This is a genomic window from Curvibacter sp. EU05-FHT14A10, from assembly GCF_058791075.1.
In genome coordinates, this window is record NZ_JBYTDE010000007.1 from 1 (window position 1) to 57,128 (window position 57,128).

Below are 57,128 nucleotides of genomic sequence, written 5' to 3' on the forward strand. Positions count from 1 at the left end.
GAGTTTAGCGAGACCCCGCCCAAGTTGAGCAGCGCAGCGGACCCTGCGCAGCAGGGCGTGCACGTCGGGTCGCCTTTCTTTGCTTACTTTCTTTGGCGAGACAAAGAAAGTGAGGCGCCCGCCGGGGCGCAATCCCGGCCTCCGCCCTGCAACGAACAGCAGACCCATCAGAGCGCAGCGGCGCCGCTGACCCCTTCGACGACCCCTCACCCGGCAGAGCCAGAGAAACACCCATGCTGACCGTCAAGAACATCAACCAGTACTACGGCGGCTCCCACATCCTGCGTGACGTGAGCCTGCAAACCACCCTCGGCAAAGTCACCGTGCTGCTGGGCCGCAACGGCGTCGGCAAGACCACCCTGCTGAAAAGCCTGATGGGCCTGGTGCCCATCAAGACCGGCAGCATCGAGTTCGACGGCCGGGCCATCGAAAAGGCCACGCCCTATGAGCGAGCCCGGGCCGGCATCGGCTTTGTGCCCCAGGGGCGCGAGATCTTTGCCCGCCTCACGGTCGAAGAGAACCTGCGCATGGGGCTGGCCTACAAGCCGGGCAGCACCCCGGTGCCAGCCGAGCTGTATGAGCTGTTTCCGGTGCTCAAGCAGATGCTGCACCGGCGTGGCGGTGACCTGTCGGGCGGGCAGCAGCAGCAGCTCGCCATCGCCCGGGCCCTGGCCGCCGGGCCGCGCCTGCTGATCCTGGATGAGCCCACCGAAGGCATCCAGCCCAGCATCATCAAGGACATCGGCCGCGTCATCCGCATGCTGGCCGACCGGGGCGACATGGCCATCCTGCTGTGCGAGCAGTATTACGATTTTGCCGAGGAGCTGGCCGACGACTACCTGGTCATGGAGCGCGGCGAGGTGATCGCCCGGGGCCCGGGCAGCGAGATGGCTGACAAGGGCATCCGGCAGCTGGTGGCGATCTGATCAGGTCGGGCTCTGTGGCAGGGCCTTCAGCAACCGAGTTGCTCGGCCAGGTGCAGCAGGCTGGTGCCGTGCAGTTCATTGCCGGGCTGGGGTGAGCTGTCCTTGGGGTGAGCCGCGCCATGCTCCAGCGGGCGCTCGATGTAGGCCGTGCGCAGGCCGCACTGGCGCGCCGCGGCCAGATCGTCGTGGTGGGTGGCCACCAGCATCACCTGATGGGGCGCCACATCGAACACCTGGGCGACGCCCAGGTAGGTGGCCGGGTCGGGTTTGTAGGCCCGGAACACCTCGGCACTCAGAATGCAGTCCCAGGGCAGGCCGGCGCGTTTGGCCATGTTGGTCAGCAGGCCCAGATTGCCGTTGGACAAGGTGCACAGGGTGTAGCGCTGCTTCAGTCGGTGCAGGCCGGCCACGCTGTCGGGCCAGGGGTTCAGGCGGTGCCAGGCGCGGTTCAGGTGCTGGCGCGCGGCTTCGTCCCAGTGGCCCAGGCCGAAGCGGGGCAGCAACTCGTCCAGGATCATCCGGTGCAGCTCGTCGATGCGCGTCCAGCCCAGCTCGCCGCTCATGACCCTTGCCATGGCGGGTTTGTAGCCGGCACGCCAGGCGTTGGCGAAGGCGTCGCCATCGATGCCGGGGGCCAGGGCTTCGACCTCGGCGCGAAGGCTGCCGTGCCAGTCGACCACGGTGCCGAAGATGTCAAAGGCCAGCACCTGAAGCCCGGCGGTGACGGGGTTGGCTGGGCGCTCAGTGGCAGGGTTGGGGGTCATGCGGGGCCTCCGGGTTGGTTGCACACTTTAAGCCCGTCGCGGCTCGGCCACCCCTACATGGCCCAGATGCGCGGCGGGGTGCTGCCCAGTTGCCACAGCTGGGTGCGCCAGCGGGCCCAGACCGCGCGCAGCAACTGCATCACCGGTTCGACCTGCGGGCCCAGCACGCGCACCACCACCACCTGCTCGTTGGGGCAGGTGGCGCCGCTCCAGTCGGCCAGGGTGTGGCCGGCACTGGCTTCGCGGGCCAGGGCCAGGGCCTGTTCGCTGCGCTCGCGGCCCAGGGCACGGCCGGCCACCAGGAACAGCGAGCCTACGCAGCGCTGGCCGGCCAGGCCCAGCGGGCTTTGCAGCAGCCGCGTGTCGGTGGCCGCAATGCGGCCCCGCTCCAGCCACACGCCGGGCAGTTCGATGTGCTGGGCAAAGCTGCCCTGCGCGAAGGGTTGATCGGCATGGGGCAGGCCCAGGGCGGTGATGTCCCAGCCCATCAGCTCGGCCCCGGGGGCCAGGTGCATGCGCAGTTCGTTGCGGGCTTCGCAGGCGTTGTAGGCCAGGGCTTCCAGCGGCAACCACTCCAGGCGCGCGCCCTCGGCCAGGTGCAGGCTGCTGCGCTGCAGGGCAGGCTCACCCAGGGATCGGTAGAAACGGGTGGCACCCGGTGTCGTCACCAGACCGTGCGCGCCGGGCTCTACCTGAACGCGGATGTCCAGCGTGTCGCCCCCCACCAGGCCGCCGGGCGGGTGCACCAGCACGTTGTGGCAGATCGGGCCTTCGGGGTAGAGGCTTTTGAGGATGCGCAGCGGCCCATCATGCTGGTGGTGGGCCACGGTGCGGCGGGCAGGGGCTTCGGCGTCGGCCCCGGATCCGGCGGGGCTGGCTTGCAGGCGGTATTGGAGATCGAGTCGGGCGTGCCAGGACATGCGTTGGAGTGTAGGGGAGCCGAAGAGGCCTCAGAGGGTCAGGGCCGACATGGCGCACGATTGCGCAGGATTGCGGCGGTTTCCTCAGGGCCACTGGTGAAGGGTGCCAGGGGGCTTCAATCCGACAGCGGAAACGCCGGTCTGGCCACCCCGGGTGGCAGGCCTATGGCGCTGAGCCTGAACACGTTGTGCTGCGGGTCGGCCAGCACCGCCTGCCATTGCCCGTAGTACGTGGCGTAGGGGGGCTTGATCAGACGCCCGCCCAGGTTGGTCACGCACTCGGCGCCGTGGCTGACCGCCTCGGCGGTGTCGAGCATGAAGGTGCAGTAGGCGCTCACTGGCGGCACGCTGCCCGGGGCCGGGGCCCGCTCGGGCAGGCCCAGCAGTTCGTAGGCCGGGTGGGCGTTGAAGCCCAACTGGAAGTCGGCCGTCTCCAGCGCCCGGTAGATGGGCGAGCGGCTGGCCACAGCCTCAGGCAGGCTCAGCAGGGCCTGGTAGAAATCCAGCAGGGCCTGCGGGTCGGGGGTGAACAGGTTGAACCAGAGTTTCATGGGGTGGCCGGGGTGGTGTCCGGGGTGGTGTCCGCGGTGGGCAAGGCCGCGGGCGCGTAGGTCTTGAGGTACATCTGGCGCAGGTGCTCGCCCGCCGTGCAGGGGTTGTAGCGCGGCGTTTCGCCCGGGGCCACGGTGCCCGGCACGGGCTCGATCGGGGCCAGGTAGTCGGGCTCGTAGAAGAAGGGGATCGAGTAGCGCGCCTGGCCGCCCGAGTGGCGGTTGCGCACGCGGTGCGGGTTGGAGTGGTAGAGGCCGTTGGTCCAGCGCGGAATCATGTCGCCCAGGTTGACCACCAGGGTGCCGGGCAGGGGCGTGGCGTCGATCCACTGGCCCGACGGGGTGCACACCTCCAGGCCGCCATGGCTGTCCTGGGCCAGCAGGGTCAGCGCGCCCCAGTCGGTGTGGGCGCCGGCCCCGAAGGTGCGCTCGTCAGCACTGTCGGGGTGGGGCGGATAGCGCACCATGCGCAGGGTCACCATGGGGCTGCCGTTGCTGGGGTCGAAGTAGGTTTCGGCCAGACCCAGTGACAGCGCCATCAGTTGCATCAGCCGCCTGGCCAGGGCCAGCATGGCCTGCTGGTAGGCCTCGCAGCGGGCCGGGGCCTCGGGCAGCTGCGGCGGCCACTGGTTGTGGCCATAGGTCTGGTAGCCCGCGCGCACATAGGGGTGGTCGTCGGGGTAGGCCAGACCGCAGTAGAAGCTTTCCTTGAGGTCGGGGTGGGCCTGGGCGTCCAGGGTCTGGGCGCCCAGGGCCTCGTAGCCCCGAGAGGACGGCGAGTGGCGGATCGACAGGGCGTCGCGCACGCCGGCCGGCAGGGTCAGCAGTTGTTCGGCCAAGGCGAATTGCTGCGCGATCAAGGCTTCGGGCACGCCGTGGTGGCGCACGTAGAAGAAGCCTGAGTCGCGGGCGGCGGCGCCGAACTGGCGTGCCACTTCAGCGCTGCGCGCCGCGCCCGGCAGCAGGGCGTCGGTCAGGTCCAGGATGGGCAGTTGCGGCATGGGGTGGACTCGTTTGGCAGGTGAGCAGGCGGGTTCAGGCCTTCAGCTTGCGATCGGCCGCGGTGGGCAGGAAGCGGTCGGTCCAGAACTCGGCCAGCGTGGGCGAGCCCTTGAGGCCGAAGGCGGTCACGGTCTCGTCGAGGGTGGCCTGCAGCCGGGCCGGGGTGGCGGCCCCCCAGCCATTGGCGCGGGTGTCGGCGGTCTTCATGGTGCCGTCCACGATCAACTTGAGGCGTTCGTATTCCAGTTCTTCGTTGGCCAGGGGCTCGCGGGTCTTGATGGCGGCGGCTCCGGCGCGCGGGTCGGCCATCACTTCGATCCAGCCTCGGGTCGTGGCCTTCACGAAGGCTTTCATGGCGTCGGGGCGCTCCTGCAGGCTTTTGGGGTTGGCCACCAGGCCGTTGCCATAAGACTTCATGCCCAGGTCGGAAAACCGGAACACCGTGAGTTGCTCAGGGCCCATGCCGCGCGCCTTGAGGTTGAGCAGGCCGGTGAAGAAGAAGTAGGCCGCGCCGTCGAAGTCGCCCTTCACAAAGCGGGTGTCGCCGATGTCGGGCGAAACGTTTTCCCACTTCACGCCCGACGGGTCGAAGCCCTGGGCCTTGGCAAAGGCCGGGAACAGCTTGCGCGAGGCGTTGAAAGGCTGGCCCAGCAAGGTTTTGCCGGCGAGGTCGGCCGGCTTCTTGATGGGGCCGTCCTTGCGCACGATGATCGAGTTGGGGTTCAGGTCGTACTGGATGGCCACGGCCAGCAACTGCGCCGTGGGGTTGGCCAGGTTGAATTCGATCATCGTCGACAGGTCGGCCGACGCCACGTCGTAGGCGCCGCTGCCCACCAGGCTGATGGCTGCGGCCGAACCGTTGCCGGTGTCGATGCTCACGTCCAGCCCGGCGTCCTTGTAGTAGCCGCGTTGCTGGGCCAGCAGAAAGCCGGCACCCGAGGCTTCGATCTTCCAGCCCAGGTTGAACTTGAATTTCTGCAGCGAGCCCTGGGCGCGCACCCAGGGGGTGGCGAGAGCGGTGGTGGCGAGTGTGGCGGCGGCGCTGGCGCGCAGCAGGGAACGGCGTTGCATGGAAAGAGCACTCCTCGGTTGGCGTGTGGGGCACGTTGGGCTGGAGGCGCGGGCCGGCGCTGTCTCGGGATGCCACCCGTGCGGCCAGCCCCTGAAGACAACGCTGCTCCGGGAAGAACCCGGCGGCCAGCGCCTGACTTCAAGAGCAATTTCCGAGCGGCTGGGCCGCTGAACGCTTCTACTCTTGCCGGACACCGGCTGCAGTTTTCATGCCACCCCCAGAGGGCTGCCACAGTGCGGTGCTGGCTGGGGGCGGTGCGGCCGAGCTGGACCTGGCAGCACCGGGCTGAGGCGTTTTGCGCCACGATGGTGCGTTTGATGCGGGCCAGGCCTGGCCTGAAACCTGCTTGAACCTTGGCAAGAGTAGAAGCGTTCAGCTGCCCGAGCCGGTCCATGTGCCAGGCCTGGGGCAGACCGGGAATTGCTCTTGAGGCCCGGCGGGGCCAGCCTGACAGCAGGCCGGTGCCCGCATGTGCCTCAGGGGCCAGCCCGGCCGGTTGGATCGAACTGGATTGACGCCAGGCGATTGATCAGGGGCAGTCTCTGGGGTACGGGCTGTGTTGCCACCCCCTGATCCCGCTTGAAGGAGCCCTGAATGAGCACTGCCACCCTCTTGTCCCCCGCCGCCCCCTTGCCACCCACCGCCTCGGCCCAGTCTGAACTGGCCAAGGAATCGCGCATGGGCGCCATGGGGTCTGAAACCGGCCAGCGTGAGATCCGCCGCATCTCGCTGGCCGACTATGAAACCCGCAAGGCCCAGATTGCCGACGAGCTGTGGTCGGCTGCCGTGGATGTGGGCTTCTTCCAGATCATCGACCACGGCATCGACCTGGCGGCGGTGCGCGAGGCCTTTGCCACCTCGGAGCGCTTCTTTGCCCTGCCCGATGCGGTCAAGGCCCAGTGGCCGCACCAGAAGGCCAACAACGTGGGCTGGGAAACCAAGGCCCAGGTGAGGCCCAGCACAGGGACCCCGGACCAGAAGGAGTCCTACCAGATCACGCGCCCCCACATGGCAGGCCTGTGGCCCACCGAGTCGGAGTTGCCGGGCTTCCAGTCCACCATGCTGGCCTTCGAGGCCGACTGCTGGGCCTTGGGCATGAAGGTGCTGTCGTGCTTTGCGGACAAGCTGGGCTTTGCCAGCGATTTCTTCACCGGCGCACACGACCCTGCCAGCCCCGAGTACCAGAGCACGCTGCGACTGCTGCACTACTACGCCATCCCGCCTGAAGCCCAGGCCCATCTGGACCTGTGGCGTGCCGGCGCGCACACCGATTTCGATTGCCTGACGCTGCTGTTCCAGCGCCCGGGCCAGGGCGGGCTGCAGGTGTGCCCGGGCAAAGAGATGGATTCCCAGGCCTGGACTTCGGTGGAGCCCGATGAGGCGGCCATCACCTGCAACATCGGCGACATGCTGATGCGCTGGAGCGATGATCTGCTGCCCTCCAACTTCCATCGTGTGAAGAACCCACAACCCGGCGAATCCATGGGCCCCCGCTACAGCGTGGCCTTTTTCTGCCAGGCCAACCGTGACGCGGTGATCGAAGGCCCCCACAAGAAGTACCCGGCCATCACCGCGGGCGACTACCTGCGCCAGCGTGTGGCGGCGAACTTCAAGCCGTATTGAACCGGGCCGGGCTGGGGCCGGGCGCGATCAGCGCGTGGCCCAGAAGCCCTGGTGCGGAGCCAGCAGCTCCTCGCGCAGGGTGGCGAACGGTCCCAGCACCTGCACGGCACGTTGACCGCACGAGAACACCTCGCGGCAGGGCAGGTCCAAGGTCGGGTTCTCCGGGTGATCGCCGGTCAGGCTCAGCAGGTCGGTCTCTGAGGCCCCATAGACCACACGCCCGATGCCGGCCCAATAGATCGTCCCGGCGCACATGGCGCAGGGTTCGAAGGTGGTGACCAGGCTGCACTGCGCCAGCTTGTCTGCCGACCAGCGCGACGCGGCTTCCCGGGCCAGTGTGGATTCCGCATGGTTGACCGTGTCGATGTTGCCTTGTTCAGCCAGCACCGTCACACCATCCGGGGCCAGCAGCACGGCCCCGAAAGGGTGGCGGCCCAGGGTCATGGCCTGCAGGGCCACCCGGTTGGCATGGTGCAGGGCTTGCAGGCATTGCTCATGGCTCAGGGGTGACATGGGTGACATGGGCATCCCCCTGGCTTACTCGCCGTGCGAGCCCCGGTGGGCCCAGCCGGTGGTGCGCTTCTCAATCAGGCTGAACAGCTCGTACATGGCCATGGCCATGGCGCCGACCACCAGCAGGCCGGCAAAGGCCAGGCCCATCTGCATGGCCGAGCCAGCGCTGATCAGCAGGTAGCCGATGCCTTCATTGGCCGCGGTCATCTCGGACACGGTGGTGCCCACAAAGGCCAGGGTGATGGCCACCTTGAGCGAGCCATAGAAGTAGGGCATGGAGCGCGGCAGCCCGACCTTCATCAGCACATCCCAGCGGCGCGCACCCAGCACGCGCAGCACGTCCTCCAGCTCGGGCTCCAGCGTGGCCAGGCCGGTGGCGATGTTGACCATGATGGGGAAGAAGCTGATCAGGAAGGCGGTCAGGATGGCCGGCCCCACGCCGATGCCGAACCACACCACCAGGATGGGCACGAAGGCCGCCTTGGGCAGGGCATTGAAGGCGGTCATCAGCGGGTAGACCGCGGCATAGGCCAGGCGTGAGCTGCCGATCACAAAGCCCAGCAGCACGCCCACCACGATGGCCAGGCCGAAGCCCGCCATCGTCACCCAGAAAGTGCGCCAGGCGTGGCCCGCGATGATCCACTTGAACTCCATGAACTGGCTGCCGATGCGCGCCGGGCTGGGAAAGATGAACTCGGACACATTGAAGGCCGAGCACAGCACCTGCCAGGTCACCAGCACCGCCACCAGCAGCAGCCAGGGCGACCAGCGTTCGATCATTTTCTTGTTGTTGGCCATGAATTGCCTGCCTTACTGGTGGATGGCCGCGCCGGTCTTGCGCAGGGCGCCGATGTGCCCGCGCAGCTCGTGCACGATGTCGGTGAATTCTTTGGTGTAGGTCAGCTCCAGCTCGCGCGGACGCGGCAGCTCGATCTCGCGCTTGACCACGAAACGGCCCGGGCTCTTGCTCATCACGTACACGGTGTCGGCCAGAAAGACCGATTCGCGCAGGTCGTGGGTGACCAGGATCACGTTGAATTTCTGCTCGGTCCAGAGATCGCGCAGGATGCACCACAACTCTTCGCGGGTGAAGGCGTCCAGGGCCCCGAAGGGCTCGTCGAGCAACAGCATCTTGGGCTCATGGATCAGGGCGCGGCAGATGCTGGCGCGCTGTTGCATGCCGCCCGAGAGCTGCCAGGGAAACTTGTCCTCGTAGCCGGCCAGGCCCACCTTCTGCAGCAGGGCGCGGGCGCGGGCCTCGTACTCCTTGCGCTTTCGCTTGAAGCTGGAGCGGTAGGGCTCGACGATCTCCAGCGGCAGCAGCACGTTGTCGACCGTGGTGCGCCAGGGCAGCAGTGAAGGTGCCTGGAAGGCCATGCCCGAAATCTTCAGCGGCCCGGTCACGGCTTGACCGTCGATCAGGATGCGGCCCATCGAGGGCATCTTGAGCCCGGTGGTGAGCTTCATGAAGGTTGATTTGCCACAGCCCGAGGGCCCGACGATGGCGATGAACTCGCCCTGACGGACCTGCAGGTCGATGCCTTCAACGGCGAAATGGTTCTGGGCCAGCAACTCGTCGTTGTAGGCCAGCCAGACATCCCGGAAATCGACGAAGTAGGGGGCTTCGCTGGCGCCGCTCAGGGCGGCTTGGGCCGCAGCGGAATCGGGGGGGGCGAGGGGGGCGGACATGCGAAACTCTCCGGACGCGGGTTGGCAGCAGTGCACAAGCTCGAAAGGCGCGGCATGGCCGCCCGTCACCGCGGGTCGGCCGGGCGCCTTCCTTTTATTTGCGCGGCAGGATGTTGAGCTCGGCGGCCGACGGCAAGTAGGCGCCGGTCCAGGCGGTGTCGGGGTTGGCCCGGGTCTTGGTGGCATAGGCATCGGAGACCTGCGAGGCCATCAGCGACAGGCGAGCCGCGTTGACCTGGCCAAAGCCCTCGGCGCGGGCATCGGGGCTGTTGATCACGGTGTCGATGGCCAGCTTCAGGCGGCGGGCTTCCAGCTCGGTGTTGATGATGCCGTCGCGTTGCTTCACGTACTCGATCGCGGCCTCAGGCTTGGCAATGACCTCCTTGGCGCCCTTGGTGAAAGCCAGCAGGAAGGCCTTCACGGCGGCGGGGTTCTCCTTGAGCAACTTGGGCGAGGCGATGATGGCGTTGCCGTACAGCTTCACCCCAAGTTCCGAGTAAGGCATCACCACGACGTCGCTGGCCTTGGCGCCGCGCGCCTCCAGGTTGAGCAGCGAAGTGAAGGTGAACCCGGTGATGGCGTCGATGTCGCCACGCACCAGCATGGTCTCGCGCAGTGGGGGGTCCATCGCGGTCCATTGCACCGCGCCCACCTGGTTGGCCTTGGCAAAGATCGGGAAGGCCCGGCGGCCGGCGTCGAACACCGGTGCACCGAGCTTCTTGCCGTTCAGGTCGGCCGGTTTGGTGATGCCGCTCTTCTTGAGCGCCATGACCGAGGCCGGCGTGTTGTTGTAGACCATCATGATGGCCACCGGCTTGTTGGGGGCGTCGGGGTTGTTGGCCTGGAATTCCATCAGGGCGGCCAGATCGGCAAAGCCCATGTCATAGCTGCCCGAGGCCACGCGCTGCACGGCGCCGCCCGAGCCGTTGCCGGCGTCCACGGTCACATCGAGCTTGGCGTCCTTGAAGTAGCCCTTGGCGGCCGGCAGTAGGAACAGAGCGGCCGGGCCTTCAAAGCGCCAGTCGAGCTGGAACTTGATCGGGGTGTTCTGGGCTTGGGCGCTGCCCAGGGCCAAGGCCAGGCTCAGGGCCAGACCCGCTTGGAAGAAGGCACGTTTTTTCATCAACACAGGCTCCATTGGTTGGAAGGCATCAAAGCAAAAACGATGCCCAACCCTTGGGCTCTTCTGGCGGCGCATGAAAAAACCCCCGGGGACGGCGGGCGCCGTGCCGGGGGCTGTGGCCAGGTTCAGCGCGCTCAGGCCGGGCGTGTCACGCCAGCGTTGGCGGCGGCCAGGGCCGTCATGTTGACCACACGCCGCATGGTGGACGAGGGGGTCATGATGTGGGCCGAGGCGGCCGCACCCAGCAAGATGGGGCCAATGGTCACACCGTGTCCGCCCGTGGTCTTGAGCACGTTGAACAGGATGTTGGCCGCGTCCAGGTTGGGGCAGATCAGCACGTTGGCCTCGCCGCTCAGGCTGCTGTCCATCAGCGAGTGGTTGCGCACATCTTCGGACAGGGCCGCGTCGCCATGCATCTCGCCATCGCACTCCACATCAGGGGCCAGGCGCGCGAAGATCTCGCGCGCTTCGCGCATCTTCAAGGCCGAGGCCCGCTTGGACGAGCCGAAGTTCGAATGCGACAGGAAGGCCACCTTGGGCGGCAGTCCGAAGCGCTTCACTTCTTCCACCGCCGCCAGGGCGATCTCGGCCAGTTGCTGGGCGTCGGGGTTCTCGTTGATGTAGGTGTCAGCGATGAACAGGGTGTGCTTGTCGAGCATCAGCGCGTTGAGCGCGGCAAAGCCCGAGGCGCCTTCGCGCAGGCCCAGGATGTCGCGCACGTGCTCCAGGTGGCTGTCGTAGCGGCCCACCAGGCCGCACAACATGGCGTCGGCGTCGCCAAGCTTGACCATCAGCGCTGCGATCAGGGTGTTGGAGCGGCGCACCGCGGCCTTGGCGGCCTCGGGCGTGACGCCCTGGCGGCCCATCAGGCGGTGGTAGGTCTCCCAGTACTGGCGGAAGCGCGGGTCGTCTTCGGGGTCGCAGATCTCCACATCCTTGCCAGGGTGCAGGCGCAGGCCGGCCTTGGCGATGCGCGCGGCAATCACGGCCGGGCGGCCGATCAGGATGGGGCGGGCCAGCCCGTCATCAACTGCCAGCTGGGCGGCGCGCAGCACGCGTTCGTCTTCGCCTTCGGCATAGGCCACACGCTTGTTGGCGGCCTTGGCTGCGGCAAACACCGGGCGCATGAACATGCCGGTGGCATACACGAAGCGCGACAGGCTTTCGCGGTAGGCCTCGATGTCTTCGATGGGGCGGGTGGCCACACCGGACTCCTGGGCGGCCTTGGCCACGGCCGGTGCGATGCGCAGGATCAGGCGGGCATCGAAGGGGGTGGGAATCAGGTAGTCGGGGCCGAAGCTCAGCTCCTGGCCCGCGTAGGCGGCCGCCACCTCGTCGCTCATCTCGGCCTTGGCCAGGTCGGCGATCTCGCGCACGCAGGCGCGCTTCATCTCGGCCGTGATCTTGGTGGCCCCGCAGTCCAGGGCGCCCCGGAAGATGTACGGGAAGCACAGCACGTTGTTGACCTGGTTGGGGTAGTCCGAGCGGCCGGTGGCAATGATGCAATCGGGGCGCACGGCCTTGGCCAGTTCGGGGCGGATCTCGGGTTCGGGGTTGGCCAGGGCCAGGATGATGGGCTGACGCGCCATGGTCTTGACCATCTCGGCGCTCAGCACGCCAGGGGCCGAGCAGCCGAGGAACACATCAGCGCCGTTGACCACGTCGGCCAGGGTGCGGGCCGAGGTGGTCTGGCAGTAGCGGCGCTTGGACTCATCGAGGCGGCCACTCTTGGCATCGTCGCGCTCGCTCTGGATCAGGCCCTTGGAGTCGCACACATAGACGTTCTCGCGCTTGACGCCCAGGCCGACCATCACGTCCAGGCAGGCGATGGCGGCGGCGCCGGCGCCCGACACGGCCACCTTGACACTGCCGATGTCCTTGCCCACCAGCTCCAGGCCGTTGAGGAGGGCGGCCGACGAAATGATGGCGGTGCCGTGCTGGTCGTCGTGGAAGACGGGGATGTTGAGGCGGTCGGAGAGCTGCTTCTCGATGTAGAAGCACTCGGGGGCCTTGATGTCTTCGAGGTTGATGCCGCCCAGGGTGGGCTCCAGGGCCGCGATGATCTCGACGAGCTTGTCGGGGTCGCGCTCGGCCAGTTCGATGTCGAACACGTCGACACCGGCGAACTTCTTGAACAGGCAGCCCTTGCCTTCCATCACGGGTTTGCCGGCCAGCGGGCCGATGTCGCCCAGGCCGAGCACGGCCGTGCCGTTGGTGATCACGCCCACCAGGTTGCCACGCGAGGTGTATTCAAAGGCCAGCGAGGGATCGGCCTGGATGTCCAGGCAGGGGTAGGCGACGCCGGGCGAGTAGGCCAGCGACAGGTCGCGCTGGTTGGACAGGGGCTTGGTCGCCGTGACCGAGATCTTGCCCCGCACCGGCTTGCGGTGGTATTCAAGGGCGGCTTCGCGCAAGGCTTGCTCGGCGGCAGACAGGGAAGAAGACATGAATTGGGTTCCTACGGATGCGTACGCGGGCCAAGAGCTTACCCCATCCTGACGGCATGCTGACGGTCAGGCGGGGCGGGAGGCTCAATGGCTGTCGGCTTGGCGAGCAGCGGCTCGGATCGCTTCTTCATCGTGGCGTGCCCCGTTGAAGAAAAGGTTCAACACCACGGCGCTGAGGGTGGCCAGCAGAATGCCGGATTCGATCAGCGGGTGGATGGCATGCGGCATCCACTGGCGGAAATTGGGGGCCAGCAGCGGGATCATGCCCACGCCGATGGAGATGGCGACGATCAGTGCATTGTGGCGGTTGTCCTTGAAGTCGACCCCGCCCAGGATGCGGATGCCGGTGGTGGCCACCATGCCGAACATCACCAGACCGGCCCCCCCCAGCACCACGGTGGGCAGGGACTCGACCAGGGCCGCCATCTTGGGCAGCAGGCCCAGCACGATCAGGATGACGCCGCCGGCCACGCACACAAAGCGGCTGCGCACGCCGGTCACCGCCACCAGACCCACGTTTTGCGAAAAGCTGGTGTAGGGGAAGGTGTTGAACAGGCCCCCGATCAGGGTGCCCAGGCCGTCGGTGCGCAGGCCTGCCGTCAGGGCCTGGTTGTCGATCTTGCGCTCGGTCATCTCGCCCAGGGCCAGGAACATGCCGGTCGACTCGATCATCACCACCAGCATGACCACGCTCATGGTCAGGATCAGCAGCGGGTCGAACACTGGGGTGGCGATCTCGAAAGGCAGGACGATGTCGAACCAGTGGGCCTTGCCAACCTTTTCGAAGGTCATCAGACCCAGGGCGACCGAGACCACGCCGCCGATCACGATGCCCAGCAACACCGAGATGTTGGCGGCAAAGCCGCGCGAAAAGCGGTTGATGGCCAGGATGGAGCTCAGCACCAGGGCGGCCACCCCCACGCCCAACAGGTCGGCGTACTTGGGGTTGGGCACCGTGGGCAGGATGGTCAGGCCCTTGGGGATGGCGGGCAGGGCCGAGCCTGGGGCCGCGGCCAGTTTGCCGGCCTCGGCCAACCAGCGCAGGTGTTCGGGGTCCGGGACGCTGGGGGCTGTGGGCCCGACGGGGTTGCCGAAGATCCAGTTGATGCCCACCCGCATCAGGCTGACACCGATCACCAGAATCAGCGTACCGGTGACCACGGGCGGGAAGAAGCGCAGCAGGCGGCTGACCACCGGCGCGATCAGGATGGAGATGACGCCCGCGCCGATGATGGCACCGAAGATCAGCTGGGCGCCGGCCACACCGGGGTTGCTGTTGGCGATGGCCACCATCGGGCCGACCGAGGCGAAGGTCACGCCCATCATCACCGGCAGCCGGATGCCGAACCATCGCGTGGCCCCCAGGGCCTGGATCAGGGTGACCAGGCCGCAGCAGAACAGGTCGGCCGAGATCAGCATGGCCACCTGCTCGGGGTCGAGCTTGAGGGCCCGGCCGATGATCAGGGGCACGGCAATGGCACCTGCATACATGACCAGCACGTGCTGCAGGCCCAGGGCGGCCAATCGGTTGATGGGAAGGCGTTCGTCGACGGGATGGACCGCTGGATTCATGCTGATTTCCTTGAGGACTGGAGAAGGCGGAACGTGGGAGAACTGAGGCCGCCGCGCGAGGGATCTGCACACTTGGTGCACATGGGTGTATGTGAAAAGTGTATACAGACCAACCCGTGCGGAGCTCAGTGAAAACCCGAGCGCCTGCAGCCTGCAAGAAGCAGGCCAGTACCTATGGGCCGCCCTCGATCAGATGATGGGCGGCCTGTCTAAGGGGATCAGCCCGACGTGCGTTGCACCGGGCTCAGCGAATCGCGCAATCTGTCGTGGGTGCGCGGTGTGTCTGGGCGCAAGGCTTCTTCCACATGGCCGATGTGGGCCAACAGGCGGTCACGGGCCAGGGGCAGATCACCGGCTTCAAGCGCTTCGACAATGGCTTCATGCTCCTGGCACGACTGGCTGGCTTCGTGGCGTGATTGGTACAGCGAGGCGGCCAGCGTGGTGCGGGCGGTCAGGTCGCGCAGCACATCGGTGAGGCTGCGGTGCCCCATGCTTTCAGCCAGGCAGACGTGGAAGTCCGCCAGCAGAAAGGCACGGGCGGCTGCGTCGGCGCCCTCGATGGCACTTTGCTCGTCGGCGATGTGTTGGCGCAGGCGCCGGGTCACGGCCTGCAGGGGCCGGCCCTCGTCGCCCGCGCTGGCCAGGATGCCGGCCTCCACGATGCGCCGGGCCGAGAACGCATCGCGGGCGTCCTCTACCGAGGGCTCCACCACATACCAGCCGCGTCGCGATCGCACCTCGACAAAGCCGCGCGCCTGCAACTGCATCAGCGCCTCGCGCACCAGGGTGCGGCTGACGCCGAAAAGATCGGCCAGATCCTGTTCACCCAGGCGTTCGCCGGGGGCCAGTTTCTGGGCCAGGATGGACTCCACCACCTGTTGTGCGATTTCGGTCTGGGAACTGCTCATGGGGGTCTTGGGGCTCCGGGGTCAGTGCAGGCGGGCTTGGCCCGCCGGGTTGGGCCGTGCAAGGGCCGTGCCTTGGGGGGCTGCGTCGCCCAGCTTGAAGGCGCCAACGGCCTGGGCCAGGTGGTGGGCCTGGTCGTTGAGCACCGATGCCGCTGCGGCCGATTCTTCGACCAAGGCTGCATTTTGCTGGGTGGAGCGGTCCATTTCGGCCACGGCCTGGCTGATCTGGCCAATGCCATTGCTTTGCTCGTGCATGGCGCCGTTGATTTCCCCGATCAATTGGCTGACCCGGCGGATGCTGCCCATGATGGCGTCCATGGTCTGGCCCACGGCCTGCACACGCTGGGTGCCGACGCTGACGCGCTCTTCCGAGGTGCTGATCAAGCCCTTGATCTCCTTGGCTGCGGTGGCACTGCGTTGGGCCAGGCTGCGCACCTCGGCCGCCACCACCGCAAAACCACGGCCGTTTTCGCCCGCGCGTGCTGCTTCGACGGCCGCGTTGAGGGCCAGGATGTTGGTCTGGAAGGCAATGCCGTCGATCACGCCGATGATGTCGCTGATGCGTGCGGAGGACTGGTTGATCTCGTCCATGGTGCTCACGGCGCCTGCCACCACTTCTCCTCCTTTGGCAGCGGCCTGGCTGGCTTCGCCGGCCAGTTGGGTGGCGCGCACCGTGGCTTCCGCCGATTGCTGAACACTGGCCGTCAGTTGCACCAGGGCGGCCGAGGTCTGTTCCAGGCTGCTGGCGGCGCCTTCGGTGCGGCTGGACAGGTCATGGTTGCCGTTGCGGATCTCGTCGCTGGCCAGGCGAACCGATTCGGCCCCCTGGCGGATGTCGCGCAGCACGATGGCCATCTTGTCGACGAAGGTGTTGAAAGAACCGGCCACCTGGGCCACCTCGTCCTGCCCCGAGATCGGCAGGCGTTGCGTCAGGTCGCCCCCGCCGGAGCTGATGTCGGCCATGGCGTCGCGCACCTGGGCCAGCCGGCGGAAGGCGCGAGCCGTGAAGACCGAGCTCAGCGCGGCAGCCAGCAGCGCCAGCACCACGGTGGCCAGCAGCACGCCGCGCGACACCTCGCCCAGGGCCTGGGTGGCGTCGGCCTTGTCCAGTGCCACGATCAGGTACCAGTCGGTGCCCTGGATGGCGCGGGCCTGCAGCAGCTTGGGGACACCGCCGAGCTCAAGCTCCTGCGGGGTGGTGGCACTGAGCAACTGGTTCAGCGAGTCGCCAGCCAGCGCTGGAGACAGCGTGGAGGCCGGCTTGAGGGTCAGCTTGGCGTCGGCGTGGGCCAGCAACTGTCCGCTGCGGGTGACCAGGATCGCCAGGCTGTTGGGGGTCGGGTGCACGCCGTTCACGACCTGGCGAACGCCGTCCAGAGGCACGGCCCCGCTGACCACGCCGGCCAGGCTGCCATCGCGCAGCATGGGGGCGGCAAAGGACACGAAGGCCACCCCGGTCGAGGCGTCGGCATAGGGCGGCGTGACCACCAGCTTGCCGGCCTCGGCGGCGGCCTTGTACCAGGGGCGAACGGTGGGGTCGTAGTTGGCGGGGGTGGTGGAGCTGCTGGAGACGTAGCTCTTGTCGGTCCAGCCCACGGTGGTCACCGGAAAGCCACCCGCCTTGTTCATGTGCAGCACGATGCCCTGGGGGTCGCCATGCTGCACGGCATGGGCCGCGGCCTGCACCGCGGTGGCCTTGGCGGCCACCCACAGGTCGAGGGCCATGCCATTGCCCTCGCGGGCCGCGCTCAGCTGCTGGGCTGCGGTCTCGGTGATGCTGGCGCGCAGCAGGACGTAGGTGATGGCGCCGGTGAGGCTCAGCGCCACGACGACCGAGAGGGTCGTGATCAGCAGCAGTTTGGTACGCAGTGAACTCAGCATGGGAAGGTCTTGGGTGTTGGGAGGGGGCCGACTTTACTGGAGCTGTGTGACGGTCCGCAGCCCTCCGGATCCGGCCGGGGCACCCGCCCCTCGCCGGTCGAAGGCAGGCGCAGCGGCCGCGTCAGTCGATCAACGCTTTCGGGGTACGGCCATCGAGCACCGCATGGGCCCGCTCGCGATCAATGTCGCCTTCCCAGGCGGCAATGGCCACGGTGGCCACACAGTTGCCGATCAGATTGCCCAGGGCCCGGGCGATGCCCATGAACCAGTCCACCGACAGCACCAGCACCAGGCCGATGGCGGGGATGGCCGGAATGGCCTGCAGGGTGGCGGCCAGCACCACGATGGCCGAGCCTGGCACACCGTGTGCGCCCTTGGAGGTGACCAGCGAGATGGCCAGGATGGCCAGCAGATCGGCGGTGGAGACCGGGGTGTTGGTGGCCTGGGCAATGAAGACGGCGGCCAGCGTGATGTAGATCGAGAAGGCGTCCAGGTTGAAGGAGTAGCCGGTGGGGATCACCAGGCCCACGGTCGAGTCACGGATGCCCATGGCCTTGAGCTTGGCCATGATCTGGGGCAGCACGCTGTCCGATGAGGTGGTGGCGAAAACCACCATCAGCTCTTCGCGCAGGTAGCGCAGCAGCTTGAACAGGCTGAAGCCCGACACCCGCATGATCAGGCCCAGCACCACCGTCACAAAGAAAATGGTGGCGCCGAAGAACAAAGCCACCAGCATGCCCAGTTGCTTGAGCGAGCCGATGCCGTACTTGCCCACGGTGAAGGCAATCGCGCCCAGCACGCCCAGCGGGGCCAGGCGGATCAGCAGGCCCATGGTCTTGAACAGGGCGTGCGACAGGTCGTCGATCAGCGAGGTGATGCGTTCCCCCTTGGGGCCCAGCAGGGCCAGGGCACAGCCGAACAGGATGGAGATCAGCAGCACCTGCATCACGTCGCCGCTCACAAAGCCGCTGAGGGCGGTGGTCGGGATCAGGCGCAGGGCGAACTCGGTGAAGCCGCCGCCGGTGAGCTTGCCAGCGTTCTCTTTGTAGGCCGCGAGCGCCGAGCCATCAAGGGTGCTGGGGTCGATGTTCATGCCCGCGCCGGGCTGGAACACCCAGGCCAGCACCAGGCCCAGCACCAGAGCGATGGCCGTGACCACCTCGAAATAGATCAGGGCCTTGATGCCCACCCGGCCCACCCGCTTGAGGTCGCCCGTGCCGGCGATGCCGTGCACCACCACGCCGAAGACGATGAAGGGGATGAGCATTTTGATCAGCTTGATGAAGCCGTCGCCCAGGGGTTTGAGTTTGACGGCCTGTTCAGGCCAGACCAGGCCGACGATGACGCCGACCACCAGGGCCAGGACCACCTGGCCGAACAGGGATTTGTAGATGCGTGACATGGCTGCTCCAAGGTTGGAAAGAGATGTGGTTTGCAAGTCTTGTATGCAAGCAATGTAGGCAAAAGTCGTGCCCATGAATACAGGGTTTTCACGTGGAAGCGGGCGGCCTTGAGGCACCGGAATGGTGAGCCTTGGGGCGGTGTGCACTGTTTTGAGGCCATTGGCCCGACGGGCTGGGCCGTGATGGTGCAGGCTGGTCGGCCCAGGTGGCGGACAGCCGGAAAGAGCGCAATGCGTGGCGAGGGACTCAGGTGAGGGCGGTGCCACACCGGCCCATCAGCATCGCTGAATTAAATCAGGTAGAGCGATTCGAGTTGGCGCACTTCGGCGGGCCCCACGCCTAGCACGTCCTGCAGGTAGGGTGTCAGGCCGCCGTGGTGCTGCTGCACGGTGTCCAGGGCTGCGTCGAGAAAGCTGGGCTGCACGCGCCAGATGACGCGCATCACCTCTTCGGGGCCCTGCCCGATCAAACCCGTGGGGCGCTGGTACAACTCATTGGTCAGCAGGTAGTCGTGCAGAACGACGGGCTGCTCCACGCCCAGCGCATGCAGGATCAGGGCGGCGGCAAAGCCGGTGCGGTCCTTGCCGGCGGTGCAGTGGAAGACCAGGGGCTGGTCGTTTTCCAGCAGCAGTCGGAACAGTTCTGCAAAGCGGGGTGAGTTGTGCAGCACGAAGTCGCGGTAGGTCTGCTCCATCAGTTCGGCGGCATGTTCCGGTGTGAGGCGCTCCCCCCGGTCCTGCAAAGCCTTGGCGCGTTGTACCACCGTGGGCTCGATCGACAGCGCGTGCTGCTGCACGCCGGGCAGGTCGTAGGCCTGCGCGGCGCGTTCGCCCTGGCCCCTGAAGTCGACCGTGCGCGTGACCCCCAGCGCCTGCAATCGGGCCTGATCCTCGGGCGTGAGGTGGGCCAGGTGATCCGAGCGGTAGATGCGGCCCGGGCGCATGGCCCGGCCACCCCGGGCGGGGTAGCGTCCCAGGTCACGGAAGTTGCTGGCGCCGCTCAGGCGCTGGGACAGGGGGGCGTAGGTCATGAAGCGGTGTGGGCAGGTCAGTGAATGTCAATCGTCCTGCATGTTATCGCCCCGCACGATCCCTTGGTCAGGTCCTTGTCTCACAGGTGTCCAGACCCGGGCGGGCTGGCTCATCGGCCTGCCAGGCCGGGTGTTGCCGTAAGGCTTGCCAGGCCAGAAGGTCGGGGGGCATGGGCTGATCGGTGGGCGGGTCGGTGTCCAGCAGCCCGCTGGAGAAGTGCAGCCACTCGCCGCTGATGGGGTGGGGGATGTCGAGGGTGGCCGCATGCAGCCACAGGCGTTGCAGGCCCAAACGCTCGGCCCACCAGCGGTTGACGGGCCCCTTGCCGTGGGTGGCGTCGCCGATGATGGGGTGGGCCAGGTGCTTGAGGTGACGGCGGATCTGGTGGCGTCGCCCGGTGCTGGGCCAGGCCTGGACCATCGACAGGCGGCTGGCTGGGTAGCGCGGGTCGGCCGGTGCCTGGCCGGGCTCGGGCGGCAAGGCCAGCGTGGCCAGGCGCTCGAAACGGGTGTGGGCCTCTTGCACGGGGGCATCGGGCGGGGCGTCGTCGGGGCGCAGGGCGTGGTCGACCTCGATCGCCCGGGGGGCCCAGCCCCGCACCACGGCCAGGTAGTGCTTGCGGGTGCGGTGCGCCTCGAAAGACTGCGACAGGGCGCGCGCGGCCTCGCTGTGCAGCGCCATCACCAGCACGCCGCAGGTGCCCTTGTCGAGCCGGTGCACCGGAAACACGTGCTGGCCCAGTTGGTCGCGCAGGGCCTGCATCACAAAGCGGGTTTCGCCTGCGTCCAGCCCGGTGCGGTGCACCAGCCAGCCCGCCGGCTTGTAGACGGCCACCAGGTGCTCATCGCGCCACAGCACGGTGAGCGGGGGTGGGGTGTCCACGGGCACGATCAGCCCGGTCGTGGCGGTGGCGGTGGTGCCGCTCAAGCCAGCAGGTCGCTCAGGGCCCGGGCCATCACCTTGGTGGCGGCGCGCAGGTCGTTCAGGTCAAGGCGCTCGTCGGCGCGCTTGGCATGTGATTCGAGCACGGTGCGCGGGCCGGCGCCGTAGATCACGCCGGGGATGCCGCGCTCCACGTACAGGCGCACGTCGGTGTACAGCGGGGTGCCCACGGCGGGCACGTCTTCGCCCAGCACCGCCTTGGCGTGTTGCTGAATGGCGTCCACCAGGGGTTTGTTGCCGGCCAGCGGGGTCATCGAGCGGGCCAGCAGCAGGCGCTTGATCTCGACGCTGATGCCGGGGCGCTGCGCGGCGGCCTGTTCGATCACCTCGCGGATGCGGGCTTCCACCTCGACCGGGTTCTCTTCGGGGATCATGCGGCGGTCCAGCTTGAACATCACCTTGCCCGGCACCACGTTGGTGTTGGTGCCGCCTTCGATGCGGCCCACATTGAGGTAAGGGTGGTTGATGCCGGCCACCTGCGAGCTCACCTGCAGGTACTCGGTGTTCTGGGCGTACAGCGCGTTCAGGATGTGCACGGCGCCTTGCAGGGCATCGACGCCGGTGTGGGGCACGGCCGCATGGGCCATCTTGCCGTGCACGGTCACTTCCATCTGCAGGCAGCCGTTGTGCGCGGTGACCACCTCGTGCGAGAAGCCGGCGGCCACCATCAAGTCGGGCTGGGTCAGCTGGTTCTTCAGCAGCCAGCCCGGGCCCAGTTCGCCGCCAAATTCTTCGTCGTAGGTGAAGTGCAGCTCCACCGCCCCCTGGGTGGGGCGGGCCACGGCCTCCAGGGCGCGCAAGGCAAAGGTGAAGCTGGCGAAGTCGCTCTTGCTGACCGCGGTAGCGCGGCCGTACATCTTGCCGTCCACGATCTCGGCCCCGTAGGGGTCGTGGGTCCAGCCCTCGCCCGGGGGCACCACGTCGCCGTGGGCGTTCAGCGCAATGGTGCGGCCGCTGCCCGCCGGGCCGAAGGGGCGGCGCACGATCAGGTTGGTGATGCTTTGCATGCCGTAGGCCTGCACCTCGGCGGCGGGCACAGGGTGCTTCTCGGCCTCATAGCCGAAGGCCTGCAGCAGTTCGGCGGTGCGTTCTGCGTGCGGGGCGTTGTTGCCGGGCGGTGTGTCGGTGGGCACCTGCACCAGCGCTTGCAGAAAGCGCACTTCATCGTCGAAGTGGGCATCGATCCAGGCGTCGAGGGCGGCGTAGCGGGGGGTGTTTTGAACGTCGGTCATGGTGTCGGGCTCAGGCGGGGATGGCTTGCGGTGCGAAGTGGTTCAGGACATGGGCAAAGGCGTCGACGGCCAGTTGCATGTCTTCGTTGGTGCTCGATTCGAGCGGGTTGTGGCTGATGCCCGAGTTGAGTCCGCGCACGAACAGCATGGCCTGGGGCATCACCTCGTGCAGCTTCATGGCGTCGTGGCCGGCGCCGCTGGGCATGCGGAACACCGGCAGGCCCAGGGCGCTGACGGCCGCCTCCCAGTGCTGCTGCAGGGCCGGGGCGCTGGGGGCAGCGGCGGCCCGCATGGTCTCTTCCAGGGTGTGGCGCAGGCCGCGGCGTTCGCAGATGGCGGCCAACTCGGCCAGCACATCGTGCGCCAGGGCGTCGCGCTGGGTATCGTTGGGCGCGCGCAGGTCGAGTGAGAACTTGCAGCGCCCCGGCACCACGTTGATCGACCCGTTGGGCACTTGCAACTGGCCGATGGTGCCTACCGAGTCGCCATCCTGGGCCGCCCGCTTTTCAACGTACAGCGCGAGTTCGGCCACCGCGGTGGCGGCGTCGCGGCGGCGGTCCATGGGGGTGGTGCCCGCGTGGCTGGCCATGCCGATCACCTCACCGAGGTAGCGCACGCTGCCGTTGATGGAGGTGACCACGCCCAGGGGCAGGTCTTTCTCATTCAGGACCGGGCCCTGTTCAATGTGCACCTCGATGAAGCCCAGGTAATCGGCCGGTTGGCGCTTGAGTTTGGCGATGTCATCGATGCACAGGCCGGCGTGCCGCATGGCCTCGCGCATCGTGATGCCGTCGGCGTCCTGCTGGTCCAGCCACTCAGGCTTGAAGTCGCCGATCAGCGCGCCTGAACCCAGGAAGGTGGCCTTGTAGCGCTGGCCTTCCTCTTCAGCGAAGCCGATCACCTCCAGGCCAAAGGGCAGGCGCCGGCCCTGCGCCTTGAGCTGCTGCACGCAGGCCATGGGCACGAAGATGCCCAGCCGCCCGTCGTACTTGCCGCCATTGCGCACGGTGTCGTAATGCGAGCCGGTCATCAGATAGGGGGCGCCGGCCGTGGCGGGGTGGTAACGGCCCACCACGTTGCCCACGGCATCGATCCCGACTTCGTCAAAGCCGGCTTCGCGCATCCAGTGGGCAATGCGCTGGGCGCAGGCGCGGTGGGCGTCGGTGAGGTAGGTGACGGTGAGCTGGCCCAACTCGGCAAAGCCGGGGTCTGAGTGCTGGGCCAGCTTTTCCTGCCAGTCCCACACCAGATTGCCTTGTACCGGCTCGACACCGAACTTGTCGTTGAGGCGGATTTCGGCGATGCGGTGGATGTTGCGCAGGCATTCGGCCAGCTCGAAGTCGGGGTGGTTGTGCAGTCGCCGCTCGAAGGTCTCGATGATCTCGTGCCGGCCCAGGCCCAGGCCGCGGGGGCCCCGCACGGCCAGGATGAAGGGGAAGCCGAAGCGCGCGTTGTAGTCGGCATTGAGCTGCTGGATGCGGGCAAACTCTTCAGGGGTGCAGTCGGTCAGGCCGGCCTTGCCTTGTTCGTGGGTCGATTCGGCGGTCAGGCTCTTGCTGACCATGGCCTTGCCTGCCAGCTCGGGGTGGGCCCGGATCAGGCCCAACTGGGCCTCGCGCCCGGCCTGGCTGACGACCTGGGTCAGCGCGTGCTTGAGTTGAGCCAGCGATTGGAAGGGGCGCTGCGGCAGCACGCGTTCGACGATCCAGGGCGAGTGCTCGTACAGGCCGTCCAGCCATTGCAGGGCCTGTTCGGGGCTGGCGGTGTTGAATTCGGCAAGGGTGAGGGCCATGGTCAGCCTGCTTTCTGTTCGCTAAAGGGATGCACCTGCTGCCAGTGGCGGGCAATGTCGATGCGGCGGCACACCCAGACCTTGTCGTGGCGCTGGATGTGGTCGAGAAATTTTTGCAGCGCCACCATGCGCCCAGGGCGGCCCAGCAGGCGGCAGTGCATGCCGATGCTCAGCATCTTGGGGCGGTTCTCGCCGGCGGGGTCGCCTTCGGCGTACAGGCAGTCAAAGCTGTCGCGCAGGTAGGTGAAGAAGTCGTCGCCCTGCGAAAAGCCCTGTGGCAGCGAAAAACGCATGTCATTGGTGTCCAGGGTGTAGGGCACGACCAGGTGCGGCACCACGGCGCCGTCGCTGCGTTCGACCTTCATCCAGAACGGCAGGTCGTCGCCGTAGTAGTCGCTGTCGTAGTCAAGCCGGCCGTCGTCCACCACCAGGCGGCGCGTGCGCGGGCTGTCGCGGCCGGTGTACCAGCCGGTGGGGCGCTGGCCGGTGAGCTTCTCGATGGCGTCCAGCGCCACACGCATGTGTTCGCGCTCGGTGGCCTCGTCGATGTTCTGGTAGTGGATCCAGCGCCAGCCGTGGCAGGCGATCTCGTGGCCCAGGTCGACAAAGGCCTGGGTCAACTCGGGGTGGCGCTGCAGCGCCATGCCGACACCGAAGATGGTCATGGGCAGGCCGCGCTTCTCGAACTCGCGCAGGATGCGCCACACCCCCGCCCGCGAGCCATACTCGTAGATGCCTTCCATGCTCATGTGGCGGTCGGGGTAGCTGGCCGGGTTGAACATCTCGGACAGGAACTGCTCCGAGCCGGCGTCGCCGTGCAAGGTGGCGTTCTCGCCGCCTTCCTCGTAATTCAGCACGAACTGGACCGCAATGCGGGCCTGGCCCGGCCACTGGGCGTGGGGCACATCGCGGCCGTAGCCGATCAGGTCGCGGGGGTAGGGCTGGGTGGTGTCGTAAGGCTTCATGGGCGGGCTTCGGGAGGGCTGACGGGTGGGGTGAAGTTCAGGACAGGGCCATGGACAGGTCGCTGGTGGGCAGCTTGCGGTCGAAGGTGAGGCTTTCCTCGACATGGGTCAGGTGATCGTTCATGAGTTGCACCGCCAGGGCTTCGTCGCGCGCAGCCAGCGCCTTGACGATCTCGCCGTGCTCCTCGTGGGAGTGTTCGGCCGCACTGGCCGACTGGTACATCAACGTGATCAGGGCGCAGCGCGAAATCAGTTCACCCAGCAATTGGGCCAGTACCTCGTTGCCCATCAGCTCGGCCATGCGCACATGGAAGTCGCCCAGCAGTTCGGTGCGACCGGAGGCGTCGCCCTCTTGCACAGCGGCTCTTTCGCGGGCCACATGCTCGCGCAAGGCCTTGATCTTGCTAGGGGTGACCTCACGCACAAAGGCGCGTGTCATTTCAGCCTCCAGCATGCGCCGTACAGCGAAAACCTGCCGGGCCTCGGTGACTGAGGGCGCTGCGACAAAAGCGCCGCGTGCCGGCTCCAGCCGGATCAGGCGGTTCTGCGACAACTGGAACAGGGCCTGCCGGACCAGCGTGCGAGACACGCCGAAGTGATCCGCCAGCTTCTGTTCCGCCAGCTTGGTGCCCGGCAGCAGCCGGTGTTCGACGATGGCCCGGGTCAGGCTCTCGACGATGACGTGGGTGGTCGATGGGTTGGAGGCGTCCATGACTTCATGATAGCTGCCAATTCAAAAAGTGTATACACTTTTAGTTCACGATTGCTGCCAAGGATTGATGGCATCAACCGTCCGGTCGCCCCGGTGGCCGCCTCTTGTCTTGTCACCCGAAAGGATCACCCATGGGCCTCAGTACCCACGTTCTCGACACCATGCACGGCAGCCCGGCTGCCGGCATGGGGGTTTCGCTGTTCACCACCCAGGGCGACGACGCCACACTGGTGCGCCGCTTTGTGTTGAACGCCGACGGCCGCTCCGACGGCCCGCTGTATGACAACAACAGCCTGCGCCCGGGCACCTACCGCCTGGTGTTCGAGGTGGCCGATTACTTCCGTTCCCGTGGCGTCGACCTGCCCGAACCCCCGTTCCTGAACAAGGTCACGCTCGACTTTGGCATCGCCCATGCCGATCAGCACTACCACGTGCCCTTGTTGGTCAGCCCCTGGAGCCACTCGACCTACCGCGGCTCCTGAAGCGGATCCGGGTTCAACCGCCGCTCTGACCTTCTGTCAGGGTGTCGAGCTGGAACCGGCCGCTCTGGTCCCACAACCAGGTGTCGGTGTAGACCACCTTGCCCAGACGGGCGGGCACCGGGTAGGGGGCGGCCGCGCGCGCCGTGCGCTCGATTTCGGTGACCACCTCGGGGGCATGGCGCGGCGCGCGCATCCAGTGCAGCTGCGTGACCTGCCCCCGGCTGTCGATGCTGACCTGCAGCACCCCCACCGCGTACAACATGGGCGGCAGCTTGCCGGCGTAGATGCGCTCTGCATTGAGTTTGTAGAGGTGCTGGGCAGCGTCCACCCGATAAGCCTTGGGGGTGCTGGCCGCCGAGGCCGGGCTGATCGTGTGGACACTGCCGGTGCCTGAGGGCGTGCTGGCCGGGCCGGGCGTTTCCGCGGCGGGCGTGTTCTCGTTCAGTGGCGGCGTCGGGCCGCTGCCGCAGGCCGCCAGCAAGGCGGCCCAGGCCGTGGCCATCAGCCACAGGGGGCGGCGGATCAGGGCCGTTACGGGGTGGCTGGGCTGGTCGGTTGAGCGTGGGGCGGGTCCGTTCATGCGCGCATTGTGCCTTCGGCACTGCGCCCTGATTGTTGCCAGTCGTATCTGCCGTAAGGCCATTTTTTCTGGATGGAGGGTTTTATGACCGCAGAATCGGGGCCCATGAGCGCTCTGTCCCAACTGCTGCAAGGCCTGACTGATGAACCTGCCTGCCTGGTGCGCGTGGTGCGTACCCAGGGCTCGGTGCCCCGTGAGGTGGGTGCCTGGATGGCGGTGTGGCCCGCGACCGTGCTCGGCACCATTGGCGGTGGTCACCTGGAACTGGTGGCCACATTGGCTGCCCGAGAGGGCCTGCGCGACCCCGCGACCGCCTGGCCGCTGCAGCAGCGCCACGCCTTGGGCCCCAGTCTGGGGCAATGCTGCGGTGGGGTGGTGCACCTGAGCCTGGAGCGGGTTACTGCGGCCGATCGCGAGCGGCTGCGCACCGAACTGGCGCAAGGCGGCCAGCCCTTGGCCCTGTTTGGTGGCGGGCATGTGGGGCACGCATTGGTGCGGGTGCTGGCGCCACTGCCGTTTCGCCTGCGTTGGATCGACAGCCGGGACGGTATCTTTCCGGCCGATCTGCCCGAAAACGCGGAGGCCGAGCACTCCGATCCGGTGCAGGGGGCCGTGGCCGACCTGGTGCCCGGCTCGCAGGTGCTGGTGATGAGTTTCAGCCATGCCGAAGACCTGGACATCGTGGCCGCCTGCCTGCGTCGACAGCGTGAGCATGGTGACCTGCCATTTGTCGGGCTGATTGGCAGCCAGACCAAATGGGCCACCTTTCAGCGACGCCTTCAGGAGCGTGGCTTCACCGCCGATGAGTTGAATCACGTCACCTGTCCTATCGGTGTGCCAGGCATCAGCGGCAAGCAACCGGAGGTCATTGCCGTGGCGGTGGCGGCACAGTTATTGCAAAAGCTTCCGGGCCCTGTGGGGGCCTCGGGAAAGCCCTGACTCGGGGCCAGACGATACGTCGCCATGGTGCTCAAAAACTGTATACACTTTGTCGCCTGGGGGCCGTGAAAGCGGTTCTCTTCCTGCATCCGGTCGCAGCGGAGCTGGGGTTCTTCCAACCCATGGCCGCGGCCCCAACTTCTGTTCACAGCGCCCGCAGTGGTGAGCAGACCATCAAAGTGCCGACCTGTTGGTTCAGGGGCACTGGAGTTGAGAATGGAAAGCTATTTTCTCGACTGGGCCAACCTGCTGCTGCGCTGGGTCCATGTCATCACCGCCATCGCCTGGGTGGGGTCCTCGTTCTATTTCGTCTTTCTGGACAGCAGCCTCACGCCGCCCGAAGACCCTGAATTGAAACGCCAGGGTGTCAGTGGTGAGTTGTGGGCTGTGCACGGCGGCGGCTTTTACCACCCCGTCAAGTTCGCTGTGTCGCCACCCAAGCTGCCCGGGCACCTGCACTGGTTCTACTGGGAAAGCTACAGCACCTGGTTGACCGGCTTTTCGCTGTTCACCGTTTCGTACCTCTGGAGCGCCAGCACCTACCTGATCGACAAGTCGCGCATGGATTGGGCACCCGCCGAGGCCATCGCCGTCGCCCTGGGCTTTCTGGTGGTGTTCTGGCTGTTGTACGACGGCATCTGCCGGGTGTTCGGGCAGCGCAAGAATGGCGACGCGATCGTCGGCGCTTTGGTGCTAGTGCTGGTCTGCGTGGCCTCATGGCTGGCCTGCCACTGGTTTGCCGGCCGCGCCGCCTTCTTGTTGATGGGCGCCATGATCGCCACCTCGATGAGTGCCAACGTCTTCTTCTGGATCATCCCGGGCCAGCGCACCGTGGTGCAGCAGATCAAGGATGGCCTGCCGGTCGACCCGATCCACGGCAAGCGCGGCAAGCAGCGCAGTGTTCACAACACTTATTTCACGCTGCCGGTGCTGTTTGCCATGCTGTCCAACCATTACAGCTTCACCTACACCCACCCGCAGAACTGGCTGGTGTTGATCGGCATGATGTTCGCCGGCGCGGCCATCCGCCAGTTCTTCGTGATGCGCCATGGGTACAAGCTGGGCCGCAACGCCCATCCCTGGCCGTATGCCGCCGCCGGTGTGGTGGTCCTGCTGGCGCTGATCGCCTGGCTGCGGCCGGCGCCGATGGCACCGGCCGCCGCAGCGCCGACAGCCGTGAGTTACGCTGAGGTGCAGAAGGTGTTGTCCGCCCGCTGCTACATGTGCCACGGCGAAGCCGTGCAGATGAAGAACGTGCGCCTGGATTCACCTGAGCAGGTCAAGGCCCATGCCCAGGCGGTCTACCAGCAGGCCGTGGTCACCAAGATCATGCCCATGAACAATGCCACCGGCATCACCGACGAAGAGCGCGCCTTGATCGGCGCCTGGTTCCAGGCCGGTGCTCCCACGGCCCCCTGAACCCTGCACGGCCCCCATGAGCAAAACCCTGCTGCTGCGCAACGCCCGTTGCGTGGCCACTTTTGACGAGCAGCGCCGTGAGTTGAGCGATGCTTCGGTGTTCATCCGCGGCCACCGCATCGAGGCCATCGGCCCCGCCGCCGATCTGCCCGACCAGGCCGACGAGGTGCTGGACCTGCGTGGCTGCCTGGTCACGCCCGGTCTGGTCAACACCCACCACCACATGTATCAGTCGCTCACCCGGGCGATTCCTGCGGTGCAGGACGCCGAGCTGTTTTCGTGGCTGCGCGGCCTGTACCCCATCTGGGCCGGGCTCACGCCCGAGATGGTTCAGGTGTCGACCCAGGTGGCCATGGCCGAGCTGCTGCTCAGCGGCTGCACCACCAGCAGTGACCACCTCTACATCTACCCCAATGGCGTGCGCCTGGACGACAGCATCGAGGCCGCGCAGGCCATCGGCATGCGCTTTGTCGCCACCCGCGGCAGCATGAGCGTGGGCCGCTCGCAGGGCGGCCTGCCACCCGATGAGGTGGTGGAGCGGGAGGATGCCATCCTGCGCGACACCCAGCGCCTGATCGAGCGCTGGCACGATGCCCGCCATGGTGCGATGGTGCAGGTGGCGGTGGCCCCGTGTTCGCCCTTCAGTGTCAGCCGCGACCTCATGCGCGAATCGGCCCTGCTGGCCCGGGCGCACGGCGTGCGCCTGCACACCCACCTGGCCGAGAACGACCACGACATTGCCTACAGCCGCGAAAAGTTTGGCTGCACCCCGGCCGAATACGCCGAGCAACTGGGCTGGGTGGGGCATGACGTGTGGCACGCCCACTGTGTCAAGCTGGATTCGGCCGGCCTGTCGCTGTTTGCCCGCACCCGCACCGGGGTGGCGCATTGCCCCTGCAGCAACATGCGCCTCGCCTCGGGCATCGCCCCGATCCGCCGCATGATCGACGCGGGCGTGCCTGTCGGGCTGGGGGTGGACGGCAGCGCCAGCAACGACGGCGCCCACATGCTCGGTGAGGCGCGCCAGGCCATGCTGCTGGCCCGGGTCGGGCGGGCCCTGGAGCCCTTTGGTTGCGATACCGGCCCGGCCGAGATGAAGGCCCGCGACGCGCTGGCGCTGGCCACCCGGGGCGGGGCCGAGGTGCTGGGCCGTGCCGACATCGGTTCGCTGGCGGTGGGCCAATGCGCCGACCTGGCGGTGTTCGACCTGGGCAGTCTCGACTTTGCAGGCGGCGCCGTGCACGACCCCGTGGGCGCGCTGCTGCTGTGCGCCCCGGCCAAAGCCCGTCACACCGTGGTCAACGGGCGGGTGGTGGTGCGCGACGGACAGCTCACCACACTGGATCTGCCGCCGTTGATCGAACGCCATAACCGGCTGGCCCTGCAACTGGCCGTGGCGGCCTTGGGCCGGCGCTGAGCCTGCCGGCTGCGGACGCTCAGGCCGCCTGTTGCACGCCCAAGGGCAGCAAGGGTGCCGACAGCAACGGTGGCGGCAACTGGGGGCCGCGCACATGCAGGCCGCTTTGGCTCTGCTTGGCATCGTGCTTGGCCAGCGCCGCTTCGTTGGCCACCTGTTCGGCGGATTCGTACTGACCGCGCAGCACCCGCACCGCCCCGATCGACAGCGTGGTGCACGGAAAGAAGCGCTTCACGCCGTGCCGGTCTTCGGCTTCAATGCCGCCGGCCTGCCGTGCGATGTCGTCAAACAAGGCCAATGCCTCGCGCGCAAACTCCTGGATGATGGCCTCGCAGCGCTGCTGCCAGTTGTTGCTCTGGAACAGGATCATGAAGTCATCGCCGCCCACATGGCCTACAAAATCGCGCCGGGCATCGCAGTGGCTCACGCACAGCCGGGCCACCAGGCGGATCATCTCGTCGCCACGCCAGTAGCCATATTGATCGTTGAAGGGCTTGAAATGGTTCAGGTCGGCATAGCAGGCCACGAACTCGCTGCCGCTGGCCAGCAGCCGGTCGATGTGCATGCTGATGGGGATGTTGCCGGGCAGAAAGGTCAGGGGGTTGGCGTGGCGCGCGGCTTCGATCCGGGCCTCGGTCACGGAGCGGACCAACTGGTCGCCCGTTCCCAGGCCCACATAGCGGCCGTTGTCGGTGACGATGAAGCCGTCGTTCAGGTAACGCTGGTCCTGCGAGGTCAGAATGCCCACCAGTTCGTCCACGTCGTAGTCCAGCTCCACCACCCGCGGTGAATGGTTGGCATAGGCCAGGCAAGGCTTGCGCCCATGCACCTCCCGAAAGTACAGGGTGGCGTAGTGGTTCATGAACTGCTGGCGGTTGATGAGGCCCACCGGCCGTTCGCCGTCCACCACGGCCAGCGCGTGCAGTTCGGGCCGGGCCTTGAACACCTCGGCCAGCTCATTGTTGGTGCAGCTCATGGCCACGGCCGGCGCCTGGATCACGGGCAGGTGGCGCAACACCCCGGGGCGCGCGGTCTGCTGCAATTGCGGCAGCACGGATACGCGGCGGTCGTGCATCACGGTCAGCGCGGCGTCGATCACCTGCTGCGCCACCTCGCGGGCGGGGCGGCCCAGCAGGTAACCCTGGCCGTAAGCAATGCCCAGATCGCGCAGCACGCGCAGGTCATCGGTGGTCTCGATGCCTTCGGCGATCAGCACCGAGCCAAACACTTCTGAAATCCCCTTCAAGGCATTGACCACCTGCAGGCATTCGGTGCGCTGGTCCAGGGCCCGGGTGAAGTATTTGTCGATCTTCACGTAGGCCGGCTTCACCTCTGACCACAGGCGCAGGCTCGAGCGTCCGTCGCCAAAATCGTCCAGCGCCAGGGTGATGCCAGCCGCGTGCAGGTGTTGCACCGCGGCATGCAATTGCGCCATGTCTCCGACCCGCTCGTGTTCGGTGATCTCCATCACCAACATGCGGGGGGATACCCCACAGCGCCGTGCAGCCCCGATCAGCGATTCGGTCTCCTCCAGTTGCATGGCCTCGACCAGCGCGTCGGCACTGATGTTGACGAACAAGCGCCCGGGTTCGCCCGCCTGTCCCCATTGCACCAGGGCCGTGTGGACGCAGAACACCTCGAATTCGAACAGCAGGTCCTCCTGCTGGGCCAGGGCCAGCAGCACGTCCGGGCGCTCCCATTCGGTGCCGGCCGGGCCACGGATCAGGGCCTCATGGCCAAAGATCGAGCCGCTGCGCAGGTCGGCAATCGGTTGAAATACACAGTGCAGTGCCTGCTGTTCCATCAGGGTGGCCAGGCGCCCAGGTGCCAGGGTCAGGCCGTGTTCCGGCGTCGCTGCGCGGGCCACTGCCTGGGCTTCGCATGAGGATCGGTTCAAGAGCACTCCTGGGGATGGACGAAGACGGGGGATTCTGAACCGGGCCTGTGACCGGTGCATGACGCGAGGTAAAGCAGTTTTGACCCGACCAGGGGCCAAGCCGCTGCACGAGGCTTGGCACAATCGGGCCATGACCACACCCCAAGCCCCCCAACATCGCGTCGCCCTCGATCTGCAGGGCGCTGTCTGCCCCAGCCCCAGCGCTGATCCGCAGGCTTTTTTGCAGCACCTGTATGCGCAGGCCGTCTGGCGGGCGCAGCCCCTGCAAGGTCTGGCGCGCCACCTGCCCCAGCCGCCCAAGGGGCGCACCCTGGTGCTGGGGGCGGGCAAGGCCGGGGCCTCGATGGCCCAGGCGGTCGAGGCCTTGTGGCCGGCCGATGCGCCGCTGTCGGGCCTGGTGGTCACGCGCTACCACCACATCCCGCCGCGACCGGCCGGCCTGCCCGAGCGCATCGAAGTGGTCGAGGCCTCGCACCCCGTGCCCGACGCGGCCGGCCTGGCCGCGGCCCAACGCATCCTGCAACTGACCGAAGGCCTGACCGAGGACGACCTGGTGCTGTGCCTGATCTCGGGTGGCGGCTCCGCCCTGCTGACCCTGCCCGCCGAAGGGCTGAGCCTGGAGGACAAGCAGCGCATCAACCGCGAATTGCTCCACAGCGGCGCCAGCATTGGCGAGATGAACTGCGTGCGCAAGCACCTGTCGCGCATCAAGGGGGGGCGCCTGGCGGCGGCCTGTTCGCCGGCGCGGGTGCTCACGCTCACCATCAGCGATGTGCCTGGCGATGACCCTTCGGTGATTGCCAGCGGCCCCACCGTGCCGGATGCCAGCCACTGCGCCGAGGCACTGGCCATTCTGGCCCGCTACGGCATTTCGGTGCCCGCGGCGGTGCACCAGCAGTTGCAGGCCGGTGCACTTGAAACCCCCAAGCCCGGCGATGCCGTGTTCGCAGGGCACGAGGTTCAGTTGATTGCCACCCCGCGCCAGTCGCTGGAGGCCGCCGCCGAGGTGGCCCGTGCCGCGGGCATCGCGGCCTATGTGCTGTCCGACGAAATCGAGGGCGAATCGCGCGAGGTGGGCAAGGTGCACGCCGCGCTGGCACGCTCGGTGGCCCAGCATGGCCAGCCTTTTGCACGCCCCTGCGTCATCCTGTCGGGCGGTGAGACCACGGTGACAATCCGCCCGCAGCCCGCTGGCAGCCCGCGCGGGCGCGGCGGCCGTGCGGGTGAGTTCTGCCTGGGCCTGGCCCAGGCCCTGCAGGGCCAGCCACGGGTCTGGGCCTTGGCGGCGGATACCGATGGCATCGACGGTGTTGAAGACAACGCCGGTGCCTGCGTGGGCCCCGACACGCTGGCACGGGCCCAGGCCCAGGGCCTGAAAGTGGAGCAGTTTCTGGACCGCAACGACGCCTATGGTTACTTCGAGGCCCTGGGCGATCTGGTCATCACCGGCCCCACCCACACCAATGTGAACGATTTCCGGGCGCTTCTGATCCTCGATTGAGGCGCTGGCCCGGCAGGGTCATTTCAGCTGCTCCCACCAGCGCGCCTCAAACCGCCCCTGCATGAAGGCCACGAAGGACGACACCTTTTGCGGCAGCAGGCGGGGCGAGGGGAACACGGCGTGGATCTCCTGCTCGGGCAACTGGCAGGTCTTGAGCACCTCCAGCACCCGGCCACTGGCCAGCGATTCGGCGGCCACATAGCGGGGCAGGGCGGCGACGCCCAGGTGGGCGCGTGCAGCGGCCAGCAGGGCCGACAGGTTGTTGGAGCGCATGCGCCCGCTCACCGGCACGTTCACCAACTCGCCCGCTGGCGTGCGCAGACGCCAGAAGTCGTCCCCCTGCACGCTGCTGTAGATCAAGGCGTCATGCCCACGCAGCTCGCTGGGCTTGCGCGGTGTGCCGTGCCGCCGCAGGTAGGTGGGCGAGGCCACCAAGGCCCAGGGGTTCTGCCCCAGGCTGCGTGCACCCAGGCCCGAGTCGGCCAGCTTGCCCAGGCGGATCGCCACGTCGATGCCCTGGGCTACCAGGTCGGTGTAGCGGTCGTCAAAGCTCAGGTCCACCTTCACCTGCGGGTGCCGGGCCATGAATTCCAGCACCAGGGGCACCACCACCCGTCTGCCGAAAGCCACCGAACTGCCCACGCGCAGCAGACCGTTCACCTGGGTCTGGCGCACCTGGACCACCTCTTCGGCCTCGCTCACCTGGCCCAGGATGGCCTTGCAACGTTCGTAGTACAGCGCACCGGGTTCGGTCAGGCTGACCCCGCGGGTGTTGCGGTTGAGCAGGCGCACCTTGAGCTGGGCCTCCAGGGCCGCCACCTGCTTGGTGACGGTGGGCTGGGTGGTGGCGAACTCTTTCGCCACCTTGGTGAAGCTGCCGGATTCCACCACCCGGACAAACAGGTTCATGGCGTCGAAACGGTCCATCGGGTTCTCCTTGCGCTCGTGCGGGGTGCCAGTGTCCGCTGCCGTCGATCCGACAGTCATTCCACCAGCGAATAAATTTTATGGTCTGCCCGGGCGTTCCGACTCAAGCCTGCGCCGCCTAAATTTCGGCCACCCCCAGTGGGTTCACCCAAGGAGATGACATGGCAAGAATGAAGGCAATCGAGGCGGCAGTCTGCATCCTCGAGAAAGAAGGCGTGAGTGTGGCGTTCGGCGTGCCCGGCGCTGCCATCAACCCGCTGTATGCAGCGCTCAAGGCGCACGGCGGCATCGGCCACATCCTGGCGCGCCACGTCGAGGCGGCCTCGCACATGGCCGAGGGCTACACCCGGGCCGTGGCCGGCAACATCGGCGTGTGCATCGGCACCAGCGGCCCGGCCGGCACCGACATGGTCACCGGCCTGTACTCGGCCAGTGCCGATTCCATCCCCATCCTGTGCATCACCGGGCAGGCTCCGCGCGCACGCCTGCACAAGGAGGATTTTCAGGCTGTCGACATCAGTGCCATCGCCCGCCCCGTGACCAAATGGGCCACCACCGTGATGGAGCCGGCCCAGGTACCCGGGGTGTTCCAACAGGCATTTCACCTGATGCGCTCGGGCCGCCCGGGGCCGGTGCTGATCGACCTGCCCATCGATGTGCAGTTGGCCGAGATCGATTTCGACCCCGCCACCTACGCCCCCTTGCCGGCCTGGAAGCCGCAGGCCACCCGGGCCCAGGTGGAGCATGCCCTGCACCTGCTGAGCCAGGCCGAGCGGCCCTTGCTGGTGGCCGGTGGCGGCATCATCAACGCCGATGCCTGCGGCCTGCTGGTCGAGTTGGCCGAGCTGCTGCAACTGCCCGTGATCCCCACCCTGATGGGTTGGGGCAGCATCCCCGACGACCACCCGCTGATGGTGGGCATGTGTGGTCTGCAGACCAGCCACCGCTACGGCAACGCCAACCTGCTGGCCAGCGACTTCGTGCTGGGCATCGGCAACCGCTGGGCGAACCGCCACACCGGCTCGGTCGAGGTCTACACCCGAGGCCGCAAGTTTGTGCACATCGACATCGAGCCGACCCAGATCGGCCGCGTGTTTGCGCCCGACTATGGCATCGTGTCCGACGCGGGCGCCGCGCTGGCCCTGATGGTCGAGGTGGCCCGCGAATGGCGATCCGAAGGCCGCCTGTCGCCGCGCCTGGCCTGGGTGGCCGAGTGCCAGGGGCGCAAGCAGAGCGTCGACTACCTGCGCAAGACCCACTTCGACCAGGTGCCCATGAAGCCGCAGCGCGTCTACCAATGCATGAACAATGCCTTCGGTCGCGACGCCTGCTATGTGTCCACCATCGGCCTGTCGCAGATCGCGGCGGCGCAGTTCCTGCACATCTACCACCCGCGCCACTGGATCAACTGCGGCCAGGCCGGCCCGCTGGGATGGACCCTGCCGGCCGCGCTGGGGGTGCGCGTGGCCGACCCGGCCCGCCGGATCGTGGCCCTGTCGGGCGACTATGACTTCCAGTTCATGCTCGAAGAGCTGGCGGTGGGCGCGCAGTTCAAGTTGCCCTACATCCATGTGCTGGTCAACAACAGCTACCTCGGACTGATCCGCCAGGCGCAGCGCAGCTTCTCGATGGATTACTGCGTGCAACTGGCCTTCGACAACCTCAACACCGACGCTGACGAGCCCGCGCGCAGCTATGGCGTGGACCACGTCAAGGTGGTCGAGGGCCTGGGCTGCAAAGCCATCCGTGTGCACCGGCCCGAAGAGTTCGCGCCAGCGGTGCAACAGGCCGATGCCTGGATGGCCGAGCACCGCACCCCCGTGGTGATCGAGCTGCTGCTGGAGCGCGTGACCAACATCGCCATGGGCACCGAGATCGACCAGATCAACGAGTTCGAAGACCTGGCGGCCAGCGCGGCCGACGCGCCCACCGCCATCGCCATGCTGGATTGATGCCCGTCCGCCCCGCAGCCCCTCCTGCCCTGACCCAAGAGAGAACCAAACACATGCCTCGCTTTGCCGCCAACCTCACCATGCTGTTCACGGAACGGCCTTTCCTGGACCGCTTTGAAGCCGCTGCGCAAGCAGGCTTCGAGGCCGTCGAATTTCTGTTCCCCTACGCCTACGAGGCCGGCGAGATCCGTTCACGTCTGGACCAGCACCGCCTGCAACTGGTGCTGCACAACCTGCCTGCGGGCGACTGGGAGGCCGGCGAGCGTGGCATCGCCTGCGACCCGACCCGGGTGGCCGAATTCCGCGCCGGGGTCGCTCAGGCCCTGGCCTATGCCCAGGCGCTGGGGGTGCGCCAACTCAACTGCCTGGCTGGCAAGGCACCGGCCGGCGTGGCCGAACCGCTGCTGCGCCAGACCCTGGTGAGCAACCTGCGTTTTGCGGCCGGCGCCCTGCGCCAGGCGGGCCTGCGCCTGCTGATCGAGCCCATCAATCCCTTCGACATCCCGGGCTTCTACCTCACCCGCACCGATCAGGCCTTGGCCCTGCTCGACGAGGTGCGGGCCGACAACGCCTTTGTGCAATACGACATCTACCACGCCCAGCGTGTGGAGGGCGAGTTGGCCGCCACGCTGCAGCGGGCCCTGCCACGCATCGGCCACATCCAGTTGGCCGACAACCCGGGTCGGCATGAGCCTGGCACGGGCGAGATCAACTACCCCTGGTTGCTGCGTCACATCGACCACCTGGGCTATGCCGGCTGGATCGGCTGCGAATACAAGCCCGCCGCCGACACCCTGGCCGGCCTGGGCTGGCGCCGCGCCATGGCCTGAACCGAGCGCTTTCATCCCTGACCTGACAACGGAGACCTCTCATGACTCAAAAACCGCTTCAACTCGGCTTCATCGGCCTGGGCATCATGGGCACGCCCATGTGCCTCAACCTGATCCGTGGCGGCCATCAGCTGTTTGTGCACACCCGCGGCAAGGTGCCGGCGGCGCTGGCCGACACCCCGGCCACCCAATGCCTCAGCGCACGCGGCGTGGCCGAGCGGGCCGACATCGTCTTCACCATGCTGCCCGACACCCCCGATGTCGAGCAGGTGCTGTTTGGCGACGACGGGTTGGCCCTGGGCCTGAGCCCAGGCAAGCTGGTGATCGACATGAGCTCGATTGCCCCTCTGCCCACGCAGGACTTTGCCCGGCGCATCGAGCAGCTCGGCTGCCAGTACCTCGACGCCCCGGTGTCCGGCGGCGAAGTGGGCGCGCAAAAGGGCAGCTTGTCGATCATGGTGGGCGGGCCCGAAGCCGCCTTTGCCAGGGCTCAGCCGCTGTTCGAGCTGCTGGGGCAGAACATCACGCTGGTGGGGCCCAATGGTGCCGGGCAGACCACCAAGGTGGCCAATCAGATCGTGGTGGCGCTCAACATCGAGGCCGTGGCCGAGGCCCTGTTGTTTGCTTCACGTGCTGGCGCCGACCCGGCCAAGGTGCGCCAGGCCTTGATGGGCGGCTTTGCCGCCTCGCGCATTCTGGAGGTTCATGGCGAGCGCATGATCCGCCGCAGCTTCGAACCGGGTTTTCGCATTGCCCTGCACCAGAAGGACCTGCGCCTGGCACTGGACAGCGCCCGCGCCCTCGGGCTGGCCCTGCCCGCCACGGCACAGGCTCAACAATTGTTCAGCGCCTGTGTGGCGCAGGGCGGTGCGGCCTGGGACCACTCGGGCATGGTGAAGGCCCTGGAGCGGCTGTCGAACTTCGAGGTGGGCCAGAAAGCGGCCTCGGCCTGATCAGCCCAGCCGCAGCGGCTGCGGGGCACGCGCCAGGGCCGGGGTGGGGGCCGGCCGGTTGGCCGCGGCCGGTGTTGGCGCGGCGATCGGCGTGTCGCGGCTGAGGCGGAAGGTGTGCACGATGTCCGTGAGTCGGTGGGCCTGATCGCGCAGGCTGTCGGCTGCCGCCGCGCTTTCCTCGACCAGTGCCGCGTTTTGCTGGGTCACCTCATCGAGCTTGCCCACGGTCGAGCTGATGTCGGCGATGCGGCCACTCTGCTCATCGGCTGCGGCCGCCACCTCGGACATGATCGAGGACACGTTTTGTACTGAGCTCACCAGCTCGTTGATCGTCTCGCCGGCACGGCGCACCAGGTCTTCGCCCACGGCCACGCGCTCTACGCTGTCGGTGATTAGGCCCTTGATCTCCTTGGACGAACTGGTGGCGTGGCCGGCCAGGCGCCGCACCTCGCTGGCCACCACGGCAAAGCCGCGCCCCTGTTCGCCGGCGCGTGCGGCTTCCACCGCCGCGTTCAGGGCCAGGATGTTGGTCTGGAAGGCGATGCCGTCAATCACGCCCACAATGTCGGCGATCTTGCGGGAGCTCACGCTGATCCCTTCCATGGTCTGCACCACCTCGGACACCATCTGCCCGCCGCTGATCGCGTGGGTCGAGGCGGTGGCCGCCAGGCGGTTCACCTCGCGGGCCGAGGCCGTGCTGTGGCCCACCATCTGGGTCAGGTCGGTCAGTGTGTGGGCCGCCGTCTGCAGGTTGTGCGACGCCTCTTCGGTGCGCTGGCTCAGGTCCAGGTTGCCGGCGGCCACTTCGGCGCTGGCGTCCTTGATCGATTCGGCAGTGCCGCCGATTTCGCCCACCAGCTCACGCAGGCGCTGCTGCATGGCGGCAATGGCCTCCAACAGGCGGCCGGTTTCGTCGTGGATGCGCACCTCCACTTGAGAGGTCAGGTCGCCCGCGGCAATGCGTTCGGCCACCACCACGGCCCGCCCGATCGGCGCCGTCACGCTCTGGGTGATGCGCCAGGCCACCAGCACGCCGACCGTGATCGAGATCAACACCAGCAAGCCGGCGGTGATCTGGGCCCGGGCCATGCTGTCTTCGGCCCCTTGGGCCTCGGCCTGGTTCAGGCGGTTCTGGTACTCGATCAGATCGCTCAAGCGGGCCCGCCACTTGACCTCGCTGGGTTCCACCCGGTTCATCATGGCGATCGAGGCACCCACGTTGTCGCCCTCCAGCGCCGTCTTCACCGACTGCTGAAGCTCGGGCAGCGTCGCTTCGGCGATGGCCTTGATGTCGTCCAGCAGCTTCAACTCGTCGGCTTGGGCCCCATTGGCCTGGGCCAGGGCGGCCAGTTCGGTCTGCTGCTTGAGGTATTGGTCTTGTGTGGCCTTGAGCTTGTCGGCCTGCTCGGTCGAGCGTTTGGTATCGCTTTCAGACAGCATCACCGCTGAGCGGCCCCTCAGGCCCAGCGAGTCCACGTCCTGCAGCATGTTGTTCATCAGGCGGGTTTTTTCGGCGTTGGTGCTGGTGATGCGCTGCAGCCTTCCGTGCAGATCCCTGGCTGACCATTGGTCCACCGCCACCACCAGCAGCAGCAAGGCCAGCACACTGCCGAAACCCAGGCTGAGCCGATGGCTGAGAGACAAAGACTTGAGAGCGCTCATGTGAAAAACCTTGAAAAGAAAACAAGTCCCTGATGCCTGGCTTTCAGCATGTGTGGCGCGCGTCGCCCTGCCGTTTGCAATGCCAATGTTCTGCCACCCGCGCCCGCCCCGGACCCAGGAAAACCCCAGCCCAGCGCCCAATCACGCCCGTGACCCCTCAGAGAGCACGTGCGGCTTCTGTGGCGCGGTGGGCGGTATTGTTGTTGTAAGCGTCATGCAAGAGAAATGCCAAGTCTGGCTGAGCCCATGCCGCCAATGCATAACCCTGACCCGACCCCCGCATCCCTGTCAGACCCTGAACTGCAACGTGGTCAGAACACCAGATTCAGGCCTGCCAGCGGTCCCCGGGCATGCAGCCGACGCGCTCCAACGGGAGCTGGGACGCGTGAAGTGCGTCCGCCCCTCGCGGCCGCACGTGGGAGTGACGCTAAGTGAGAGGGCCTTCAGCCCCCTTCTGAATTCAGCGAGCCATCAACGAAGCCGTCAGCCCGCCGCCGGGCCGCCCCAAGGTGGGCTGGGCTCCCGTGAGAAGGATTGGGGGTGATCAGAAGGGTGCGCTTGGAGGGGCTGTCTTCGATCCTTCTTGCGAAGCCGACAGGCCAGCAACGAAGCCGTCAGCCCGCCGCCGGGCCGCCCCAAGGCGGGCTGGGCCCCCCTGGGGGGCTTGGAGTGACACGAAGTGCGCGACCGTGGGGGCTACATCAGCCCGCCGCCGGGCCGCCCCAAGGCGGGCTGGGCCCCCTTGGGGGGCAGCGACCACACGAAGTGAGGGAGCGTGGGGGCCATTTCATTCAGCCTTGATCCCCAGCCCCTTGATCAAGCCCGGAAACACCTTCATCTCCCGCTGCGCCGTGGCCTTGAAATCCGCGGGTGTGCCAGGCGTGGCCTCGCCGCCCAGTTCGCGAAAGCGCTCCTGCACCGAGGCTTGGGACAAGGCCTTGTTCAACTCCTGGTTCAGGCGGGCCACCACCTCGGGCGGCGTGCCGGCCGGTGCGTACAGGCCGAACCAGGTGTCGTAGTCCACCCCCTTGATGCCCGACTCTTCCAGCGTGGGCACGTTGGGGAACAGGGGCGAGCGCCGGGCGCTGGCCACGGCCAGCATCTTCAGCTTGCCCGCGCGCACATTGGCAAACGAAATACCGGGGTCCATGAAGAAATCCAGTTGGCTGGCCAGCAGATCCTGCAAAGCCGGTGCCGCGCCACGGTAGGGCACGTGCACCGCCTCGAAGCCCGCACTCTGCTTGAGCAACTCGCCCACCAGATGTGGCGTGCTGCCGGCCCCGGCCGAGCCAAAGGACAGGCGCGGCTGGCTGTTCTTGGCGAGGCTCACGAAGTCTTTCACATTGTCGGGCGCCAGGCTGGCGCGGGTGGTCAGGAACAGCAGCACGCGTCCGGTGGCACCCACGGGCTGCAGGTCTTTCTGCGCATCGAAGGGCACTTTGCCAAACAGCCAGGGGTTGACAGATTCGATGCCCGTGGTCACCAGGGCCAGGGTGCTGCCGTCCGGCGCAGCCTTGGCCGTGGCGTCGGCCGCGATGTTGCCGTTGGCACCGGCCCGGTTGTCCACCAGCACGGGTTGCTTCAGGCCCTCGGCCATGATCGGCGCAATGGCACGCGCCATGATGTCGGCCACGCCACCGGGTGGGTAGCCCACCAGCAGGCGCACCGGTTTGCTCGGAAAGCCCGCGGCATCGCCGCCGGCTGCCGCCAGGGCGGGGCGTGAGGACAGGGCCATGCCCAGGCCAAGGCTCAGGCCGACCATCCAGGCGAGCAGGCTGGCGCGCCTGAGCGAGGTGGCAGAGCCCCGGGCCGGGCTGCGCGTGGGGTGGTTTGTCGAGGTCATTGTTTTGTCTCCGTGGTGTTGTGTTTTTCGTTCAATGAGCGCGGGGGGAGGCTGGTGGCCTGTGTCGGCTCAGGGCCGGGCCGCGGTCGGCGGCCGCCTCATCCAGCGGATGGGCACCTCTTTCAGTGGGCGTGCCGGTGCGCCGTGGGCCTGCAGGGTGGCGTCCAGGGCCTGGCCGGCTTCGTCTTTCAGGGCGGCCTGTCGCGCTGCGGAGAGGGTGGCGGCCGGCGCCGTGATCAAGTGGCGCAGGATGTGCATCAGGTTCTCCTGGCCACGTTCATGGGTGCTGCCGTAGCCTTTGATCAGGCGCCCGCACTGCGCCAGCTCGTGGCCGTTGGCCCAGCTGTGTTGCAGTCCGGCATGGATGCCCTGCAGCCATTGATCGATCAGCGCCTGTTCGGAGGCAAAGCGGCTGCCGTGCACGCGCAGCGGCGTGAGCTTTGCCATCACGCGCAAGGCCAGCAGCCCGGTGACCGTGTGGGTGCCCAGCTTGAGGGCCAGCGACCAGGGTTGGGCGCGGCGCCGGTCCCAGGCCAGCAGGCGGGCCGCCAGCGGCGCCGGCAGCAGGCCGGCGATTTCGGGTACCCCGGGCTTGAAGTGCTCGTACACCTTGAGCAACTCGTCTTCGCCGGCCTGCACCTCGGCGCGCACGCGCTGCCATCGGCTGGCGCGGCTTTTCAGGTCGGCGACGCGAATCAGATCGTCAAACGCCATCCACAAGGCGAGCCAGCGGGCGGCCTCCCGGGTGACGGCAAAGCTGTGCCGGGCGTGGGGATCGGCGGCGCGTTCTGCGGCCAGCAGCCCCCGCAGGCGCTGCAGGTAGCGCTCGCCGTAGGCCGCGCTCTGGTAGTCGCAGACCCGGGCGTGGCCCAGCGTCAGCAGGGGGTGCAGCGCGGTCGGGAAATCCTGCAGCGCAGGCGGCGCGGCGCGGCGGATCGCCTCGGCGTCGGCCTCGGCCTGGGGGTCCGTGGCCGGGGCGTTGGGTAGCCAGGCGTCGAGCAGGCCCTGCTGTTGGCGTTGCCGCTGCACTTCGTCGCAAGCCAGCGCAAAGCCCCGCAGGCTGGCCTCGGCGGGCCCACCGCCGGCCCGCACCGTGGCCTCGTAGTCGGCTCGCTGAAAAGGCAGCAGGCCGCTGCCGGCCAGGGCGCCCAACATCACGGCGCTCACCACCGTGCGCGACTGGCGGGCCAGCCCCGACATGTCCAGCACATGGTGGGCCCGGCTGTGTTCGCGCAACAGGGCCAGCAGTTCGTCGCTGTCGCGGCGGCCGTCGCCCGGCTGCATGCGCTCCAGCGTGGTCAGGGTGCGGCCGCTGGCGCTGATCACCAGGGTGCGTTCGGCACTGACCAGCCCGTTGGCGATCTGGCGTGAGGTCTCCAGCAGCTCGGACGACACCAGGCCGTCCAGCCGGCCCGGCAGCGGGTTCAGGCTGAAGATGGGGCGTTGGCCGCCCAACTGGGCCAGGGGCACCGGAAACACCTCCAGGTAATAGGTGGTGGCGCCGGTGCGTTGGGCCACGCCGGGGATGGAGGTGCTTTGCGCGGCGTAGCCGGCGCGGCGGGCGGTGTCGACCAGCCATTCGGTCAGCACGCCGCCACCTTCGCCGCCCAGGGCGCAGATCAGCAGGGTGATGGGTTCTTGTCGTCGCATGTCGGGATCCGGTCGGTGAAAGGAGTGGGGGCAGGGGGGGCACTCAGGCCCGTTGCAGCCGGCGCGTGAACAGGCCGCGCCACTGGTGCAGCAGGCGTTCGTGCCAGCGCGGGTTGCGCACCAGCTCGGCGCGGTAGAACGAGGGGCACAGCGTGGCCGCATGGGCGTTGGCACCGCACAGGCCGCAGCCCACGCAGCCGTCGATGACCGTGGCCACGGGGTCTACTTTCAGCGGGTCGGGGTTGTTCTTGAGGGTGAGCGTGGGGCAGCCCGACAGGCGGATGCAGGCGTGGTCGCCGGTGCACACGTCTTCGTCCACCCCGTACTTCACGCGCTGCACCCGTTGGCCGCGCTGCAGCAGGCTGGCGATCCAGGGTTTGATGCGGCGTTGGCGTTCCAGCTGGCATTCGCCTTCGGCCACGATCACCTTCAGGCCTTCGAAGGGGCTGGTCAGCGCCTCCACCAAGGTGTCGCGCATGGTCGACACCTCGTAGCTGGGCACGCTGCGCAGCCACTTCACGCCCAGGCCGCGCAAGGTGTTCTCGATGGTCTGGTCGGTGTGCACCAGGCTCTGCTGCTTGTCGCTGGCGGCCTCCTTGGCGGTTTCGCCGGGGGTGGAGATGATGTCCTGCGTGCCGGTGGCCGAGGTGTAGCCGTTCTTGAAGATCAGCAGCACGGCGTCGTCCCCATTGAACAGCGCGCTCTGCACCCCGGTGAGCAGGCCGTTGTGCCAGAAGCCGCCGTCACCCATGATGGCCAGCGAGCGGCGCTGCATCAGGGGCGACACGCCAGCCCGGCTGGCCAGGCTCATGCCATAGCCCAGGATCGAGTGACCCATCGAAAACGGCTCGAAGGTGGCAAATGCGTGGCAACCGATGTCGGCCGCCACATGCACGGCGCCGGTCTGCTGCTGGGCCAGCTTGAGGGCCGAGAACACCGGTCGCTCCGGGCAGCCGATGCAAAAGCCCGGCGGTCGGTTGGGCAGCGGGGCCTGCAGGCGCGCGGCCACGGCCGCTCGCCGCGCCGCGTTGTCGGCCAGCCAGCGTTCGGCCTCGCCGGCATCGTGCTGCGGCAGGTAGCGCGCCACAAAGGGGCGCAGGCCCGTGGCCATGGCCTCGGTGGTGTATTCGCCGGCCATGGGCAGCCAGTCCTTGCCGTGCAGCGGGGTGCTCACGCCGTGGCGGCGCAGCAGGGTGGCCAGTTCCTGCTCGATGTATTCGGGTTGGCCTTCTTCGAACAGCAGCACGGCGCGCTTGTCGCTGCAAAAGGCGATCAACTGCTCGGGCACCAGGGGGCTCACCACATTGAGGACCAGCAGCGGGAGCTCGCTGTGCCCCAGGGCGTCGGCCAGTCCGAACTGCTGCAGGGTGCGGATCAGCGTGTTGTACAGGCCGCCCTGCACGATCAGGCCCAGGTCGGCGTGCAGGCCGTCGTGCCGCTCGTTGAGGCCGTGCTCGACGATGTAGCGGCGGGCCGCCGGCACGCGCTCCTCGTTCTTGAGCTTTTCGTGTCGGAAGGTCACGGGTGGGTGGGCCAGCTTCATGTAGTCGAAGCCGGCCGGGTCGCTCATCAGGGCCCGGGTCGACACCGGTGGCGCCTGGTTGTCGCGTGCCGTGAAGCTGCCCTTGACGTGGCAGGCCCGGATGCGCAGCTCCATCAGGGCCGGCATGTTCGAGGCTTCCGACAGGCAGAAGGCCTGCTCGACCAGGTGCACCATGTGGCCCAGCTCGGGCCGCGGATCGAGCAGCAGCAGGCCCGATTTGAGGGCAAAGGCGTGGCTGCGCTCCTGGATCACGCTGGCACCTTCGCCGTAGTCTTCGCCCACCACCACCAGCACGCCACCGGTCACCCCGGGCGAGGCCAGATTGGACAGCGCGTCGGCGGCCACGTTGGTGCCGACGATCGACTTCCAGGTCACCGCACCGCGCAGCGGGTAGTGAATGGAGGCCCCCAGCATGGCGGCGGCCGACGCCTCGTTGGCGCAGGCCTCGACGTGCACGCCCAGTTCGTCCAGGTAGGGCCGGGCCTGCACCATCACGTCCAGCAGGTGCGACACCGGCGCGCCCTGGTAGCCCCCGATGTAGGCCACCCCCGACTGCAACAGCCCCTTGGTGATGGCCAGGATGCCCTCGCCATGGAACTCGGCCCCGGCGCCCAGGCGCAACTGCTCTACCTCTTTGCTGAATGAAACTTCCACCGTGCTGTCTCCTTGATGGGCGCCATCATCGGCAGGCTGGCAATATCCATCAATAAAATGAGCCAACTAAGTGGTATGCATTGAATGCATGAAAGGCAGGCCCTACCCATGCTCAAGCTGCACGACATCGACCTCAACCTGCTGCGCCTGTTCGATGCCATCTACCGGGCTCGCAGCGTGAGCCGGGCGGCCGAAGCCCTGGGGCTGACCCAGCCCGCCGCCAGCCAGGGCCTGACCCGCCTGCGCCTGCTGCTGAAGGATGCCCTGTTTGTGCGGGCCCCGGGCGGCGTGGCGCCCACGCCGCGTGCCGAGCGCCTGGCGCGCGCGGTGCAGGCGGCTTTGAGCCTGATGGAGGCCGCCCTCAATGAAAGCGAGCGCTTCGACCCCGCCGAGTCACAGCGCAGCTTCCGCATCCACATGAGCGACATCGGTGAGGCGCGCTTTCTGCCCGAGCTGATGGCGGCAGTGCAGGCGCGGGCCCCGGGCATCCGCCTCGAGACCCGGCCGCTGCCCCCCGACACCATTGCCCAGGCCCTGGACGAGGGCCGCATCGACGTGGCATTCGGCTTTCTGCCCAGCGTGAAGGACACGCGCCAGGCCGTCATGCTGAGCGATCGCTACATCGTGCTGCTGCGTGCCGGCCACCCTTTCACGCGGCGCAAGCGCAGCCCGCAGGCCCTGCTGGACGAGTTGCAGCAACTGGAGTTTGTCGCGGTGCGCACGCACACCAATCCCTTGCGCATCCTGCAATTGCTCAAGCTTGAGGCACGGGTGCGCCTGACGACCGAGCATTTCATGGTGCTGCCAGCCATCGTGCGCTCCACCGATCTGGCCGTGTTGATGCCGCGCAGCATCGCGCTGGGCTTTGCCGGGCAGGGGGGCTATGCGGTGGTCGAGCCGGCGTTTGCGCTGCGCGACTTCGATGTGGCACTGCACTGGAGCGCCCGCTTCGAAGCCGATCCGGGTCTGGCCTGGCTGCGCGGCCTGATCCTTCAGCTGTTTTCCGAGCCCGACAGCAAGGCCTCGGCATCCTCGCGCCAGAACGCCAGCGCGGCATAAAAACCTTCCCATACGCAGCCGTTGCAGCCGCGTCCGCAACAGGTCTTTGGTTCGGGCGGTGGTGGGCGCAGGCTCAGGCCGGCCTGGGCCAGGGCGGCCTGCAGCCGGGCGATCTGCTGGCGGCCTTGCAGCAGTGCCGGCAGCGCGGTGGTGGATTCTGGGTTGACGGGCATGGCGGGGGGCAAGGGACAGGATGGATCAGTTTTGTCAGTGCATGGGGCACCGATCCCGGGTTTCGTGATTTGCTTCCTCTCCTGGTCGGTCACTTTGGCGGCTCATATTGTTGCAAACTGTAAAATGCAGGGCCGTCAGCGTGTCGGGTGGCCCCGACCTCGACAGGCCTTCGGGCGCCGATGGACCGCCCGCGTCTGACCTCTGCCTCACTCAACTCAAGCATTCCGAGATGACATCCGATTTCAAGTTGGAGCCCGTGGAGGCACCCCCCGCCCTCAACCCCCGTGTGGTCCCGATGGTGGTCATCTCGCCGGTGCGTGACGAGGCCCAGTACCTGCGCCTGACCATGGATGCCATGGTGGCCCAGACCTGCCGCCCCGTGGAGTGGATCCTGGTCGACGACGGCTCCTCCGACGAAACCCCCGACATCGTGCGCGAGTACGCCGAACGCTATCCCTTCATCCGGCTGGTGCCGCGTCAGAACCGGGGCTTTCGCAAGCTCGGCGGCGGTGTGGTGGCGGCTTTCAACTTTGGCATGGAGCACATCCAGCATCTGGATTACGCCTTCATCGTGAAGCTGGACGGCGACATGTCCTTTGGCCCGCACTACATCGAACACATGCTGCAGCGGCTTGAGGCCAACCCACGCCTGGCGGCGGTGTCGGGCAAGGTGTTTCGTTTCGAGCAGGGCCGCTACATCGAGGAAAGTCACATTGCCGAGCAGGTGGCAGGCCAGTTCAAGCTGTACCGCCGCGAGGCCTTCGAGGCCATCGGGGGGTTTGTGCAGCACCTGTCCTGGGATGGCATCGATGTGCACATGGCCTGGATGAAAGGCTGGGAGACCGAGTCCTTCTACGACCCCCAGGCCTGGCTGTGGCACCACCGCATCATGGGCTCGTCGGACAAACACATCTACGAAGGGCGCCTGCGCTGGGGCCGGGGCAACTGGTACATGGGCTATCACCCGCTGTATGCGATCGCGGCCGGCCTGAACCGCATGCGCGAGAAGCCGGTGGTGATCGGTGGCCTGCTGATGATCTTCAGCTACTTCTGGTCCGCGCTGAAGGGCCTGCCGCGCTACGAGAACCCCGAATTCCGCCGCTACCTGCGGGAGTGGCAGATGCAGCGCCTCAAGCGCTTCGTGCTGCGTCAGCCCGACACCCGTCACTGAGCCCGGGGCGATCATGAGCATGCTGCAACAGCCCCCGAGTGAGGCCGATGCCTATGACCTGTGTGTGGTGGGGGCCGGGCCTGTGGGGCTGTCGCTGGCCCTGGCTGCCCAGGCGCGCGGCCTGCGTGTGCTGGTGCTTGAGGCCGGCCGTCAGGACCCTGCCCAGTCGGCGCCCGACTGGAGCGGCTCCAGCCTGGTGCGGCCGCAGCACCATGCCCCGCTGGCGCTGGCCACCCACACCGGCCTGGCCGGCACCACCTGGCTTTGGGGCGGCCGCTGCGTGCCCTTCGAGGCCCATGACTTCGAACCGCGTGCCCAGGTACCCGGGGTGGCCTGGCCTTTGAGCTGGGCGGACGTCCAGCCCTGGTACGAGGCCGCGGCGCGTTGTGTGGATTGCGGCTCGTCGGAGTTTCGACGCCCTTTGCCACCCGAGGCCCAGGGCCCGGTGCGGCAGCTGTCCCGCTTCGAATTGACCCAGTTGGAGCGCTGGTCCCATCAACCGCGCCTGATCGGCAGCCTGGGCCAGCAGGCCCTCGCGGTGCCCGGTCTGGACCTGCTGTTCGACGCCCGGGTGGAGGCGCTGGGCTTCAGCCCCGGCGGTGAGCACCTCGAGAGCATTCGGGCCAGCCACCAGGGGCAGGCCCTCTGCGTGCGCGCCCGCCGTTTTGTGCTGGCGGGCGGGGCGCTGGGGGTGACCCGCCTGCTGCTGCAGGCGCAGCGCCAGCAGCCGGCGCTGTTTGGCGGGCCCGAAGGGCCGCTCGGGCGGTATTACATGGGGCACATCATGGGCAGCATTGCCCGCCTGGTCCTGACGCGGCCGCAAGATGTGCGCTGGCTGGACTTCAGCCGCGATGCCTGCGGCACCTATGTGCGCCGGCGCCTGACCCCCAGTGCCGCCACCCAGCGCGAGCACGGCCTGCTCAACACCTCGTTCTACATCGACAACCCGCCGTTCTACGACGCGAGCCATCGCAACCCCACGCTGTCGGCGGTGTTCATGGGGCTGGCAATCGCGCCCATCGGCCGCCGTCTGGTGGCCGAGGCCATGCGCCTCAAGCACATCGGTCCTCCGCCCTACCGCTGGCTGGCCCACGGCCTGAACATCGCGCGCCGGCCCTGGCGGGCCGCCCTGGACGTGATCGACATCCTGCGCCACCGCTACCTGTCTGCGGTGCGCAAGCCGGGGTTTGTGTTGCGCAACGCCGGCGGTACCTACGCCCTGGATTACCACGCCGAGCAGGTGCCCCATGCCGACAGCCGTGTCACGTTGCAAAACGACCAGGGCGATCTCAAGATCGATTTCCGCTACCAACCGCAAGACATCGACTCCGTGCTGCACGCCCATGCCTTGCTCGACCAGGATTTGCGGGCGGCCGGCCTGGGGCATCTGGCCTACGAACGCCCCGAGGCTGAGCGTGCGGCCCATGTGTTCGAGCAGGCATCCGATGGCTTCCACCAGATCGGGTCTACCCGCATGAGCGCCGATCCCGCCCAGGGCGTGGTGGACGGCAACGCCCGGGTGCACGGGGTGGACAACCTGTACATCGCCTCCAGCAGCGTGTTCTCCACCTCGGGCGAAGCCAATCCCACCTTGCTGGCGGTGGCCCTGGGCCTGCGCCTGGCCAGCCACCTGGGCGACCTGCAGCAAGCCCCTGCCGCGACCTCACCGACCTTCTCCGCCCAGGCGGTTTCAGACAGGACAGCACCCATGCGCCAGATCACCTTGCCCGGCACCTCTCTGCGGCTCAGCCGCCTGGTGTTCGGAACGGCCAGCCTGCACCATCGGGCCCGTGAAGCCGACCGGCAGGCCTTGCTGCGGGCGGCCATCGAGGCGGGCTTCAGCCATTTCGACACCTCGCCGATGTACGGCAATGGCGTGGCCGAGGCGTCGCTGGGCGCCTTGCCTGGCGAGCTGGCGCGACGCATCACGCTGACCACCAAGGTGGGCCTGTACGCGCCGGCCGGCGCCCGGGCCACCGTTCCCGACCTGTATGCCCGCAAGTTGCTGGGCAAGGTGTTGCCCGTGCTGAACCGCGCCGTGGTCGACGGCTCGGTACAGCGGGCCCGGCGCAGCTTTGAAGCCAGCCTGCGCCGCTTGCGCCGTGAGCGGGTCGAATTGCTGTTGCTGCACGAACCGGTGGCTGGCCAGATCGCCTGCGATGAATGGCTGAAGTTCTTGCAAGGCCTGCAGTCCCAAGGGCAGATCGGCGCCTGGGGCGTGGCGGGCGAGGCGCCGGCCGTCGCCGCCATGTTGGCCACCCATGGGGTCTTGTGCCCGGTGGTTCAGGTGCGCGACAGCCTGTCGCAGCACCAGGCCGATGCGGTGCTGGCGGCGGGGCGCCCCCTGCAGCTCACCTATGGCTACCTGGCCGATCCTGGCGCGGCAGGCCTGTCTGTGGCACAGCGCCTGGGGCAGGCGATGTTGCGCAACCCGGAGGGGGCCATCCTGGTCTCCACCCGCCAGGTGGAGCGCGTGGCGGCGCTGGCCCGGTTGGGGGGCTGAGCGCCTGTTCACGATCTCCCAGGGGCCGGTGCGAGATCATGAGCAGGCTCTGCCGCTTCAGCGCGTGCTGAGCCCCTGGCCAGGCACGGAGTCTGATCAAGCCCGTGCGACGGCGGGCTGTGGCGCAGTCAGCCCCTTTGACATGCCTCAATATCGGGCGCAGGCGGCTCGGGCAAAGTCGTCCCCATGTTGCCCTCTGAGTATTTCGGTTTGTCCCTCGAACACGAGGTTGTCCCTCCGGGTCAGGTCTTGCTCGCACGCCAGACCACCTCACCCTGGGTGCACTTTGTTGATTCAGGTCGCGTGGTGCTCGGCCTGTACGACGGCACTGAAATGAGCCATCAACTGGGCGTGGTCGAAGGGCCGTTCTGGCTGGAGGCCGCTTCGGCCGTGCTGGGGCTGCCCGAGGTGGTGGACGCCATGAGCGACACACCGGTCATCGTTCGTCGCATGCCGCTGCCGGCCTTTCAACGCACCTTGGCCACCTTGGCCCCGCCCGCCCGCAAGCTGCTGCAGGATGTGTCGCGTTCCCAGCGCCAGCAGACTGAACTGGCGGTGAGCCGCCTGGCCATGGACGCCGAAGCGCGTTGTGCGCGCTGGCTGCTCAACCATGCCGAGCAGGCCAGCCAGGGTGTGGTGAACGTGCTGTTGAACCAGCGCAAGCGCCTGATCGCGGCCGAGCTGGGCATTGCCCCTGAAACCTTGTCGCGGGTGCTGCGCCACCTGCGCGAGCGCAGCCTGATCGCCGGTTCCGGGCGCAACCTGACCTTGCTGGATCCCGGCGGTCTGCAAAGCCTGGCGGGCGGTTGAGTGCTTGCCGGCTGCAGGCCGGTGGATCGCTAGGGGTTGTCCCTAGACTGTCTGGTCGTGTTGCGCACAACTCCGTATAGTTGACGCTTTGTTACAAATGCGGAAGCTCTTCTTGCTGGTGTCTTGTCCCGATCGCTGTTGGATGTGTGTCAAGACAGTCGCTGTGGTGGACCGGAGCGTGCGGTCGTGACCTGGACACGCTGGGCACGGCGCCTGGGCACGGGGCTGCATCGGGCCACCGACACACTCAAGCTGCGCGTGGTGGTGGTGGCCGTGCTGTCGGGCTGGCTGGCCAGCGCGGTGTCCGTTTTCTTCATCCTTCAGGCCAGCGAACACGAGGCCTTGGGCAGCGCCGGCCGCCAGCAGGCGCAGGAAGTGCAATTGCAGGCGGCCCTGCTCGATGCCCGTTTGCAGCACATCGAGGCCTTGCTGCTGCAACTCGGCCAAGACGTTAGCCCTGAGCGCCTGCAGCACCCCGGCAGCCTGCCCACGGCCTGGGCACAACAGCGCCAGGCCTTTTCTGTGTTCGATTTTCTGGACCTCGCCCGTGCCGATGGGGTGCCGCTGCTGCGCCATGCGCAGGCCCCGTCGCTGCCCCGGTTGCTGGACTCTGCGGTCGAGCAGGTCCGCCTGCAAGCCCTGGCAGACGGGCAGGCCCATGTGTGGGCCCCCGTGGGGCGCTGGCCTGAAGAGAAGCCGTTGGTGTTGCTGGCCCAGCCCTTGAAGAATGGCGCGGGCCAGATCCAGTCGGTGCTGGTGGGCGGGGTGTCGCTGTATTCCTCCCAGCTCTTGCCGCCCCAACTCACCCGGGCCTCGCTGGCGGGCATGTCGGTGATGGTCTTCAACGCGCAAGGGGTGCTGCTGTCCCATCCCAGCCCGTCACGCCTGCTGGGCCAGGCCCATGATGAACCGGGTTTGGAGGCGCTGTTGCCGCGCTGGGAAACGCAGGGCAGCGGGATGGCGCCCGAAGCCTTGAGCCAGCGCGATGCCCAGCACCTGAGCAGCCTGGCCGGCCTGTCGGTGGCCCCGTGGGCCGTGGCCCGTGTCACGCCCCTGCAGCAGGCGCTGGCCCCTTACCAGGAGGTGGGGCGCTGGGCCTGGTGGCTGACGGCGGGCGTGGCCCTGGCATGCGCTGCCCTGGGCGGCTGGCTGATCCTGTGGCTGACGCGACCCATCAGTGAGGTGTTGCAGCGCATGCACCAGGTGCTGGACCGCTCGGTGCCGGCCAAGAGCAATTGGCCCCAAGTGGGTGGCGAGTTGGGCGAGCTGGTGTCCATGTTGCGCCAGGTGGCCATGGCGCAAGAGCGTGAACAACAAAGCCTGCGGGTGATGGTGGGGCAGTTGGAGGCCATCCTGGAGCATGCCTCGGTGGGCATCGTGGTGACCCGTCATCGCACGCTGGAGCTGTTGAGTCATCGGGCCAGCGCCATGATGGGCTATGCACCGGGCGAGCTGCATGGCCAGCCGGCCCGGGTGCTGTACCCCACCGAAGCGGCTTACGAGGAACTGGGCCGCCAGGTGCGCGAGCAATTTGGTGGCCAGGGCTTTTTTGATGGTGAGCTGATGTTCCGACGCAAGGACGGGCATGACTTCTGGGTGCACATGCTGGGCCGTGGCGTGGTGCCGGGCGACCCCGAGGGCGGCACGATCTGGATCTTTGACGACATCACCGCCGAACGCGAGGCGCGGCGTGCCCTGTCCTGGAGCGCCAGCCACGACAGCCTGACCGGTCTGGTGAACCGGCGGGAACTGGAGCACCGGCTGCAATTGCAATTGCAATTGCAGCGCCCGGCGCAGGCCGGGTCGGCGGCCCCCTCGCGAGACGACGCGGGTGAGACCGGTGGCTGCGTGCTGTTTGTCGACCTGGACCATTTCAAGGCCGTCAACGACCAGGCCGGTCACGCGGCTGGCGACCAGGTGCTGCGCCAGGTGGCCCGGACCATGGAAGGCCTGGTACGCCAGACCGACACGGTGGGGCGCCTGGGCGGAGACGAATTTGCCTTGCTGCTGCCGGGCTGCACACTGGAGCGCGCCAGCCAGATTGCGGAGGCCTTGCGCAGCCACATCGAGGCCTTGCCGATTGAGCTGTCTGTCAACCTGCCTGCTGATCTGCCCATCGACCAGGGTCCCCAGGCCCACGCGATCGGCTGCAGTGTCGGCCTGATCGAATTGGGCCCGCAGTACCCCGATGTGGCCGCCGTGCTGCACGCCGCCGACATGGCCTGTTACCAGGCCAAGCGCGCCGGGCGCAACCAGGTGGTGATCACCCGGGCGAGTCAGTCGGTGGTGAGCGGCTGAGTCTCTGCATGGCCTGACAGGCCCATGCCCGTGTCGATCTCACCTGGCATTTTCAAGGCAGGTTCAGCGCCTGCAACACATGCTCTGCCGTGGCCGGGGCCTCCAGTTGCACCGGGCCCGGGCGCCCCGCCAGGCTGCGCGCCTGGGCCAGGGCGTCCTTCAGCGCCTCGAACACACTGACGGCCAGCATGAACGGGGGCTCGCCCACGGCCTTGCTGCCCAGCACGTTGTCTTCGCGGTTGGGTTCGGGCCACAGGTCCACCTTGAAGTGCGCCGGGATGTCGCCGGTGGCCGGGATCTTGTAGGTGCTGGGGGCGTGGGTGGCCAGGTGGCCCTTGTCGTTCCAGACCAGTTCCTCGGTGGTCAGCCAGCCCATGCCCTGCACAAAGCCGCCCTCGATCTGGCCGATGTCGATGGCCGGGTTGATGCTGTGGCCCACGTCGTGCAGGATGTCCACCTTCAGCACCCGGCTTTCGCCGGTCAGGGTGTCGATGGCCACCTCGGTGCAAGCCGCGCCATAGCTGAAGTAATAGAAGGGCCGCCCGGTGAGCGTGGTCTTGTCGTAGTGGATCTTGGGGGTGCGGTAGAAACCGTCGCTCCACAGCTGGATGCGGTTGGCATAGGCCATCTGCACCACATCCTCGAAACGCCGGGTGGCCACGGGCGAGATCACCTGCCCGTCGATGAAGCGGATGGCCCCGGCGCCACAGCCGTCCAGCCCGCAGACGAAGCTGGCCAGGTTGTCGCGCACGTGGCGGGCCGCGAACTGGGCCGCCCGACCATTCAGGTCAGTCCCGCTGCTGGCCGCGGTGGCGCTGGCGTTGGGCACCTTGGCGGTGTCGCTGGCGCTCACCCGCACCGTCTCGAAGCGCACCCCCAGTTCATCGGCCACGATCTGCGCCACTTTGGTGTGCAGTCCTTGCCCCATTTCGGTGCCGCCGTGGTTCACCAGCACGCTGCCGTCGGTGTACACGTGCACCAGGGCTCCGGCCTGGTTGAACAGGGTGGCGGTGAAGGAGATGCCGAACTTCACCGGCGTGATGGCCAGCCCACGCTTGAGCACCGGCTCGCGGGCGTTCCAGGCGGCGATCGCCTGGCGGCGCTCGCGGTACCGGGCGGTCTGTTCCAGGCGGCTCATCAGCGGGTCAAGGATGTTGTCCTCGACCGTCATCTGGTAGTGGGTGACGTTGCGTTCGTCGATGCCGTAAAGATTGGCGCGCCGCACATCGAGCGGGTCCAGCCCCAGGTGGCGCGCGATGTCGCCCAGGATGCTCTCGATCACGATCACGCCCTGCGGGCCGCCGAAGCCGCGGAACGCGGTGTGGCTTTGGGTGTTGGTCTTGCAACGGTACGAGACGATCTCGACGTCCTCGAGAAAGTAGGCGTTGTCGGCATGGAAGATGGCGCGGTCAGCCACCGGCCCGCTGAGGTCGGCGCTGAAGCCGCAGTTGGCCAGCATCTGCAGCTGGAGGCCGCACAGGCGGCCGCGCTCGTCAAAGCCCACCGTGTAGTCGTAGGCAAAGGGGTGGCGCTTGCCGGTGACCATGAAGTCGTCATCGCGGTCCAGGCGCAGCTTGACCGGGCGCTTGAGCTTGTTGGCGGCCACCGCGGCCCACACCGCCAGATGGCCGGCCTGGGTCTCTTTGCCGCCAAAGCCCCCGCCCATGCGCCGGCATTCGACCCGCACATCGTGGTTGGCCAGGCCCAGGGCGTGGGCCACCCAGTGTTGCACCTCGCCGGGGTGCTGGGTGCTGGAGTAGATCCACCACTGGTGCTGTTCCAGCGGCAGGGCGTAGGCGATCTGGCCTTCCAGGTAGAAGTGCTCTTGCCCGCCCACTTCGAGGCTGCCGCTCAGGGTGTGCAGGGCGCCTTGCAGGGCCGCCTCGGGCTCGCCGCGGCGCACCGTGACCGGGGGCAACACATAGCGCTTGGCCGCGTGCGCGGCGCGCGGCGTCAGCACTGCGGGCAGGGCCTCGATGTCGGCCTTCACTAGGCGGGCGGCGCGGCGGGCCGCCATCACGCTGTCGGCCACCACCAGACCGATCACCTGGCCCACGTGCTGCACGGTGTCGAAGGCGAACACCGGCTCGTCATGGGCAAAGGCCGCCAGCAGCTTGTCGCCGGGCACATCGGCCGACACGATCACGTCGTGCACGCCGGGCACGGCCAGGGCGGCGCGGGTGTCCAGCCCGCGCAGGCGGCCATGGGCCACGGGCGACAGGATGGGCGCGGCGTGCAGGGTGCCGCGCACCTCGGGCAGGTCGTCGATGTAGGTGGCGGCACCGGCCACTTGGGCGGCAGCGCTTTCGTGTTGCTGGGATCGGCCGGCGGCCAGTGTCTGGGGCGCTGTGTGGGGGGGGACGTGGGGGCGGGCGTTCATGCGGCCTCCTTCGGGGTCACGGAATCAGGCAGGGGGGGCAGGGAGTCTAGGGCGGCCGGGTCCAGGCGCTGCAGCTCCACGGTCTGCAGGCCCTGGCTGTCCAGCCACAGGCGGCGCAGCAGGTTGCCCAGCACCTCGCGGCGGTAGGCACTGCTGGCGCGCATGTCGGAGATGGGCGAGAACTCGCCGCGCAGCACCTCGGTGGCCGCGGCCACGGTGGCCTCGGTCCAGGGCTGGCCGTTCAGCGCGGCCTCGGTGGCGCGGGCCCGCACCGGGGTGGCGGCCACGCCGCCCACGCCGACAGAGGCACTTTGCACCACGCTACCGGCCTCACCATGGGCCAGGTGCAGCCGCAGCACGAGGCAGACGGCCGAGATGTCATCGTCCTGCCGTTTGGAGATCTTGTAGGCGCGCAGCAATTCGCCGGGTCGGGGCCGGGGTACCTTGATCCAGGCCAGCAGCTCATCGGGGCGCATCACGTTCTGGCGGTAGCCGGTGTAGAGCGATTCGAGCGGCATTTCACGGTGCACGATGCGGCCCGGGCGCCTGCCCTGGGCCGGCTCCCAGCGCATCAGCACCACGTTGGCGCCCAGGGCGATCAGCAGCGGCATCGAGTCGCCGATGGGCGAGCCGTTGGCCACGTTGCCGCCCAGGGTGCCCGAGTTGCGCACCGGCAGGCCGGCGAAGCGGGCGGCAAAGCCATGCAGGCCGGGGCGGTCGGCCTCCAGCGCGGCAAAGGCATCGGCCAGCGGCACGGCCGCACCGATGGCGATGTGGTGAGGGTAGGGCTCGACGCGTCGCAGCTCGGCCGCGCGGGTCACGTCCAGCACCTGCTCGAACAGGCGGTGCTGTTTGGTCACCCACAGCCCCACATCGGTGCAGCCGGCCACCACCTGGGCCTGCGGGTGCGCCTGGCGCGCTTGCAGCAAGGCCTGCAATGACGTGGGGGCCAGGTAGGTGGGGGCGGCGTCGTCGCGGGTCGGTTCTGCTTGCAGCGCGCGCAACTGGCGTGCCAGCGCCGCCTCATCCACGCGCCGGCGCGGCAGGTCGGCCATGCTCTCGGCGGCATCGAAGATCGGGCGGTAGCCGGTGCAGCGGCACAGATTGCCCGACAGCGCCTCCACCGCCTGGGCCCGGCTGACGGGCTGGCCCTGCTGGCAGACCTGGTTCTGGTACAGGCCGAACAGGCTCATCACGAAGCCTGGGGTGCAGAAGCCGCATTGCGAGCCGTGGCACTGCACCAGGGCCTGCTGCACCGGATGCAAGGCGTTGTCGGTGGGGGGCTCATCGCCGGCCGGGGCCTCGGGCTGGATCAGTGGGTCCTGTGCCAGGTCCTCGGCGGTCCAGAGGGCCATGCCGTCGATCGAGTGGGCCAGGCGGATGCAGCTGTTGATGGCACGGTATTTGATTGCATCA

At 67.7% G+C, this 57,128-nt stretch carries 45 protein-coding genes (1 of these 45 running past the window's edge); 15 read left to right on the plus strand and 30 right to left on the minus strand.

Features of this window, described 5'->3' with window-relative positions; translation table 11 throughout:
- Positions 1–233 precede the first annotated feature (233 nt).
- Positions 234–926 carry an urea ABC transporter ATP-binding subunit UrtE gene (gene urtE / locus AC3WUT_RS14635; RefSeq protein ID WP_492347813.1) on the plus strand — a complete coding sequence of 231 codons (693 nt, stop codon included), beginning with the start codon at positions 234–236 and terminating at the stop codon, positions 924–926.
- Positions 927–952: 26 nt separating this feature from the next.
- Here urtE and AC3WUT_RS14640 read toward each other — a convergent pair whose 3' ends face one another.
- The 5 genes from AC3WUT_RS14640 to AC3WUT_RS14660 form a co-directional block, all read right to left on the minus strand.
- Positions 953–1,690, minus strand: coding sequence for a haloacid dehalogenase type II (locus tag AC3WUT_RS14640; protein ID WP_492347814.1), 738 nt, complete (start codon positions 1,688–1,690; stop codon positions 953–955).
- A 53-nt stretch (positions 1,691–1,743) separates the two neighbouring features.
- The gene (locus tag AC3WUT_RS14645; protein WP_492347815.1) at positions 1,744–2,610 is read right to left on the minus strand and encodes an urease accessory protein UreD; all 867 of its coding nucleotides are present in this window, start codon (positions 2,608–2,610) and stop codon (positions 1,744–1,746) included.
- A 116-nt stretch (positions 2,611–2,726) separates the two neighbouring features.
- On the minus strand, positions 2,727–3,161 hold the full coding sequence (locus AC3WUT_RS14650; protein ID WP_492347816.1) for a VOC family protein: 435 nt from the start codon (positions 3,159–3,161) through the stop codon (positions 2,727–2,729).
- On the minus strand, positions 3,158–4,162 hold the full coding sequence (locus AC3WUT_RS14655) for an isopenicillin N synthase family dioxygenase (RefSeq protein ID WP_492347817.1): 1,005 nt from the start codon (positions 4,160–4,162) through the stop codon (positions 3,158–3,160). Before AC3WUT_RS14655 ends, AC3WUT_RS14650 begins: the two co-directional genes overlap by 4 nt.
- Positions 4,163–4,196: 34 nt before the next feature.
- Entirely contained in the window at positions 4,197–5,234 is a 1,038-nt protein-coding gene (locus tag AC3WUT_RS14660) for an ABC transporter substrate-binding protein (protein WP_492347818.1), read from the minus strand.
- Positions 5,235–5,829: 595 nt separating this feature from the next.
- On the opposite strand from AC3WUT_RS14660, the gene AC3WUT_RS14665 reads away from it, so the two are divergent.
- Complete coding sequence (locus tag AC3WUT_RS14665) at positions 5,830–6,858, plus strand: isopenicillin N synthase family dioxygenase (RefSeq protein WP_492347819.1); 1,029 nt, start codon at positions 5,830–5,832, stop codon at positions 6,856–6,858.
- A 27-nt stretch (positions 6,859–6,885) separates the two neighbouring features.
- Here the strand turns inward: AC3WUT_RS14665 and AC3WUT_RS14670 are convergent, their stop codons facing one another.
- The 15 genes from AC3WUT_RS14670 to AC3WUT_RS14740 form a co-directional block, all read right to left on the minus strand.
- Positions 6,886–7,371, minus strand: a complete 486-nt coding sequence (locus AC3WUT_RS14670; protein WP_492348121.1) for a nucleoside deaminase — start codon at positions 7,369–7,371, stop codon at positions 6,886–6,888.
- 24 nt (positions 7,372–7,395) lie between these two features.
- Positions 7,396–8,169, minus strand: coding sequence for an ABC transporter permease (locus AC3WUT_RS14675; protein WP_492347820.1), 774 nt, complete (start codon positions 8,167–8,169; stop codon positions 7,396–7,398).
- Between the two features lie 12 nt (positions 8,170–8,181).
- Positions 8,182–9,060, minus strand: a complete 879-nt coding sequence (locus tag AC3WUT_RS14680; RefSeq protein WP_492347821.1) for an ABC transporter ATP-binding protein — start codon at positions 9,058–9,060, stop codon at positions 8,182–8,184.
- A 94-nt stretch (positions 9,061–9,154) separates the two neighbouring features.
- Complete coding sequence (locus AC3WUT_RS14685; RefSeq protein WP_492347822.1) at positions 9,155–10,183, minus strand: ABC transporter substrate-binding protein; 1,029 nt, start codon at positions 10,181–10,183, stop codon at positions 9,155–9,157.
- Between the two features lie 134 nt (positions 10,184–10,317).
- On the minus strand, positions 10,318–12,630 hold the full coding sequence (locus AC3WUT_RS14690; protein WP_492347823.1) for an NADP-dependent malic enzyme: 2,313 nt from the start codon (positions 12,628–12,630) through the stop codon (positions 10,318–10,320).
- An 84-nt stretch (positions 12,631–12,714) separates the two neighbouring features.
- Positions 12,715–14,202 (minus strand): nucleobase:cation symporter-2 family protein, encoded by a 1,488-nt coding sequence (locus AC3WUT_RS14695; RefSeq protein WP_492347824.1) that lies wholly within the window; start codon positions 14,200–14,202, stop codon positions 12,715–12,717.
- A 218-nt stretch (positions 14,203–14,420) separates the two neighbouring features.
- Positions 14,421–15,110 carry a GntR family transcriptional regulator gene (locus tag AC3WUT_RS14700; RefSeq protein ID WP_492347825.1) on the minus strand — a complete coding sequence of 230 codons (690 nt, stop codon included), beginning with the start codon at positions 15,108–15,110 and terminating at the stop codon, positions 14,421–14,423.
- A gap of 21 nt (positions 15,111–15,131) precedes the next feature.
- Positions 15,132–16,991 carry a methyl-accepting chemotaxis protein gene (locus AC3WUT_RS14705; protein WP_492347826.1) on the minus strand — a complete coding sequence of 620 codons (1,860 nt, stop codon included), beginning with the start codon at positions 16,989–16,991 and terminating at the stop codon, positions 15,132–15,134.
- A 121-nt stretch (positions 16,992–17,112) separates the two neighbouring features.
- Positions 17,113–18,393 carry a C4-dicarboxylate transporter DctA gene (locus AC3WUT_RS14710; RefSeq protein ID WP_492347827.1) on the minus strand — a complete coding sequence of 427 codons (1,281 nt, stop codon included), beginning with the start codon at positions 18,391–18,393 and terminating at the stop codon, positions 17,113–17,115.
- A gap of 290 nt (positions 18,394–18,683) precedes the next feature.
- Positions 18,684–19,424 (minus strand): tyrosine-protein phosphatase, encoded by a 741-nt coding sequence (locus AC3WUT_RS14715; protein ID WP_492347828.1) that lies wholly within the window; start codon positions 19,422–19,424, stop codon positions 18,684–18,686.
- A 67-nt stretch (positions 19,425–19,491) separates the two neighbouring features.
- A complete protein-coding gene (locus tag AC3WUT_RS14720; protein ID WP_492347829.1) occupies positions 19,492–20,352 on the minus strand; it encodes a pseudouridine synthase in 861 nt (286 codons plus the stop codon).
- On the minus strand, positions 20,349–21,599 hold the full coding sequence (locus AC3WUT_RS14725) for a M20 family metallopeptidase (protein ID WP_492347830.1): 1,251 nt from the start codon (positions 21,597–21,599) through the stop codon (positions 20,349–20,351). Before AC3WUT_RS14725 ends, AC3WUT_RS14720 begins: the two co-directional genes overlap by 4 nt.
- A gap of 10 nt (positions 21,600–21,609) precedes the next feature.
- Complete coding sequence (uraD, locus tag AC3WUT_RS14730) at positions 21,610–23,391, minus strand: 2-oxo-4-hydroxy-4-carboxy-5-ureidoimidazoline decarboxylase (protein WP_492347831.1); 1,782 nt, start codon at positions 23,389–23,391, stop codon at positions 21,610–21,612.
- Between the two features lie 2 nt (positions 23,392–23,393).
- Positions 23,394–24,356: an allantoinase PuuE gene (gene puuE / locus AC3WUT_RS14735; protein ID WP_492347832.1), complete on the minus strand. Its 963-nt coding sequence runs from the start codon at positions 24,354–24,356 to the stop codon at positions 23,394–23,396.
- 37 nt (positions 24,357–24,393) lie between these two features.
- A complete protein-coding gene (locus tag AC3WUT_RS14740) occupies positions 24,394–25,068 on the minus strand; it encodes a GntR family transcriptional regulator (protein ID WP_492347833.1) in 675 nt (224 codons plus the stop codon).
- 131 nt (positions 25,069–25,199) lie between these two features.
- On the opposite strand from AC3WUT_RS14740, the gene uraH reads away from it, so the two are divergent.
- On the plus strand, positions 25,200–25,550 hold the full coding sequence (gene uraH, locus AC3WUT_RS14745; protein ID WP_492347834.1) for a hydroxyisourate hydrolase: 351 nt from the start codon (positions 25,200–25,202) through the stop codon (positions 25,548–25,550).
- A gap of 13 nt (positions 25,551–25,563) precedes the next feature.
- Here the strand turns inward: uraH and AC3WUT_RS14750 are convergent, their stop codons facing one another.
- Positions 25,564–26,130, minus strand: a complete 567-nt coding sequence (locus AC3WUT_RS14750; RefSeq protein ID WP_492347835.1) for a hypothetical protein — start codon at positions 26,128–26,130, stop codon at positions 25,564–25,566.
- 105 nt (positions 26,131–26,235) lie between these two features.
- Here AC3WUT_RS14750 and xdhC point away from each other — a divergent pair, with 105 nt between their 5' ends.
- From xdhC to AC3WUT_RS14765, 3 genes are all read left to right on the plus strand, one after another.
- Positions 26,236–27,069 (plus strand): xanthine dehydrogenase accessory protein XdhC, encoded by an 834-nt coding sequence (gene xdhC, locus AC3WUT_RS14755; RefSeq protein WP_492347836.1) that lies wholly within the window; start codon positions 26,236–26,238, stop codon positions 27,067–27,069.
- A gap of 216 nt (positions 27,070–27,285) precedes the next feature.
- Positions 27,286–28,488: a urate hydroxylase PuuD gene (locus AC3WUT_RS14760; RefSeq protein ID WP_492347837.1), complete on the plus strand. Its 1,203-nt coding sequence runs from the start codon at positions 27,286–27,288 to the stop codon at positions 28,486–28,488.
- Positions 28,489–28,504: 16 nt separating this feature from the next.
- Positions 28,505–29,905, plus strand: a complete 1,401-nt coding sequence (locus AC3WUT_RS14765; RefSeq protein WP_492347838.1) for an 8-oxoguanine deaminase — start codon at positions 28,505–28,507, stop codon at positions 29,903–29,905.
- Between the two features lie 19 nt (positions 29,906–29,924).
- Here the strand turns inward: AC3WUT_RS14765 and AC3WUT_RS14770 are convergent, their stop codons facing one another.
- Positions 29,925–31,709 (minus strand): GGDEF domain-containing protein, encoded by a 1,785-nt coding sequence (locus tag AC3WUT_RS14770; protein ID WP_492348122.1) that lies wholly within the window; start codon positions 31,707–31,709, stop codon positions 29,925–29,927.
- A 223-nt stretch (positions 31,710–31,932) separates the two neighbouring features.
- On the opposite strand from AC3WUT_RS14770, the gene AC3WUT_RS14775 reads away from it, so the two are divergent.
- Positions 31,933–33,303, plus strand: a complete 1,371-nt coding sequence (locus AC3WUT_RS14775; RefSeq protein ID WP_492347839.1) for a glycerate kinase type-2 family protein — start codon at positions 31,933–31,935, stop codon at positions 33,301–33,303.
- 18 nt (positions 33,304–33,321) lie between these two features.
- On the opposite strand, the gene AC3WUT_RS14780 is transcribed toward AC3WUT_RS14775, so the two are convergent.
- Positions 33,322–34,230 carry a LysR family transcriptional regulator gene (locus AC3WUT_RS14780; protein WP_492347840.1) on the minus strand — a complete coding sequence of 303 codons (909 nt, stop codon included), beginning with the start codon at positions 34,228–34,230 and terminating at the stop codon, positions 33,322–33,324.
- Between the two features lie 161 nt (positions 34,231–34,391).
- Here AC3WUT_RS14780 and gcl point away from each other — a divergent pair, with 161 nt between their 5' ends.
- From gcl to AC3WUT_RS14795, 3 genes are read left to right on the plus strand one after another with little or no spacing between them, the layout of a single operon-like run.
- Positions 34,392–36,182, plus strand: coding sequence for a glyoxylate carboligase (gene gcl, locus AC3WUT_RS14785; RefSeq protein ID WP_492347841.1), 1,791 nt, complete (start codon positions 34,392–34,394; stop codon positions 36,180–36,182).
- Positions 36,183–36,235: 53 nt separating this feature from the next.
- Entirely contained in the window at positions 36,236–37,012 is a 777-nt protein-coding gene (gene hyi / locus AC3WUT_RS14790) for a hydroxypyruvate isomerase (protein ID WP_492347842.1), read from the plus strand.
- A 41-nt stretch (positions 37,013–37,053) separates the two neighbouring features.
- Positions 37,054–37,965: a 2-hydroxy-3-oxopropionate reductase gene (locus tag AC3WUT_RS14795; protein WP_492347843.1), complete on the plus strand. Its 912-nt coding sequence runs from the start codon at positions 37,054–37,056 to the stop codon at positions 37,963–37,965.
- Here AC3WUT_RS14795 and AC3WUT_RS14800 read toward each other — a convergent pair whose 3' ends face one another.
- From AC3WUT_RS14800 to AC3WUT_RS14815, 4 genes are all read right to left on the minus strand, one after another.
- The gene (locus AC3WUT_RS14800) at positions 37,966–39,627 is read right to left on the minus strand and encodes a methyl-accepting chemotaxis protein (protein ID WP_492347844.1); all 1,662 of its coding nucleotides are present in this window, start codon (positions 39,625–39,627) and stop codon (positions 37,966–37,968) included.
- A 787-nt stretch (positions 39,628–40,414) separates the two neighbouring features.
- Positions 40,415–41,470 (minus strand): Bug family tripartite tricarboxylate transporter substrate binding protein, encoded by a 1,056-nt coding sequence (locus tag AC3WUT_RS14805; protein ID WP_492347845.1) that lies wholly within the window; start codon positions 41,468–41,470, stop codon positions 40,415–40,417.
- Between the two features lie 69 nt (positions 41,471–41,539).
- A complete protein-coding gene (locus AC3WUT_RS14810) occupies positions 41,540–43,120 on the minus strand; it encodes an indolepyruvate oxidoreductase subunit beta family protein (protein WP_492347846.1) in 1,581 nt (526 codons plus the stop codon).
- 43 nt (positions 43,121–43,163) lie between these two features.
- Positions 43,164–45,317 carry a thiamine pyrophosphate-dependent enzyme gene (locus tag AC3WUT_RS14815; RefSeq protein WP_492347847.1) on the minus strand — a complete coding sequence of 718 codons (2,154 nt, stop codon included), beginning with the start codon at positions 45,315–45,317 and terminating at the stop codon, positions 43,164–43,166.
- A gap of 108 nt (positions 45,318–45,425) precedes the next feature.
- Between AC3WUT_RS14815 and AC3WUT_RS14820 the strand changes: the two genes are divergently transcribed.
- On the plus strand, positions 45,426–46,376 hold the full coding sequence (locus tag AC3WUT_RS14820; RefSeq protein ID WP_492347848.1) for a LysR family transcriptional regulator: 951 nt from the start codon (positions 45,426–45,428) through the stop codon (positions 46,374–46,376).
- On the opposite strand, the gene AC3WUT_RS14825 is transcribed toward AC3WUT_RS14820, so the two are convergent.
- On the minus strand, positions 46,310–46,549 hold the full coding sequence (locus AC3WUT_RS14825; RefSeq protein ID WP_492347849.1) for an oxidoreductase-like domain-containing protein: 240 nt from the start codon (positions 46,547–46,549) through the stop codon (positions 46,310–46,312). The genes AC3WUT_RS14820 and AC3WUT_RS14825 overlap by 67 nt on opposite strands.
- Before the next feature lie 230 nt (positions 46,550–46,779).
- Here AC3WUT_RS14825 and AC3WUT_RS14830 point away from each other — a divergent pair, with 230 nt between their 5' ends.
- From AC3WUT_RS14830 to AC3WUT_RS14845, 4 genes are all read left to right on the plus strand, one after another.
- A complete protein-coding gene (locus tag AC3WUT_RS14830; RefSeq protein ID WP_492347850.1) occupies positions 46,780–47,721 on the plus strand; it encodes a glycosyltransferase family 2 protein in 942 nt (313 codons plus the stop codon).
- 13 nt (positions 47,722–47,734) lie between these two features.
- Positions 47,735–50,224 carry an aldo/keto reductase gene (locus AC3WUT_RS14835; protein WP_492347851.1) on the plus strand — a complete coding sequence of 830 codons (2,490 nt, stop codon included), beginning with the start codon at positions 47,735–47,737 and terminating at the stop codon, positions 50,222–50,224.
- A gap of 186 nt (positions 50,225–50,410) precedes the next feature.
- Positions 50,411–51,034, plus strand: coding sequence for a Crp/Fnr family transcriptional regulator (locus AC3WUT_RS14840; RefSeq protein ID WP_492347852.1), 624 nt, complete (start codon positions 50,411–50,413; stop codon positions 51,032–51,034).
- Between the two features lie 186 nt (positions 51,035–51,220).
- Positions 51,221–53,332, plus strand: coding sequence for a sensor domain-containing diguanylate cyclase (locus AC3WUT_RS14845; protein WP_492347853.1), 2,112 nt, complete (start codon positions 51,221–51,223; stop codon positions 53,330–53,332).
- 52 nt (positions 53,333–53,384) lie between these two features.
- Here AC3WUT_RS14845 and xdhB read toward each other — a convergent pair whose 3' ends face one another.
- Entirely contained in the window at positions 53,385–55,712 is a 2,328-nt protein-coding gene (gene xdhB / locus AC3WUT_RS14850) for a xanthine dehydrogenase molybdopterin binding subunit (RefSeq protein ID WP_492347854.1), read from the minus strand.
- A protein-coding gene (gene xdhA, locus AC3WUT_RS14855; protein ID WP_492347855.1) for a xanthine dehydrogenase small subunit crosses the window boundary here: on the minus strand, positions 55,709–57,128 show its 3' portion. 191 nt of this gene lie beyond the right edge of the window; only the last 1,420 of its 1,611 coding nucleotides appear in the window; the start codon falls outside the window, past its right edge — the gene reads right to left on this strand; it ends in the stop codon at positions 55,709–55,711. The genes xdhB and xdhA overlap by 4 nt, the downstream gene beginning before the upstream one ends.

What these genes read in the sequence shown, in the direction of transcription:
- AC3WUT_RS14775 (WP_492347839.1), top strand. Translation starts at nt 31,933, where the DNA reads ATGACCACACCCCAAGCCCCCCAACATCGCGTCGCCCTCGATCTGCAG.
- gcl (WP_492347841.1), top strand. Translation starts at nt 34,392, where the DNA reads ATGGCAAGAATGAAGGCAATCGAGGCGGCAGTCTGCATCCTCGAGAAA.
- AC3WUT_RS14640 (WP_492347814.1), bottom strand. Translation starts at nt 1,690, where the DNA reads ATGACCCCCAACCCTGCCACTGAGCGCCCAGCCAACCCCGTCACCGCC.
- AC3WUT_RS14650 (WP_492347816.1), bottom strand. Translation starts at nt 3,161, where the DNA reads ATGAAACTCTGGTTCAACCTGTTCACCCCCGACCCGCAGGCCCTGCTG.
- AC3WUT_RS14835 (WP_492347851.1), top strand. Translation starts at nt 47,735, where the DNA reads ATGAGCATGCTGCAACAGCCCCCGAGTGAGGCCGATGCCTATGACCTG.
- AC3WUT_RS14780 (WP_492347840.1), bottom strand. Translation starts at nt 34,230, where the DNA reads ATGGACCGTTTCGACGCCATGAACCTGTTTGTCCGGGTGGTGGAATCC.
- AC3WUT_RS14810 (WP_492347846.1), bottom strand. Translation starts at nt 43,120, where the DNA reads ATGCGACGACAAGAACCCATCACCCTGCTGATCTGCGCCCTGGGCGGC.
- AC3WUT_RS14760 (WP_492347837.1), top strand. Translation starts at nt 27,286, where the DNA reads ATGGAAAGCTATTTTCTCGACTGGGCCAACCTGCTGCTGCGCTGGGTC.
- AC3WUT_RS14725 (WP_492347830.1), bottom strand. Translation starts at nt 21,599, where the DNA reads ATGACCGACGTTCAAAACACCCCCCGCTACGCCGCCCTCGACGCCTGG.
- AC3WUT_RS14670 (WP_492348121.1), bottom strand. Translation starts at nt 7,371, where the DNA reads ATGTCACCCCTGAGCCATGAGCAATGCCTGCAAGCCCTGCACCATGCC.
- AC3WUT_RS14690 (WP_492347823.1), bottom strand. Translation starts at nt 12,630, where the DNA reads ATGTCTTCTTCCCTGTCTGCCGCCGAGCAAGCCTTGCGCGAAGCCGCC.
- AC3WUT_RS14805 (WP_492347845.1), bottom strand. Translation starts at nt 41,470, where the DNA reads ATGACCTCGACAAACCACCCCACGCGCAGCCCGGCCCGGGGCTCTGCC.
- urtE (WP_492347813.1), top strand. Translation starts at nt 234, where the DNA reads ATGCTGACCGTCAAGAACATCAACCAGTACTACGGCGGCTCCCACATC.
- AC3WUT_RS14840 (WP_492347852.1), top strand. Translation starts at nt 50,411, where the DNA reads ATGTTGCCCTCTGAGTATTTCGGTTTGTCCCTCGAACACGAGGTTGTC.
- AC3WUT_RS14660 (WP_492347818.1), bottom strand. Translation starts at nt 5,234, where the DNA reads ATGCAACGCCGTTCCCTGCTGCGCGCCAGCGCCGCCGCCACACTCGCC.
- AC3WUT_RS14705 (WP_492347826.1), bottom strand. Translation starts at nt 16,991, where the DNA reads ATGCTGAGTTCACTGCGTACCAAACTGCTGCTGATCACGACCCTCTCG.
- AC3WUT_RS14695 (WP_492347824.1), bottom strand. Translation starts at nt 14,202, where the DNA reads ATGAATCCAGCGGTCCATCCCGTCGACGAACGCCTTCCCATCAACCGA.
- AC3WUT_RS14830 (WP_492347850.1), top strand. Translation starts at nt 46,780, where the DNA reads ATGACATCCGATTTCAAGTTGGAGCCCGTGGAGGCACCCCCCGCCCTC.
- AC3WUT_RS14710 (WP_492347827.1), bottom strand. Translation starts at nt 18,393, where the DNA reads ATGTCACGCATCTACAAATCCCTGTTCGGCCAGGTGGTCCTGGCCCTG.
- xdhB (WP_492347854.1), bottom strand. Translation starts at nt 55,712, where the DNA reads ATGAACGCCCGCCCCCACGTCCCCCCCCACACAGCGCCCCAGACACTG.
- AC3WUT_RS14750 (WP_492347835.1), bottom strand. Translation starts at nt 26,130, where the DNA reads ATGAACGGACCCGCCCCACGCTCAACCGACCAGCCCAGCCACCCCGTA.
- AC3WUT_RS14685 (WP_492347822.1), bottom strand. Translation starts at nt 10,183, where the DNA reads ATGAAAAAACGTGCCTTCTTCCAAGCGGGTCTGGCCCTGAGCCTGGCC.
- AC3WUT_RS14800 (WP_492347844.1), bottom strand. Translation starts at nt 39,627, where the DNA reads ATGAGCGCTCTCAAGTCTTTGTCTCTCAGCCATCGGCTCAGCCTGGGT.
- uraD (WP_492347831.1), bottom strand. Translation starts at nt 23,391, where the DNA reads ATGGCCCTCACCCTTGCCGAATTCAACACCGCCAGCCCCGAACAGGCC.
- AC3WUT_RS14825 (WP_492347849.1), bottom strand. Translation starts at nt 46,549, where the DNA reads ATGCCCGTCAACCCAGAATCCACCACCGCGCTGCCGGCACTGCTGCAA.
- AC3WUT_RS14645 (WP_492347815.1), bottom strand. Translation starts at nt 2,610, where the DNA reads ATGTCCTGGCACGCCCGACTCGATCTCCAATACCGCCTGCAAGCCAGC.
- xdhC (WP_492347836.1), top strand. Translation starts at nt 26,236, where the DNA reads ATGAGCGCTCTGTCCCAACTGCTGCAAGGCCTGACTGATGAACCTGCC.
- AC3WUT_RS14795 (WP_492347843.1), top strand. Translation starts at nt 37,054, where the DNA reads ATGACTCAAAAACCGCTTCAACTCGGCTTCATCGGCCTGGGCATCATG.
- AC3WUT_RS14770 (WP_492348122.1), bottom strand. Translation starts at nt 31,709, where the DNA reads ATGGAACAGCAGGCACTGCACTGTGTATTTCAACCGATTGCCGACCTG.
- AC3WUT_RS14665 (WP_492347819.1), top strand. Translation starts at nt 5,830, where the DNA reads ATGAGCACTGCCACCCTCTTGTCCCCCGCCGCCCCCTTGCCACCCACC.
- puuE (WP_492347832.1), bottom strand. Translation starts at nt 24,356, where the DNA reads ATGAAGCCTTACGACACCACCCAGCCCTACCCCCGCGACCTGATCGGC.
- AC3WUT_RS14700 (WP_492347825.1), bottom strand. Translation starts at nt 15,110, where the DNA reads ATGAGCAGTTCCCAGACCGAAATCGCACAACAGGTGGTGGAGTCCATC.
- AC3WUT_RS14765 (WP_492347838.1), top strand. Translation starts at nt 28,505, where the DNA reads ATGAGCAAAACCCTGCTGCTGCGCAACGCCCGTTGCGTGGCCACTTTT.
- AC3WUT_RS14680 (WP_492347821.1), bottom strand. Translation starts at nt 9,060, where the DNA reads ATGTCCGCCCCCCTCGCCCCCCCCGATTCCGCTGCGGCCCAAGCCGCC.
- AC3WUT_RS14820 (WP_492347848.1), top strand. Translation starts at nt 45,426, where the DNA reads ATGCTCAAGCTGCACGACATCGACCTCAACCTGCTGCGCCTGTTCGAT.
- AC3WUT_RS14740 (WP_492347833.1), bottom strand. Translation starts at nt 25,068, where the DNA reads ATGGACGCCTCCAACCCATCGACCACCCACGTCATCGTCGAGAGCCTG.
- AC3WUT_RS14655 (WP_492347817.1), bottom strand. Translation starts at nt 4,162, where the DNA reads ATGCCGCAACTGCCCATCCTGGACCTGACCGACGCCCTGCTGCCGGGC.
- AC3WUT_RS14715 (WP_492347828.1), bottom strand. Translation starts at nt 19,424, where the DNA reads ATGACCTACGCCCCCCTGTCCCAGCGCCTGAGCGGCGCCAGCAACTTC.
- hyi (WP_492347842.1), top strand. Translation starts at nt 36,236, where the DNA reads ATGCCTCGCTTTGCCGCCAACCTCACCATGCTGTTCACGGAACGGCCT.
- uraH (WP_492347834.1), top strand. Translation starts at nt 25,200, where the DNA reads ATGGGCCTCAGTACCCACGTTCTCGACACCATGCACGGCAGCCCGGCT.
- AC3WUT_RS14675 (WP_492347820.1), bottom strand. Translation starts at nt 8,169, where the DNA reads ATGGCCAACAACAAGAAAATGATCGAACGCTGGTCGCCCTGGCTGCTG.